Origin of the sequence: Paenisporosarcina quisquiliarum, assembly GCF_043641925.1 — a bacterium.
GTDB lineage: Bacteria > Bacillota > Bacilli > Bacillales_A > Planococcaceae > Paenisporosarcina > Paenisporosarcina quisquiliarum_A.
The window spans coordinates 1-57,025 of sequence record NZ_JBHZRU010000021.1; the positions used below are offsets into that span (position 1 = coordinate 1).

The window sequence follows — 57,025 nt, forward strand, 5'->3', positions numbered from 1 at the left end:
GGTTAAGTTCAAGTTTGTTTTCGATACCGACAGGTGTCGGCGGAAGAAAACGTTTTTGCTCCGATCGCCTAAGCGATCATCGCTATATTTCGTTGACGTTTTGCTGTTCAGTTTTCAAGGTTCATTGTTGTCACTTGTTTTGGCGACTTTTGTATCTTACCACCTCTCATTCATGAATGTCAACATGATTTCATAAATTTAATTGAAGAATTATTTTTTGCTTTAAGAGAGGTAGGATATCTAGTGAAATGGAGATATGTTTTCACCCTGTGTATTGTGTTCAGTGTCATATTTTTTATTCAACCAAAGGAACAATTTTTTTCTGTGTTCCGAGTAACGGATGAACCTGATGTTATCGCCTCGGGTAATAATGGAATGACGTTAACTGTTGATCTATCCTTCGGTCGAGAAGATGTTGAAGAATGGATTACGAACTTAGAATCGCCTTATCCCCTTTTGTTTTTAGATGCAGATTGGATTGAACGTTCTCCAAAAACCGTAAATCTTATCATCGAAAAGAAAATACCTGTTGGGTTGCTTGGCAGCAAAGGAGAGATGTATTTAGATACTCCGGATTTATTGACAAAAGAAATAAAAAAATATGAACAGGCTTTTGAAAGCAAGCCATTATGGTTTCGAACAGCAGACTATGACTTTCCATCTGAACTGAAAGAAAATGTGTGGGATCATGAGATGAACTTATTGAGCGCTTCAGTTTTTTGGACAACTGGAGATTTCCCGAAAATCGAACAGGGTGATATCGTCAGCGCAGCACTTCACAAAGAACAACGAGTAAATTTCAAAAAATTACAAGCGTTTCAACATGCTTATCCATTCCAAACGATAGAAGAAACTCTGTTTGCCTTTAAAACGAATACAAAAACGTATCCATGAAAACCGGTAGTTACTCTTTTCGAGGAATCTGCTACATAAATTACAACCAAGATGGGTAAAATTCTAACTGAGATTCCCCCTTTTTCTAACTAAGACCTCAATTATTCTAACCAAGATCGCCATAATTCTAACTGAGCGACGATTCACCCACAAAGCAACACCCGCCAAGCACTAGCGTGCGGGGCAATTCAGATTTTTAAAATACGAATTTGTGCTGCTAGCTTCGCTTACGCAGCCTTTGCTGTTGGCGTATACTTCTTCAACAATTACAACTGAGATGGCGATTTTTCTAACTGAGATCGTCAAAATTCTAACTGAGACTACGATTATTCTAACCAAGATCGCCATAATTCTAACTGAGCAGCGATTCACCCATCAATTGAAAACAGAGCTTGCACCGAAAAAAGGTGCAAGCTCTGTTTTTCAAATTAATATTTACGCTTTTGCTGCATCTGCACGCGCTTTGCGACGTTTCTCTAAATTAATGCGATCGACTTCTGATTTGGCATTATATTTTGGTAACTTTAATAATTGGTATGCATTGACCGCTAATATTGGGAATAATAATAACGCAACCCAGCTATCAATGTTATTTTCTCTTACCATCAACACTGGTAACCACTCGAGTGTTGTTACGACGATCATGAAGAACAATGCTGAAATGAACGCTTGTTTGTTTGTCCATTTTGCTTTGAAGTAAGCAACGATTAAAGCTGTTGCCAGTAAAAAGACTAGAAGTCCTAAGTATAGGAATAACTGATTGTTCGTTTCTGCGCTAGGCATGAAACGGAAAACAACTAAGTCAAAAATAACGATGGCAATGATTAATAATTGTACCCAGTTCCAAAGGCGAAGCGATTTAAAAATATTTACGCCAAACTGATGAACTGTTAAATATGCAAAAAAGCCCATTTGACTAACCACACTCATTGTAAATCCAACAATCACCATCCACAGAAATGCAGCTAAAAATTCGCCGTATTCTCCACTAGACAAATAAGGTGCAAAAGCATCTTCCCAACGAATAATTAATCCAAGTACACCAGTGACTATTCCACCTATCATGAGTGCCTTGAAGAAAAATATAAACCAATTTCGAATCGTCACAGCATTAAATCCTCCGTTTTTCACGAGTTTCTTCTTTAATTGTATCAACGTATTCGTAAAAAATCTATTTTACGTAAGGTTATCTACATAATCTACTCCATTTTGTGAACAATAAATGAAAAGCTCCGTACGAGAAGAGAGGGATAATATGCGAAAATGGTCAGTTCTTTTGATTTTATTGGTATTAGCAGGGTGTAATGGCGCTCCACAACAGGCACCTTCTTATGAGGAAACAAAGAAAATGATGACGGATGCGTTGCAAACGGAAGACGGGAAAAAGGTCATGAGACAAATGCTAACTGATCCCGAGTTTCGTGAGTTATTAGTGCTTGAACACGACGACGTACAAAAATCGATTGAAGGAACTCTTCTTTCAGAGGATGCGAAGAAATTTTGGAAAGATACCTTCAAAGACCCAAAATTTTCGGAGACGTTCGCCAAAAGCATGAAGGAGCAGCAGCAAGATATTATGACTGAATTAATGAAGGACCCTGCTTTCCAAAAAGAATTGGAAACTTTTTTTGGACAAGCAGATATGCAAAAGCAGTTAGAAACCATTTTACAAGCTCAAACGATGCGTAAGGAAATCCAAGAAATTGTTCAAGAAACCATTGATAGCCCGCTCCTAAAAGCGAAATGGCAAGAAATGGTGAAGTCCGCTGGGATGACCGCTGAAGAAGAAGGTGGTAAATCTGGAGGTGGAGGCGGAGGCGCAGAAGGTGGCGAAAAGAAAAAGGAAGAAGGTCAATAATCATTCAAAACCCCACTCGCATAGAAGCAAGTGGGGATTCTTGATGACTATTTTGTTGTTTTGTTGATGACTTTTGTTGCGATGTCTAAGTAAATCTTCCCGGTTGGATGTTCTTCTGCATATACTGAAGGAGCAAAATCTGCTTCATTCCAATCCGGTTGACCTAAAGGAATTTGACCAAGTAATTCCGTGCGAAGTTCTTCAGCTAGCTTTGGACCTCCGCCTTTGCCAAATACGTATTCCTTTTCATTTGAGTTTTTCGATTCAAACCACGCCATATTTTCAATAACACCCAATACTTCATGATCTGTTTGCAACGCCATTGCACCTGCTCGAGCAGCAACAAATGCAGCAGTAGGATGTGGAGTTGTTACGACGATTTCTTTAGATGACGGAATCATTTGGTGAATATCTAATGCAACGTCCCCAGTACCTGGAGGTAAATCTAACAACAAGTAATCCAGGTCTCCCCATTCAACATCTTTGAAGAATTGGTCTAGTACTTTACCGAGCATTGGTCCACGCCATACGACAGGAGCATTATCTTCTACAAAGAATCCCATTGAGATCACTTTGACACCAAAGCGTTCTACTGGAATAATGCTTCCCCCACGAATAACTGGGCTTTGTTGAACACCCATCATGTCTGGGACACTAAATCCATAAATATCCGCATCGATTAAGCCTACTTTTTTCCCTAGACGTGCTAGGGCGATTGCTAGGTTGACGGATACTGTTGATTTCCCAACGCCACCTTTACCTGATGCAATCGAAATGAATTCGACTTTATTTAACGGAGATAACAAATCTTGTGCTGCCGATTCTGTTGCCGTACCACGGAATTTAGCTAACACTTCTTGAGGCAACTCTTCAAAGCGAATACCAACTGTTCCAAATCCAGCTTCTTTAAGTGCATCTACCACTTTCATTTGCAGCTGCATTTGTTCTGCGGTATTAACTTTAGCGATCGCAATTTTTACACTTACATGATTCTTCTCTTCTTTTATGGACACTTCTTTAAGACCATCTGTTTCGAGTAATGTTTTATGTAAAAAAGGGTCTTGTAGTTGCCCAATCAGTTCTCTTACTTGTTGTTCATTCATCAATTTTGAGACACTCCTTCTATGTACATTTCGTCCTATAGTATATCATATCTAGATTTAGTAAGTTGCGTCGTAGGATTCTCTTTCAGGACAATACATATTATGAGCATCTTGTGCTTACGTAGAAATTATTGAACTTCCCCATTTACGTACGTTTCGATACCATCCGCAATCGCTTTCGCCATTTGGCTTTGATAGTCCTTCTCGGTAAGTAATTTTAATTCTTCCGGATTACTTAAAAACCCGGTTTCTACTAAAACTGCTGGAACCGTTGCTTTTTTCAATAAATACACTTGTTTAATGGCTAATGCTTCTCGCTCTGTATTTCCAACTTGCTCACGAATCGAACCTTGAATGGCTTTAGCCACGGCTGCTCCTTCAACATGACCATCCTTGTGATAGAAAACCTGTGCGCCTCTCCATCTCGCTTCTGGAACAGCGTTCACATGCACACTGATAAATAGATCAGCATCTGTGTTTGTGATCATTTCTTCACGCAGTTTTAAATCTGCCATCTTTCTTGCACGAATGGTAGGGAATGTTGCTTTTGGATTATGTTCTTCTAATGCATCCCCACTTTGAGAACGTGTCATGACCACGACAGCACCTTGTCTTTTCAACTCTTTTTCAAGCGCTTTTCCTAAGGCCAAGGTAATATCCTTTTCAATCACTTCTCCAACAGATGCTCCTCCATCAATTCCTCCATGACCAGGGTCCACTACAACTTTTATTCCTGCTAATGGGGCTGGTAAAAAGAATGCACGATCAGATGCTTGCGTTTCATACACCACTACGGTTACCGACAAAACCATCAACAATAAAATTGCAATCCATCGTTTCAACGCTGCGACACCACCTTTTACACTCACTATACGTATGTCCATTCCGAACTATGAGCAAAAGTGTCAAGCCTTCCTATATTATTTTACCGGTATTCCATCTTCCCTTAAGTCCAGGTAAAGTGAACCATCTGATTCCACTTCTGCATAGAATACTTGTTCCACCGAATTCACTCCATGTTTAACTAGTTGTTTATGTAGCCATTCCTCAGTCAATCCTACCCCATGTAAGTTTTTCAATACAACCTTGCCATCTGCAATAATCGTACAAGGCATAAATTTCGGGGTACCCGTTGGTGCTTTTACATCCTGCTTTGTGGCAGATTGCTGCGATACTTTTTTAAATACGCTTAGCTCCCCGTTGGTTTCGAGTACTGCGAAATGAACATCCTTAACTGAAAAGATTCCTTGTATTCTTAGCAACATATTTAAATCGCCTATTGGAAGCCGTGATGACTTTAATGCTTTTTCCAAAATTTTTCCTTCTTTAATGACAATTAACGGCTTATCATCTAAAAGCGACTTTGCTCTATTGGATTTTATTGAAATAAAACTGACTAAGATTGTTAACAAAGACCACCATATTAAGGATGTAATTGCGTTTAGGTAATGTGTGTCATCATGTGCTACTACTTCGCCTGCAATGGATCCAATCGTAATGCCTGTAATGTAGTTAAAAAACGTCAGTTGGCTCAATTGCTCTTTCCCCAAAATTCGAGCCAGTCCAAGAAGGACAGAAAAAGTTACGGTCGTTCGAATTAACATTTCAAAAAAACTATAGTCTTCCATATTCATTTGATTAATCCCCCTCACAAACAGACTCAACCTCTATCTTTTCCTGAAACAATCTTACTTATTCATAGAGATCATTTGGGGAATGAACAGAATACAAACCATTTTGAAAGAAATAACATACTCTAAACGTAGGGGGGTTCTACTTTGAGAGATGATCAATTTCATAATAAAATCAATTCTTCCTATACCCTTCATGATTTATTAAAAGGGAAAGACCTTGAAATCATAACAGCTTCCTTGCTTCTTCTTGGAAAATTAAAAGTGGATTACGTTTCGCTGTTTCGAAATACACCTGATGTATCTGTCACGTTAATTGGTAAATACAAAAAAACGAAGGAAGATAAGGCGAATAGTCTAACCGAGTTTTTAAACGAAAATGGAGATATTACGATGGACGAGGTTTTTGAAGCGTTAAGTAAGCGAATGAATAATAAAGGGACGTGAAAACATGCATAAAAGTAACTCTTTAAATAGATGCGAGTTTGACGGAGTTGGATTTATAAATGGGGTTTTGCTCTTAATTTTAATTTCGCTGTTGATTTTTGGTTCCACCGATCTATCAGACGTATCAGTTCCAAGTGTGAATATTCCTTAACAATTGAATTGCCCATTATTTCCTGGGCAATCTTCTCTTCTTGAAAAACAATTTGCACCAAATTAAGCATTTTCCAATACTGGTTTACGAAACTTATTAATACGATTAAAAAGCCCTACTTCTTTTGAAGCGGAGCTTTTGTTATTTCACTTTAGTTTCCGTTCAATCGTTTACAGTAAATATTGACGTGGTGTGCCATAGAAAAATACTTGTTGATATTGCGGGTAAGTGGATTCGAAGTATATAAAGATGGGTGCATCAAGTAGTTTGGGGTAATTTTTATAAAACTGAAGGTCACCGTTAACAATGCCTTTTAGAGCAGTAACCATCTCTTTTTTAAAAATGTTAAATCGAATGCCTGCAATCGTTTCACCAAACTCTCCACCGTCTACATAGGCTTTTCCCATCAAGGTAAATTGACTCTGTTCATCTTTTTTCCATTCACCAAGCACTTCATCTCTCATTTTTTGATTGATGGCTTTGTCGTTATAAACATTGCCAATATCTAAAAATAACTCACCAGTGAGATCAGAATGCGTAAGCGTGTATTTCCTTCCTTCAACAGGTTGGACGAATGTGGCTGGTGGGATAAGATTCACGGATAATTTTTGAGGGTCAAAAACTGACATATATTCTCTCCTAACGTCTTCCTTGATAATTAAAATAGGCACTTTTCACACATGACTGACCACATTTCTAGTAAATGATTGTTTATTACCATATGTAGGAGATATCAAGATTGTTCAGAAGAAAAAATTTAAAACACAAAAAAACCCCCAACCAAAATGGTTGAGGGTTTTTGAAAATCCGAAGATTAACGTTTTGAGAACTGAGGTGCACGACGAGCGCCTTTAAGACCGTATTTTTTACGTTCTTTCATGCGTGAGTCACGAGTTAACAATCCTGCAGATTTCAATGCTGGACGGAAATCAGGATCTACATGAAGTAGTGCACGAGCAATACCATGACGGATTGCGCCTGCTTGACCTGTGTATCCACCACCATTAACATTTACATGAATGTCATAGCTACCTAGAGTTTCAGTTGCTACTAATGGTTGTTTAATGATTTCGCGTAATGTAGCAAATGGTACGTAGTCTTCTACGTCACGTTTGTTGATTACGATATTACCTTCGCCCGGTACTAAACGTACGCGTGCAGTTGAACTTTTACGACGACCTGTGCCGATATATTGAACTTGTGCCAAGGGTATGTCCTCCTCTTTAATTATCCGCGAAGCTCATAAGCTTCTGGTTTTTGTGCTGCATGTGGATGTTCTGCTCCAGCGTATACGTGAAGCTTCGTGAATGTTTGACGACCTAAAGAGTTTTTAGGAAGCATTCCTTTGATTGCTAATTCAAGCATTTTTGTTGGGTAGTTAGTACGCATTTGTAAAGCAGTACGTTTTTTCAAACCACCAGCAAATTGTGTATGACGGTAGTAAATTTTGTCTGTTAATTTCTTACCAGTCAATTCGATTTTCTCAGCGTTGATAATGATCACGTGATCACCTGTGTCAACGTTTGGTGTGAATGTTGGTTTGTTTTTACCACGTAAGATAGCAGCTACTTCAGAAGCTAAACGACCAAGAGTTTGGCCTTCTGCGTCTACTACTAACCACTTACGCTCTACTTCGTGACCTTTAGCCATGAATGTTGTACGCATGTATTTTGTCCTCCTAATTCAATCTAATCTGATTTAAATTTTCTTATATCATCATCAACAACAAGTTTCGGGGCTTATTGTGGGGTTAATGAAATACCATGTGTCATCATATAACGCCAGGCATAAAAAGTCAAGGATTTTTTTCAAAACACCTGGACGTGTTGCTTCATTTCCCATAACTCACAGTTTCTAAGTATAGACCGTGTGCAGGTGCCGTTTTTCCTGCTTGTTTTCGATCCATTGCGTTGAGCATTCGCTCGATTTCAGCTGGCTCTCTTCGTCCAATACCAATCTCCCACAAATTCCCCGCAATGATACGAACCATATTGTACAAAAAGCCATCACCTTCTATGACTAAATGCAATTCCTGCAATTCTGTTTCAATCAAATCTAATCGTGTAATTGTTCTTACCCGATCTACAACTTCAGTGCGGGCTGAACAAAAACTAGTAAAATCATGTGTTCCTAAAAATAATTTAGCGGCTTTACGCATTTTTTCTACGTCAGGTTTTATTCCAGGCATATGAACGACAAAATTCCGAGTAAAAGGATTTTGAATATCGGCTAGGCTCCATTTATAACGATATACCTTACCAGTTGTCCCATATCGTGCATGAAAATCTGGCGAAACTTCTGACACATTTAGAACGCGAATGTCATCCGGTAATTGCGTGTTTAAAGCTCGTTCCCAGCGTTCTACCGGAAAGGTTAACTCAGTATCAAAGTGAATCACTTGGCCCAATGCATGGACGCCTGCGTCGGTTCTCCCGCTCGCGACAACCTTTGTGATGTTCCCTTTATGCATTTTCGTTAAAACGCGTTCAATTTCTAATTGTACGGTGCGCTTTTCAGGTTGCACTTGATAGCCGGCAAAACCAGAACCATCATACATTATTACCGCTTTCAATCGTCTCAAGTTCTGTTCCCTCCTACGAGCGCAATACCCAAAGAATGCCTGCCTTAACAATGAGTAATAGCATAATAATTGTATCCCGCCAGTCCCATTTCAATTGGCGATAACGTGTCCGTCCTTCTCCTCCACGGTATCCTCTTACTTCCATTGCAACGGCTAAATCCTCCGCACGTTTAAAAGCACTTACAAATAAGGGAATAAGTAAAGGCACGACCGCTTTTATCCTTTCCTTGATGGAACCAGAGGTGATATCGGACCCTCTCGCCATTTGCGCCTTCATAATCTTATCTGTCTCATCCATTAATGTTGGAATAAAGCGTAACGAAATCGACATCATTAATGCGAGTTCATGTACCGGCAATTTAAAACGTTTGAAAGGGTTCAATAAAACTTCCATGCCGTCTGTAATCGAAATGGGTGAAGTCGTTAACGTTAAGATAGATGTCATCAAGACTAATACTAAAAATCGTAATGAAATAAAAATACCTTGTCTTAAACCTTCTTCATACACTTCGATAAATTGCCACTTCCACAATAAATCTCCTTCCTTCGTAAAGAAAATATGCAGAAGAAAGGTAAAAACAAGTAAGAATAAGATCGGTTTTAATCCATTTAATAAAAAATACAAACGTATTTTCGATACGAAAACGGTAAGCAAGGTAAAACCAAGTAACAAACCATAGGTAACAGCATTATTTGCTAAAAACACGATGGCAATAAAAATAAATACAAAGATTAACTTAGAACGCGGATCTAATTTATGAACAAATGAGTCCCCTGGAATATAGCGACCAAAAATCATTTTCTCCATCATAATTGCGCACGCCCCTTCTGTCTTGCAAGGGCAATCTCAATTGCGAGCATTTCTTCAGTTAAACAGACTTTTGACAATGAGTGACCGAGTAACGATTCTATTTTCCTTTGGAATTGAACTGCACGAGGTGCTTCTAAACGATAGCGTGCAAGGCGTTCTTCATTCCCAAAAACGTCTTCTGCAGAAGCGTTTAATACACAAGTTCCTTCATGCATAATTGCTACCTGATCGGAATACCGAGCAGCATCTTCCATTGAGTGCGTTACAAGTATGGTAGTTAAGCCTTTTTCTTTATGTAACTGATGAAACAGTTCCATAATTTCTTGGCGCCCACGAGGGTCTAAACCGGCCGTTGGCTCATCTAATACCAATACGCTAGGTTCCATTGCTAAAACCCCTGCAATGGCCACACGACGCATTTGTCCTCCTGATAAATCAAAGGGTGATTTCTCTAGCACATCTGCCGGTAGTCTTAACTGTTCGACTAAAACTCTTGCACGTCTTTCAGCCTCTGTAGCAGAAACGCCAAAATTTAAAGGACCAAACATAATGTCCTTTAAAACCGTTTCTTCAAAGAGTTGATGTTCAGGGAATTGAAACACAATGCCAATCTTTTGACGAACCGGACGGATATGCTTCACTTTCTTACCTGCTTCAATCGATAAATCACCAAGCTTAATCGTACCTTCAGAAGGTTTTAGCAATGCATTTAAGTGTTGCAGCACCGTTGACTTCCCAGATCCTGTATGACCAATGATGGCTTGATAGCTTCCGGACTGGATGGTTAAGTTCACATCATAAAGAGCGCGTTTTTCAAATGGTGTCCCTTTCGCGTAGGCATACCCTACTTGTTGAAGTTCGATGTCCATAAATCATTCACCAACTCTTCTTCTGACATGTGATTCCCTTTTACCTCTACTCCTTGAGCTCTCAAAAGTTGACTCATTTTCATCGTAAAAGGCAAATCCAAACCTAATTGAACCAATTCATCTCCACGCGCAAATACCTCTGTAGGTGTACCTTCTGTGTATTTACGACCTTCATTCATTACCAAAATTCGATCCGCTAGCAAAGCTTCTTCTAAATCATGTGTAATGGATAGAACAGTTAAGTGGGTTTCCTCACGCAGTCTTCTGACGGTTGACAGCACCTCATGACGGCCTTGCGGGTCCAACATGGATGTTGCCTCATCGAGAATAAGAATTTTCGGTTTTAATGCAAGCGCACCAGCAATCGCAACACGTTGCTTTTGACCTCCCGATAAGTGATGTGGTTCTCGATCTAAAAACTCATCCATTTTCACTTGAGCAAGTGATTCATGAACTCGTTTAATCATATCTTCAAACGGAACTCCGTTATTTTCCAAAGCAAATGCGACGTCATCTTGAACAGTGGCTCCAACAAATTGATTATCGGGGTTTTGAAACACCATGCCCATTTGAGAACGTATCGCCCAAAGGTTTTCTTCATTCAGCGACTCACCTAATATACGGACTTCTCCACTCTCTGGAAATATCAATCCGTTCATGAGTTTCGCTAATGTGGATTTCCCTGATCCATTATGTCCAACGATGGCAATCCACTCCCCATCGTTAACGGTAAACGAAATGTTATCAACTGCTTTTCGTTTCTCGAGTTCTTCTGGTGTATATGTGTACGAAATATTTTGTAAGGATAGAATCTCGTTCATGTGTATAACCTCCTCTAACTCAACTAAGCTCATCTCTTTGTATTCTCTCATGTTGATGATTAAACAAACAAAACAAAACTCTTTTAAATTTGGCAGATTCATGATTACCGAATAGTAAATCAATTATATCAGTCAAATAAAAAAGCGCGCACCTCATTCAGAGAAATGCGCTCTTCTATCTTTGTTTCGTATTCGGTTGCTCAGACCGTCTACGTGAATGAGGTGCGTAGAGCTAGACGAGACGCAATCGATAAAATCGATCCGCTCATTGTAACGCTCAGCTTTTCATTATGTCGTATAAATCTTTTTAAAAAGAAGAGGGGGGCTTCTCAGCAATACCCCTCTTCATAATGTGATGAATTAAACTAATTCAATTACTACAACAGGTGCTCCGTCTCCACGACGAGGTCCCATTTTCATGATACGTGTGTAACCGCCTTGACGTTCAGCGTAGCGTGGTGCTACATCATCAAACAATTTTTGCAAAGCATAAACTGTTGATTCATTGCCTTCTGCGTCAGAAGTAGTTGTTAGTTCACGACGGATATATGATGCAGCTTGACGGCGTGCATGCAAATCTCCACGTTTACCTAAAGTAATCATTTTTTCAACAACTGAACGTAATTCTTTAGCACGAGCTTCTGTTGTTTGAATACGCTCATTGATAATTAAGTCAGTTGTTAAGTCACGTAACATCGCTTTACGTTGAGAACTTGTACGACCAAGTTTTCTGTAACCCATAGATGTTTACCTCCTTTGTTGAATATTGGATCTGTCTATATCAAACAAGTCGCTTAGTCTTCTTTGCGTAATCCTAAGCCAAGATCGTCTAACTTCGCTCTAACTTCTTCAAGTGATTTACGTCCAAGGTTACGTACTTTCATCATGTCGTCTTCTGACTTGTTAGCTAACTCAAGTACCGTATTGATACCAGCGCGCTTCAAGCAGTTGTAAGAACGAACAGAAAGATCAAGCTCTTCGATAGTCATCTCTAAGACTTTTTCTTTTTGGTCTTCTTCTTTTTCGACCATGATTTCAGCAGTTTGTGCCTCGTTCGTCATCCCTACGAAGATATTTAAATGCTCTGTTAAAATTTTCGCCCCTAGCGAAATCGCCTCTTTCGGACCGATGCTGCCATCTGTCCACACATCAAGAGAAAGTTTGTCGTAGTTCGTCATTTGACCAACACGAGTATTTTCTACTTGGAAATTGACGCGTGAAACTGGAGTATAAATAGAGTCGATCGGGATCACGCCGATAGGAAGATCCTCACGTTTGTTTTGATCAGCAGGAGTGTAACCGCGGCCGCGTTGTGCATACATACGCATACGCAAATGACCGTTTTTACCGATTGTTGCAATATAGAGATCAGGATTTAATATTTCTACATCACTGTCATGTGTAATGTCAGCTGCTGTAATCTGTCCATCACCTTTAACATCAATCTCTATGACTTTTTCTTCATCAGAGTAGATTTTAAGAGCAAGTTTTTTCACATTCATTATAACTGTAGCAACATCTTCAACTACGCCCTCAATAGTAGAGAACTCGTGAAGCACGCCATCAATTTGAATAGAAGTTACTGCAGCTCCTGGTAAAGACGACAACAAAATACGACGTAGTGAATTACCTAATGTGTTTCCATATCCACGCTCAAGCGGTTCTACAACAAACTTGCCAAATTTGGCTTCTTCGCTGATCTCAACCGTTTCAATCTTTGGTTTTTCAATTTCGATCATTCATTTACCCTCCTTCAAAACATCGAATGTATAGGTTCGTTCCATCATGAAATCGATAGTACTAGACTTATCGGTGATTGCACAACTCAGTTTGTACAAGAAATGATGTTCTCAATCAATTAAATTGAGACGCACCTATTACACGCGACGACGTTTTGGCGGACGGCAACCATTATGTGGTACAGGTGTAACATCTTTGATTGCTGTAACGTCAAGTCCAGCGGCTTGAAGTGCACGAATTGCAGCTTCACGACCAGCACCAGGACCTTTTACCGTTACTTCTAACGTCTTCAAACCGTGCTCCACAGATGCTTTCGCAGCTGCTTCAGCAGCCATTTGCGCTGCAAATGGAGTTGATTTACGAGAACCTCTGAAACCAAGTGAACCAGCACTTGACCAAGATACCGCATTTCCTTGCATGTCTGTAATCGTTACAATTGTATTATTAAATGTAGAGCGGATGTGAGCAATACCGGATTCGATATTCTTTTTCACACGACGCTTACGTGTTTGTTGTTTACGTGCCATGTTAAGAAGAAACCTCCTTTACCGATTATTTTTTCTTGTTAGCAACAGTTTTACGAGGACCTTTACGCGTACGCGCATTGTTCTTCGTATTTTGACCGCGCACAGGTAAACCGCGACGGTGACGGATACCACGGAATGAACCGATTTCCATCAGACGCTTAATGTTTAATGATACTTCACGGCGAAGGTCACCTTCTACCTTGTAAGCACCGATTGATTCACGGATTTTATTCAACTCGTCTTCTGTAAGATCACGAACGCGTGCATCTTCAGAAACGCCAGCATTAGCTAGTACCTTTTGAGCAGTTGTTTTACCGATTCCAAAAATATATGTTAATGAAATTATAACGCGTTTATCGCGCGGAATGTCAACACCAGCAATACGTGCCATGTGTGTCGTGCACCTCCTTCAAATTAGCCTTGTTTTTGTTTATGTTTCGGATTTTCACAGATTACCATTACTTTACCGCGTCGGCGAATTACTTTACATTTTTCGCAGATCGGTTTCACAGATGGTCTCACTTTCATCTAACCCAACCTCCTTGTTAGTCCGGAGTGCAAAAGATTATTTAAAACGGTATGTGATACGACCGCGAGTTAAATCGTAAGGAGAAAGTTCAATTGTGACTTTATCTCCAGGTAGGATGCGGATAAAATGCATACGAATTTTACCAGATACATGCGCAAGAATCGTGTGACCATTTTCCAATTCTACCTTAAACATCGCGTTAGGCAAAGTCTCTACAACTGTTCCTTCGACTTCAATTACATCGTCTTTCGCCATCAACCCTGTCTCCCTTCTGTATAAAAAATCAGGTTCTCATCATCAAATCAAACGGAATGAGGTACCAATTAGAGTTCGAATGAGCTCTATTCGTTTCAACATATGTTTGTTTTGCATGAGAGATGTTCGAAAGACACTCGTCAGGCTTCGCTTCTGGCAACCTACGGAGTAGACTGACCCGGGTGAACCTGTCTCCCTCATGTAAACACGACCGCTCGGAATGCCTTGGATGAGTTCCACCATATCCGTTACACAGATGCTTCCACGAAACCCATTATACCTTGCCAGAACTAGAAATGCACGAAAGGACAAAGGGATCCTCTTAACCATAACAAATCTTATCCTGCCAACCGTATAGCGGGCACAATAGCTTTTGCAGCTCTCGAAATAAATTTCGTTCACAAGCGTGCCGCTAGGTTCAGCTGCGGTTGCCCTCTAAAAGAGCGTTCAAATCAGCAAATACCTTATGAATGTCTTGCTGACCGTTTATATTTGTTAGTACACCTTTGTCGCCATAATAGTCAAGCAAAGGTTGTGTTTGCTTCATATTTACTTCCAGACGGTTTGTGACCGTTTCCGGATTGTCATCCGCGCGCTGGTAAAGCTCGCCTCCATCTTTGTCGCATTCCCCATCTTTTTGAGGTGGGTTAAAGACTAAATGGTACGCAGTGCCACATACTTTACAGATGCGACGCCCCGTTAGACGCTTAATCAACTCTTCTTGCTCTACTTGAATATTCAATACGTGTTCTACGTCCTTGTTCAAATCAGACAAAAGTACATCAAGTGCTTCTGCTTGAGGAACAGTTCGCGGAAACCCGTCCAATAAAAATCCATTTTCACAATCAGGTTTGCTTAATCTTTCACGGACAATACCGATCGTTACTTCATCAGGTACTAATGCACCTTCATCCATAAACGCTTTGGCTTTAAGGCCTAGTTCCGTACCACCTTTTATAGCTGCGCGGAACATATCGCCTGTAGAAATATGAGGGATTTCGTACTTCTCAACAATTTTATCTGCTTGAGTGCCTTTACCTGCACCCGGCAGACCCATTAAAACGATATTCATACGTTTTGCCCCCTGCTACAATTTGCAGGTTGAAGGAACGAAAACGTTCCTAAAACCAACTTTTATTTCATAAAACCTTTGTAATGACGTTTTACTAGCTGAGCTTCAAGTTGTTTCATTGTTTCCAGTGCAACACCGACAACAATTAGTAAACTTGTTCCACCGATTTGTGCAGATGCTGGAAGACCAGCAAAGTTAATGAACAAGATCGGCATAATGGATACTACAGCTAAGAAAATCGCGCCTACGAAAGTTAAACGATACAAAACACTCGTTAGATAGTCTTGTGTGTTCTTCCCTGGACGAATCCCTGGAATATAAGCACCTTGCTTCTTCAAGTTATCTGCAACGTTTTCAGGATTCACTTGTATAAACGCATAGAAATACGTAAATGCAATGATTAACGCAACATAGATGAGCATGCCCACCGGTTGAGAATAATCAAAAGTGTTCTGAATGAAATCCGTTACACTATTCTGTCCAAAGAAGGTAGAAAGCGTTTGTGGTGTAATGATAAACGCAACCGCAAAGATCACCGGAATAACCCCAGCAGCATTCACTTTTAACGGTAAGTGTGTTTGTTGACCACCAGTTTGACTGCGGCCCGCAACACGTTTTGCATATTGGATAGGAATTTTACGCAACGCTTGTTGAACATAAATTACTCCTACAGTAACAGCAATAATCGCTAAAACTAAAAGTGCCATGATCGCAATACGGATGAACAAATCATCACCAGCGCCATCAATTTGTTGTGCATAGATTTGGTTAGCAGCTCCAGGAATCGCAGCAACGATACCAGCAAAGATAATAATGGAAATACCATTACCAACACCTTTAGCAGTAATTTGCTCAGATAACCAAAGTAGGAACGCAGTTCCTCCTGTTAACACAATCGCAATCACAATATACGTTTGTATGCCATCGTCTTTAATTAAAGATCCGCCATACATGCGGTTAAATCCGTATGACATAGCAATCGCTTGAATGAACGCTAACACGATTGTGAAGTAACGTGTGAACTGCGCAAGTTTACGTCTTCCGACTTCACCTTGTTTCGCCCACTCCGTAAACTTCGGTACAACATCCATTTGTAACAACTGTACAATAATCGATGCTGTAATGTATGGCATAATCCCCATTGCTAAAATCGAGAAGTTAGCAAGGGCACCGCCACCAAATGTATTCAAGAAACCAATTAAACTAAATTGGTCTGTCGCTTGCAGAACTGCAGCGTCTACGTTTGGTACTGGAATGAAAGTTCCAATACGGAAAACGATTAACATTAGAAGTGTAAAAATGATTTTATTTCGTATATCTCTCACGCGCATAAAGTTGGAGATCGTTTGAAACATTATACCACCTCAGTTTGTCCGCCCGCTGTCTCGATTGCTTCTTTTGCTGAAGCAGAGAACTTGTGAGCTTTAACAGTAAGCTTTCTGTCAAGAGATCCGTTACCGAGAATCTTGATTCCAGCTTTTTCGCTGCTCACATAACCAGTTTCAAGAAGCAATGCAGGTGTTACCTCTGTACCTTCATCGAAACGGTTTAATGTATCAAGGTTCACAATAGCGTACTCTTTACGATTAATGTTCGTAAATCCACGTTTTGGTAAACGACGGAACAATGGGTTTTGACCGCCTTCAAATCCTGGACGAACACCTCCGCCAGAACGAGCGTTTTGACCTTTATGACCTTTACCTGCAGTTTTACCATTACCAGAACCAATCCCGCGACCTTTACGTTTACGTACTCCACGTGATCCTTCTGCTGGTTTTAACTCATGCAATTTCATAGGGTGACACCTCCTTATTCTTAAACTTCTTATAGTTCCTTAACAGAAACTAAATGAGCGACTTTTTTAACCATCCCACGGATAGCTGCATTGTCAGCGTGCTCAACTGTTTGATGCATTTTACGTAATCCAAGAGCTTCTACTGTTTTGCGTTGATCTGGTTTTGTACCGATAACGCTACGAGTGAGGGTAACTTCTAGTTTGTTTGACATGTCATTTCCCCCCTTAACCTAACAGTTCTTCTACTGTTTTACCGCGTAATTTAGCAACATCTTCTACACGTTTTAATTCTGTTAATCCTTGGATAGTTGCACGGACCATGTTAATTGGTGTGTTTGAACCAAGTGATTTAGAAAGAATATCTGTAATACCAGCAAGTTCTAATACCGCACGAACCGGGCCACCAGCAATTACACCAGTACCTGGAGCAGCAGGTTTAATTAGAATTTCACCAGCGCCAAAGTTACCGATGATTAAGTGTGGAGTAGTACCACGAACCATTGGCACTTCGATCAGGTTTTTCTTCGCATCTTCAACTGCTTTACGGATAGCATCTGGAACTTCTTGTGCTTTACCAGTACCAAATCCTACGTGGCCGTTTTTGTCACCAACAACAACCAATGCAGAGAAGCGGAAACGACGTCCACCTTTTACAACTTTAGCTACGCGGTTAATAGTAACAACGCGTTCTTCAAGTTCAAGTTTGTTTGGATCAATGTGACGCATGAAATGTGTCCCTCCTTCTTCTTAAAATTCTAAGCCATTTTCGCGAGCAGCTTCAGCTAAAGCTTTAACGCGTCCATGATATAAGTAACCGCCACGGTCGAATACAACAGATTTGATGTTTTTTTCCGTAGCACGTTTAGCGATTGATTCACCGATAGCTTTTGCAGACTCTACATTACCTTTACCATCGAAATCTTTTTCCATAGTAGAAGCACTTACAAGTGTTACACCAGCCACGTCATCGATTAATTGCGCATACAAGTGTTTGTTAGAACGGAATACGTTTAAACGTGGACGTTCAGCAGTACCCGTAATTTTAGAGCGTACACGAGCATGACGTTTTTTACGAACTTGATTTTTATCTTGTTTCGTAATCACAGAGGTCACTCCTTTCTAATGCTTAAGCAGCATTATTTACCTGTTTTACCTTCTTTACGACGAACAACTTCGCCTTCATAACGAATCCCTTTACCTTTATAAGGCTCAGGTGGACGTACTTGACGGATGTTTGATGCTAAAGCACCAACGCGTTCTTTGTTAATTCCTTTGATGCTGATCTTAGTGTTTGTAGGAACTTCTACAACTAAGCCATCTTCAGGAGTGAATTCAACTGGATGAGAGTAACCAACATTCAATACAAGTTTTTCTCCTTGTAGAGAAGCACGGTAACCTACACCAACTAATTCAAGATTACGTTCGAATCCTTTAGATACACCCTCAACCATGTTTGCAAGCAAAGCACGAGTTGTACCATGAATAGTACGGTGTTCTTTTGATTCAGAAGGACGTGTTAATGTAACAACGTTCCCTTCAAGCTCTATTTTAATATCTGCATTAAAAGTACGAGTAAGCTCGCCTTTTGGACCTTTTACAGTTACTTCGTTGTTTTTACCGATAGTAACAGTAACGTCTGCAGGAACCTCAATTGGTTTTTTACCTACACGAGACATTCTTTTGCACCTCCATTCGTTTGTTGCTTATTACCAAACGTACGCTACGATTTCTCCGCCAACTTGTTTAGCGCGAGCTTCTTTGTCAGTCAATAGACCATGAGAAGTTGAAACCAAAGCAATACCAAGACCATTTAATACTCTAGGCACCTCATCAGTTTTCGCATAAACGCGAAGACCTGGTTTTGAAATACGTTTAAGACCAGTAATAACGCGTTCGTTGTTTTGACCGTATTTTAAGAAAATGCGAATGATACCTTGTTTGCTATCTTCTACGTATTCTACGTCACGAACAAAACCTTCACGTTTAAGGATCTCAGCGATCTCTTTTTTCATGTTTGAAGCAGGTACTTCCAGTTTCTCGTGGCGAACCATGTTCGCGTTACGAATACGTGTAAGCATATCTGCAATCGGATCTGTCATTGTCATTACATTTACCTCCTTCCCAATTTAGGGGATTACCAGCTGGCTTTTTTAACGCCAGGAATTTGTCCCTTGTAAGCAAGTTCACGGAAACAAATACGGCAAAGTTTAAATTTACGTAAGACCGAATGCGGACGACCGCAACGTTCACAACGTGTGTAAGCTTGTACATTATGCTTTGGCGTGCGCTTTTGTTTAGCGATCATTGATTTTTTAGCCACGTTTACGCCTCCCTTATGTTTACTTTTGGAACGGCATTCCGAATTGTGTTAATAACTCACGAGCTTCTTCATCAGAGTTCGCAGTTGTTACAATTACGATGTCCATACCGCGTACTTTAGACACTTTATCGTAGTCGATTTCAGGGAAAATCAATTGCTCTTTAACACCTAATGTGTAGTTACCGCGACCGTCGAATGCTTTTTTAGAAACACCACGGAAGTCACGAACACGTGGAAGTGAGATAGCGATTAATTTGTCCAGGAAATCATACATACGCTCGCCGCGTAATGTTACTTTCGCGCCGATTGGCATACCCTCACGAAGACGGAAACCAGCGATAGATTTCTTAGCTTTAGTTACAACAGGTTTTTGACCTGTAATAGTAGTTAATTCTTCAACAGCTGCATCAAGTGCTTTTGTGTTTTGAACAGCGTCACCAACACCCATGTTGATAACGATTTTGTCTACTTTAGGCACTTGCATAACTGATTTATATTCAAACTTGCTCATTAGAGCAGGAGAAACTTCCTTAAGAAACTTTTCTTTTAGGCGGTTCATGTGTGTACCTCCCTTCTTCTTTTACTTATTTGTCGATTGATTCGCCTGATTTTTTAGCAATGCGAATTTTCTTACCATCTTCCACTTTGTAACCTACGCGAGTCGGCTCGCCAGATTTAGGGTCGATTAGCATTACGTTTGAAACGTGAATTGAAGCTTCTTGATTCACAATTCCACCTTGCGGGTTTGCCTGGTTAGGTTTCATATGTTTTTTCACGATGTTAAGACCTTCAACTAAAACGCGGTCTTTTTTCGGGAAAGAAGCAATGATAGTACCAGTTTTACCTTTCTCTTTACCAGAGATCACCATAACTTTGTCGCCTTTTTTAACGTGCATTCTATCGCACCTCCTTGATTGGCACTTTCATGTATATTAAAGAACTTCCGGAGCTAAAGATACGATTTTCATGAAGCTGTTGTCACGTAATTCACGTGCTACAGGTCCGAAAATACGAGTTCCGCGCGGGCCTTTATCGTCTTTGATAATAACGCAAGCATTTTCATCAAATTTGATATAAGTACCGTCTTTACGGCGTACACCGCTTTTAGTGCGAACGATAACAGCTTTAACGACGTCACCCTTCTTGACAACGCCACCTGGTGTTGCTTTCTTAACTGTACACACGACGATATCGCCGATGTTAGCAGTTTTACGACCAGAACCACCAAGCACTTTAATTGTTAAAACTTCACGTGCACCTGAGTTGTCAGCAACTTTCATACGACTCTCTTGTTGGATCACTTAGGTAACCTCCTCTCGGAATTTGGTGTATTCCGAACTTTATTTAGATAACTACCGCTTTTTCTACAACTTCCACTAGACGGAAACGTTTTGTAGCTGACAGCGGGCGAGTTTCCATGATACGAACTACGTCGCCTAATTTAGCTTCGTTTAATTCATCATGAGCCTTGAACTTTTTCGAGTATTTAACACGTTTGCCGTAAAGCTTGTGTTTTTTGTATGTTTCAATCATTACAGTAATCGTTTTGTCCATTTTGTCTGAAACAACACGGCCTGTATATACTTTACGTTGATTACGCTCAGTCATGCCTGAAAACCTCCTTTATCAGTTATTTGCACTGATTTCTCTTTCACGAATCACAGTTTTCATACGCGCGATACCTTTGCGTACTTCACGAATACGAGCTGTGTTCTCTAATTGACCAGTCGCCAATTGGAAGCGAAGGTTGAAAAGCTCTTCTTTCAGTGATTTCACTTTTTGTTCGATTTCTGCAGTGGTAAGGTCACGGAGTTCATTAGCTTTCATTAGATTCACCACCAATTTCTTCACGTTTTACAATTTTGCATTTCACAGGAAGTTTATGTGATGCAAGTCGAAGTGCTTCACGTGCGATCTCTTCAGATACACCAGCAATTTCAAACATGATCTTTCCTGGTTTAACTACTGCAACCCAACCTTCAGGAGCACCTTTACCAGAACCCATTCGTACTTCAAGAGGCTTTTTAGTATAAGGCTTGTGCGGGAAAATCTTAATCCATACTTTACCGCCACGTTTCATGTAACGTGTCATTGCAATACGTGCAGATTCAATCTGACGGTTAGTGATCCAGCTAGCTTCAACAGCTTGTAATCCGAATTCACCGAATGTTACTTCTTTACCGCCTTTTGCTTCCCCACGCATTTTTCCGCGATGTTCGCGACGATATTTAACGCGTTTAGGCATTAACATATTATTTGCCTCCTTCCCCAGAGTTCTTCTTAACTGGAAGGACTTCACCGCGATAGATCCATACTTTAACACCAAGCTTACCATAAGTAGTGTCTGCTTCTGCATGAGCATAATCAATGTCAGCGCGAAGCGTATGAAGCGGAACAGTTCCTTCACTGTAATGTTCAGCACGAGCGATATCAGCGCCACCTAGACGACCTGATACTTGTGTTTTGATACCTTTCGCTCCAGAACGCATAGTGCGTTGGATCGACTGCTTTTGAGCACGACGGAAAGATACGCGGTTTTCTAATTGACGTGCGATGTTTTCAGCAACTAGCTTAGCATCTAAGTCTGCACGTTTGATTTCAACGATGTTGATGTGAACACGCTTGCCAGTAGTAGTGTTAAGGTTCTTACGAAGTGCTTCCACTTCAGTACCACCTTTACCAATTACCATACCTGGTTTCGCAGTGTGAATTGTAATGTTTACACGGTTTGCAGCACGCTCGATTTCAACTTTAGAAACAGATGCGTCTTTCAAACGAGTTTCGATATAGCTACGAATTCTTAAGTCTTCGTGAAGTAGAGTTGCATAGTCTTTTTCAGCATACCATTTTGACTCCCAGTCACGAATAATACCGATTCGTAATCCTATTGGATGTACTTTTTGACCCACGAATTATCCCTCCTTCTTCTCAGATACCACGATAGTGATGTGGCTAGTGCGTTTGTTAATCGCGCTTGCACGTCCCATCGCACGTGGACGGAAACGTTTCAATGTTGGACCTTCATCAACAAATACTTCTGAAATAATTAAATTATTTACGTCTAAATCATAGTTGTGCTCAGCGTTTGCAACGGCTGATTTTAACACTTTTTCAACGACAGGAGATGCCGATCTTGGAGTGTGGTTTAAAATCGCAACTGCTTCACCGATTTGCTTACCTCTTATTAAATCAACGACTAATCGTACTTTACGAGGGGCAATACGCACTGTTCTAGCAATAGCTTTAGCTTGCATCAGGATAACCTCCTCTCAAATTAGCGTCTTGTTTTCTTATCGTCAGCACCATGGCCTTTATACGCACGAGTTGGTGCGAATTCGCCTAATTTGTGCCCTACCATATCTTCAGTCACATATACTGGAACGTGTTTACGTCCGTCATATACTGCGATTGTTAATCCGATAAAAGTCGGGAAAATTGTAGAACGGCGAGACCAAGTTTTGATCACTTGTTTTTTCTCAGAATCCTTTTGTGCATCGACCTTCTTCATAAGATGGTCATCTACAAATGGTCCTTTTTTCAAGCTACGACCCATTTTGGAACCTCCCTCAGAGATCTCACTACGGCTCTTTTGTCGAACCGCAGAAGAATCACATTATTTTTTACGACGACGAATGATAAATTTGTCGGACTTGTTTTTCTTTTTACGAGTCTTATAACCAAGAGTTGGTTTACCCCATGGAGTCATTGGTGATTTACGTCCGATTGGAGAACGTCCTTCACCACCACCGTGTGGGTGATCGTTCGGGTTCATTACAGATCCACGTACAGTTGGGCGCTTACCTAACCAACGGTTACGACCTGCTTTACCGATGTTAATTAATTCGTGTTGTTCGTTACCTACTTGACCGATAGTTGCACGGCATGTACCCAAGATCATGCGAACTTCACCAGATTGCAAACGGATAATTACGTACTTATCTTCTTTACCAAGTACTTGCGCAGAAGTACCAGCAGAACGTACTAATTGTCCACCTTTACCAGGCTTCATTTCGATGTTATGGATAGTAGTACCCATTGGAATGTTTTGTAGTGGAAGTGCGTTACCTGGCTTGATATCAGCTTCTGGACCTGACAAAATTGTCATTCCTACTTCTAAGCCTTTAGCAGCTAGGATGTAACGTTTTTCACCATCTACGTAGTTAATCAATGCGATATTCGCAGAGCGGTTTGGATCATACTCAATAGTAGCAACGCGTCCTGGAATGCCATCTTTATTTCGTTTGAAATCGATGACACGGTATTGACGCTTATGGCCGCCACCATGATGACGAACAGTTAACTTACCTTGGTTATTACGGCCACCTTTACGTTTGACAGGCTCAAGCAATGATTTCTCAGGCTTGTTTGTCGTGATTTCAGCGAAATCAGAAGCTGTCATGTTACGTCGACCATTGGAGGTAGGTTTGTACTTTTTAATCGCCATGTTTATTCCCTCCTTCTTGTTTGTTGAATTCTATAATCTTTTAAGATTAAGATTCGAAAATTTCGATGTCTTTGCTATCAGCAGTCAACTTAACAATTGCTTTACGGCGTTTGTTAGTGTATCCACCAAATTTACCTACGCGTTTGAATTTACCTTTGTAGTTCATGATGTTAACTTTCTCAACATCAACGCCAAAGATTTCTTCGATTGCGTGTTTAACTTGAGTTTTGTTGGCGCGAGTGTCCACTAAGAAAGTGTACTTTTTCTCTTCCATAATTTCTGAAGAACGCTCGGTAATGACCGGACGTTTAATAATATCACGTGCTTCCATTATCCAAGCACCTCCTCTACTTTTTCTACAGCTGCTTTAGTAATGACAATTTTGTCATGACCTAGCAAATCAAGAACGTTAATGCCTGTTGCTGATACAACTGTAACTCCTGGGATGTTACGAGCAGATAATGCTACGTTTTCATCAAGTTCAGCAGTAACGAACAAAGCTTTTTTCTCGATTGAAAGGTCTTTCAACACTTTCAAGAAATCTTTAGTTTTTGGTGCGTTCAACACTAAGCCTTCAAGAACTACGAAGTTCTCTTCTAACACTTTCGCAGAAAGAGCAGAACGAAGAGCTAAGCGACGTACTTTTTTCGGTAGTTTGTAGCTGTAGCTACGTGGAACTGGTCCGAAAACAACACCACCACCGCGCCATTGTGGAGAACGAATCGACCCTTGACGAGCACGACCTGTTCCTTTTTGTTTCCAAGGCTTACGGCCACCACCAGCAACTTCTGAGCGGTTTTTAACTTTATGATTACCTTGACGTAATGAAGCGCGTTGAGCGATTACTGCGTCAAATAATACAGAACCATTTGGTTCGATTCCGAAGATCGAATCGTTCAATTCGATTTCACCAACCGATTTACCAGTTTGATTAAGTAAAGATACCTTTGGCATTCCTGTTTCCTCCTTTCTTTAATTATTAGTTCGCTTTAATAGCAGTTTTAACAACTACTAGTGCTTTACGTGAACCAGGAACATTACCTTTAACTAGTAGCAAGTTACGATCTTCGTCAACTTTTACAATTTGTAAATTTTGAATCGTTACCATTGTGCCACCCATTTGACCAGGTAATTTCTTTTGTTTGAATACGCGGTTCGGAGCAACTGGCCCCATTGAACCCGGACGACGGTGATAGCGAGATCCGTGAGCCATAGGTCCTCGAGATTGTCCGTGGCGTTTAATAACACCTTGGAAACCTTTACCTTTTGTCACACCAGATACATCAATTACATCGCCTTCTGCGAAAATTCCAACCTTGACTTCTTGACCAACTTCGTAATCGGCTAAGTTCATGTCGCGGAATTCGCGGATGAAGCGCTTAGGAGCAGTGTTTGCTTTAGCTACGTGTCCTTTAGCAGGTTTGTTTGAAAGCTTTTCACGCTTATCATCAAAACCTAATTGGATTGCTTCGTAACCATCCGTTTCAACTGATTTCTTTTGAAGTACTACGTTTGGAGCAGCTTCAATTACAGTTACCGGGATTAAATCACCGTTCTCAGCGAAAACTTGCGTCATACCGATTTTTCTACCTAAGATTCCTTTGGTCATCCGTCACACCTCCTACAATATTTGTTTTTTTCTATTTGTTATTTACCATTAAAGTTTGATTTCAATATCAACGCCAGATGGTAAGTCAAGCTTCATTAACGCATCAACAGTTTGTGGTGTTGGGTTAACGATATCGATCAGACGCTTATGCGTACGCATTTCGAATTGCTCACGAGAATCTTTGTACTTGTGAACAGCACGAAGAATTGTATACACAGACTTCTCAGTTGGAAGTGGAATCGGACCTGATACACTTGCACCTGAACGTTTAGCTGTCTCGACAATTTTCTCAGCAGACTGATCAAGAATTCGATGATCATACGCTTTTAAACGGATACGAATTTTTTGTTTTGCCATTATTTTCCCTCCTTTTCGCCTATTTACTAGACATTCTCCACGAAAATTTTTCAACAACCCGCCATGGCAAAGCGGCCGGGTGTGTCGATAACCTCTCGTTTCATAGCAGTCAAAGACCAACATTCAACATTATACAGAATAAAAAAGAATTCCGCAAGTGCTTTGACGAAATTCTTTCTGAATGCTTTTTTATTGTAAATTGATTTTAATTTAAAGGCAATAGTTCTACTAATAGTCCGAACATTAAGTTCTTATTAGAAACGTGATCCAGATGAATTAATGCGCTGACTTATTCAATCCAGACCACTTGACTTACCAATACAACCTCACTCAGCTTTCATTCTCATCAAGAACTTATACTCAAGAATTTGATTGTGTTTTATAAAACCATTACAGCTATCCAACCAAAGACAAGCAATGGAATATTGTAATGAATAAAAGTCGGAACACATGTATCCCAAATGTGATTATGTTGTCCGTCAACATTTAATCCAGCGGTAGGTCCTAGCGTACTATCTGACGCAGGTGAACCAGCATCTCCAAGTGCTCCTGCTGTTCCGATAAGGGCAATGATTGCTAACACACTAAAATCAAATTCAACCGCTAGCGGAACAAAGATTGCAGCAATAATTGGAATCGTTGCGAAAGAAGATCCGATACCCATAGTAACAACCAAACCGATTAACAACATCAACATTGCTGCAAGTGATTGATTTCCTTCTAATATAGAAGAAACACTTCCAACCAAGGATTCAATATCTCCTGTTGTTTGAATAACTGAAGCGAAACCATTAGCTGCAATCATGACAAAACCAATGAATGCCATCATACGCATTCCTTCTATTAACACTTCATCAGCTTCTTTTACTTTTAAAGCTCCGGAAATATATAAAGTCGCAATACCTGCCAATGCGCCAATAATCATTGACTCCGTTACAATCTGCGCAGTCAACGCTGCAACTAAAGCAATTACCGTGAAAACTACGTCTTTTTTATTCACATTTACTACAAGTGTTTCTTTTACATCCATATCTCGATCATATTCTCTTGGTTTGCGATATGAAATGAAAATTGCTATAAGTAATCCAACAATCAATCCTGCCGTTGGAATCAACATCGCATACGGTATATCTTTCATATCGATTACTAATCCTGCAGCTTCCATTTGATTCGCAATGATTTCATGAAAGATAAAACCGAATCCATATGGCAATAAAATATATGGAGCCGTTAATCCAAATGTTAATACTGTCGCAATTAATCTTCTATCAATTTTTAAAAGATTCATTACATGTAAAATTGGTGGAATTAGTAATGGGATAAATGCAATATGAATCGGAATCAAATTTTGTGAGAAGACAGCCATTAAGAGCAAAGCTAATATAATAAAAGTTTTAGCTAATGCCGTTCTATCTTTCTCTCCATCTTTTTTAATCAATTTTAGAATCGTAGCTACAAGAAGTTCAGGAATCCCCGTTCTAGAAATAGCTACTGCAAAACCACCTAGCAATGCATAGCTTAGGGCTATTGATGCCCCTCCCCCTAATCCATCAGTGAAGGCCGTGATCGTATCGCTTAATGAAAGACCTCCTATTAAACCACCAGCAAGGGCTCCTACAAGTAAAGACAAAACAACATTAACTCGCAGCAAGCTCAGAACGAGCATAACTACTACTGCTATAATTACTGCATTCATATAATTTAACTCCTTAATATTACTTTAGTATAGTAGAGTGCTAATTCAACAAAGTAAATATTATCAAATTGTGTGTAGAAAGTCAACAATTTGAGTTGAATAGGAGAATGAACAGTTAATAGGAGCTTTAGTATGAAGTTCTTATCAGTCAAATTGAATCTAGCTTAAGAGTTTATCGTTCAACTTGCTCTAAATATCGAGATATATCAAATTCTCCAGTCTCACGCCTTAGCTAACTAGATGAGCAATTCATTCTACACCATCCAACAGAAAAGAGACATAGAGCCAGCACCGAAATAGCACCAATTTGAATGGTTTTGATTTTCGCTTCGCTACTGTTTAAGAGAAGTGTGTTTCATTTAGGAGGTTACTTAGTAAGTGAGACGATTTTTAAAGGGGTAATTCGTTTTAAACTATTTATCAATCAAAATGGAGAGTTTATCAATCAAATTACACATTTATCAATCAATCTGACGATTTATCAATCAAACTCAGCCTATTATCACTCAAACACGTTTCACGAACTAGTTAACTTAATGATCCATACCATCTACACCCCCCAACAGAAAAGAGACAAAGAGCCACTGGCGAAATGGCTCCCATTTAAATGTTCGATTTTCGCTTCGCTACTGTTTTAAAGAAGAGCGTTTCAATGAAGAGTTTACTTAGTTAATGAGACGATTTTTAAAGGGACAATTCGTTTTAGAATATTTATCAATCAAAATGGAGAATTTATCAATCAAATTAGAGATTTATCAATCAAACTGACGATTTATCAATCAAACTCAGCCTTTTATCAAACAAACACGTTTCACAACCTAGTTAACTAGGTGAGCCATCATCTACATTTCTCACGAGCAATAAAATGAAATGAAGTTTAAACATAAAAAAAGACATAGCTTACACCAAAAATGGTGCAAGCTATGTCTTTCCTCGTTTATCTTGAGTTCCCTCAACTATAACAAACAAAAAACCTTGCCAGCGTCCCGGCAAGGTTTTAAAAGTTTTAATTATTTAGTGATAGTAGCAACTACGCCAGCACCAACAGTTCGTCCACCCTCACGGATAGAGAACTTAGTACCTTCTTCAAGCGCGATTGGAGCGATAAGAGCAACAGTCATTTCGATGTTGTCCCCAGGCATAACCATTTCAACGCCATCAGGTAAGTTACAAACACCAGTTACGTCAGTTGTACGGAAGTAGAACTGAGGACGGTAGTTTGTGAAGAATGGAGTATGACGTCCACCCTCTTCTTTAGAAAGAACATAAACTTCTGCTTTGAATTCAGTATGCGGAGTGATTGTACCTGGTTTAGCAAGTACTTGACCACGTTGGATATCTTCACGTGAAACACCACGTAATAGAGCTCCAATGTTGTCACCAGCTTCTGCATAGTCAAGAAGTTTACGGAACATTTCAACGCCAGTTACAGTAGTTGATTTCGGCTCTTCAACGATACCGATGATGTCTACTACGTCTCCAACTTTAACTTGTCCACGCTCAACACGACCAGTAGCAACTGTACCACGACCAGTGATTGAGAATACATCCTCAACAGGCATCATGAATGGTTTGTCAGTTTGACGTTCTGGAGTTGGGATATAAGAATCAACAGCGTCCATTAATTCAACAACTTTTTCTTCCCAAGCTTCTTCGCCTTCTAAAGCTTTAAGAGCTGAACCTTTGATAACTGGAATGTCATCACCAGGGAAGTCATATTCAGATAATAGGTCACGAATTTCCATTTCTACTAATTCAAGTAGCTCTTCGTCGTCAACCATATCACATTTGTTCATGAATACTACTAAGTAAGGTACACCAACTTGACGTGAAAGAAGGATGTGCTCACGAGTTTGTGGCATTGGGCCGTCAGCAGCAGATACTACTAAGATTCCGCCGTCCATTTGTGCAGCACCAGTGATCATGTTTTTAACATAATCGGCATGTCCTGGGCAGTCAACGTGTGCATAGTGACGAGTTGCAGTTTCATACTCAACGTGAGAAGTGTTGATAGTGATTCCGCGCTCTTTTTCTTCAGGAGCGTTATCGATTTGTGCATAGCTCATTGCAGTACCACCAGAGCGTTTTGCAAGAACTGTTGCGATTGCAGCAGTTAAAGTAGTTTTACCATGGTCAACGTGACCGATTGTTCCTACGTTTGCGTGTGTTTTAGAACGATCAAATTTAGCTTTTGCCATTAGAGAAATCCTCCTCAAAATTATATTAATAGTTTTTGGTATGAATGATGAAGGTCTAGATCCAACATCATTCATAGCTTACAAAATAGTTATACTTTATAAAGAATCAAAATTCAATTATTGACCTTTATTTTTTTTGATAATTTCTTCTGAAATTGATTTCGGTACTTCTTCGTAGTGATCGAAAGTCATAGAGAATACACCACGACCTTGAGTTGCTGAACGAAGAGTTGTTGCGTACCCGAACATTTCTGCAAGTGGAACCATTGAACGAACAACTTGTGAATTACCACGAGCATCCATACCTTCTACGCGTCCACGGCGAGAAGTGATGTTACCCATAATATCTCCTAAGTATTCTTCAGGAATAACTACTTCCACTTTCATCATTGGTTCAAGAAGAACTGGTTTACATTTCGAAATTGCGTTTTTAAGAGCCATTGAAGCAGCAATTTTGAACGCCATCTCATTTGAATCGACATCATGGTAAGAACCGTCAAATAGACGAGCCTTAATGTCGATAAGTGGGTATCCAGCTAGTACACCATTGTTTAAAGAGTCACGAAGACCTGCTTCAACAGCTGGGATGTATTCACGTGGTACAACACCACCGACAACGCCGTTTTCAAATTCAAAGCCTTTTCCTTCTTCATTTGGAGAGAATTCAATCCAAACGTGTCCGAATTGACCACGACCACCTGATTGACGTACGAATTTACCTTCAACTTTTGCAGAATCTCGGAAAGTCTCACGGTAAGATACCATTGGAGCACCAACGTTAGCTTCTACTTTAAATTCACGGCGCATACGGTCAACTAAGATATCAAGGTGAAGTTCACCCATACCAGAGATGATTGTTTGTCCAGTTTCTGTGTCAGTGTGAGCACGGAAAGTTGGATCTTCTTCTTGAAGTTTTTGTAAAGCTTGACCCATTTTATCTTGGTCAGCTTTTGACTTCGGTTCTACAGATAATGAGATAACTGGTTCTGGGAAGTCCATAGATTCAAGAATAACTAGGTTTTTCTCGTCACATAGAGTATCACCCGTTGTTGTGTCCTTAAGACCAACAGCAGCAGCGATATCACCCGCATAAACTTTAGCAATCTCTTCACGGCTATTCGCATGCATTTGTAGGATACGACCTACACGCTCACGTTTACCTTTTGTAGAGTTTTGTACGTATGAACCTGATTCAAGTACACCAGAGTACACACGGAAGAATGTTAATTTACCAACATAAGGGTCAGTCATTACTTTGAAAGCTAATGCTGAGAAGGGTTGTGAGTCGTTAGATTCACGAATAACTTCTTCTTCAGAATCAGGTAAAATACCTTTAATTGAAGGCACGTCTGTTGGAGCAGGAAGGTAATCAACTACTGCGTCAAGCATTTTACGAACACCTTTGTGTTTGAATGCTGAACCACAGATAACTGGGTAGAATTCAACTGCAATCGTTGCGTCACGGATAGCCTTCTTCAACTCTGCATTTGAGATTTCTTCACCTTCAAGGTATTTATTCATAAGATCTTCATCAACGCTTGCTACCGCTTCGATTAATTTCTCACGGTATTCTTCTGCTTGGGCTTTATGAGATTCAGGAATTTCGCCTTCTGTCACTGCAGTACCATCTTCGTTACCGTAGAAAGTAGCTTTCATTTCAATAAGGTCGATAATTGCACTAAAATCTTCTTCAGTACCAATTGGAAGTTGGATTGGGTGTGCGTTCGCTTGAAGGCGATCGTGTAGAGTTCCTACAGAATATAGGAAGTCTGCACCCATTTTATCCATTTTGTTAATGAAAACAATACGTGGTACGCCATAAGTTGTTGCTTGACGCCATACTGTTTCAGTTTGTGGTTCTACACCCGATTGTGCATCTAGAACAGTAACAGCACCATCAAGTACACGAAGTGAACGTTCAACTTCAACAGTGAAGTCTACGTGTCCAGGAGTATCGATGATATTTACGCGGTGACCATCCCAAGCAGCTGTTGTTGCAGCTGAAGTGATCGTGATTCCACGCTCTTGCTCTTGTTCCATCCAGTCCATTTGAGAAGCACCTTCGTGCGTTTCACCAATTTTGTGGATTTTACCAGTGTAATAAAGAATACGCTCAGTAGTTGTTGTTTTACCAGCATCAATATGAGCCATGATTCCAATATTACGTGTTTTCTCTAAGGAGAACTCTCTAGCCATTTTGTATTTCTCCTTCCATCTCTTATAAGAGTTATTAGTGGATGAAAAATCCTACCAGCGGTAGTGAGCGAATGCTTTATTAGCTTCCGCCATTTTGTGCATATCTTCACGTTTCTTCACAGATGAACCTGTGTTGTTTGAAGCGTCAAGAATTTCGTTAGCTAAACGTTCTTCCATCGTTTTCTCTCCGCGAAGACGAGAATAGTTCACTAAGTAACGAAGACCTAGAGTTGAACGACGTTCTGGACGAACTTCGATAGGTACTTGATAGTTAGATCCACCTACACGGCGAGCTTTAACTTCAAGTACTGGCATGATGTTTGCTAATGCAGCATCAAATACTTCTAATGGATCTTTACCAGAACGTTCTTGAACAAGTTCAAACGCTCCATAAAGAATTTTTTGAGAAGTACCTCTTTTACCATCTACCATCATTTTGTTGATTAAACGAGTTACTAGTTTCGAATTATAAATTGGATCTGGTAACACGTCACGTTTGGAAACAGGACCTTTACGAGGCATGTGTTTTCCTCCTTTCGATGCAGTTTATTTTAGTTTGTTTTAATTAGCTTTTTTTAACTTTAGGGCGTTTAGTACCGTATAATGAGCGGCTTTGCATACGACCAGTAACACCAGCAGTATCAAGAGCACCACGCACGATATGGTAACGTACACCCGGTAAATCTTTTACTTTACCGCCGCGAAGTAGTACAACACTGTGTTCTTGTAGGTTGTGACCTTCTCCCGGAATGTAAGCATTAACTTCAATTAAGTTAGTCAAACGTACACGCGCATATTTACGAAGTGCCGAGTTAGGTTTTTTCGGTGTCATTGTTCCAACACGTGTACAAACCCCACGTTTTTGCGGTGATTTAACGTCTGTTAACGTTTTTTTAGAACTGTTGTACCCTCTGTTTAAAGCTGGAGAACCAGATTTAACTGTTTTAGGTTTACGAGGCTTACGTACCAATTGGTTAATTGTAGGCATCGATTATTCCTCCCTTCTTGTTATCATTGTAATACCACACATCCAGGTGGTTCATTTTTGGGTAAAAAACAAAGTCTTTGTGTTCTACACACAAAAACTGTTACACAGATATAGCAACTACCGCAGCACTTACTTGAAGACCGCAGGCTTTACCAAGTTCTATTTTAGACTCGACGAAGTTAATCTTCACACCTTTTTCTTTCGCAGCATTGATAGCTGTTTGGGTGATTCGATCTTCTGCATCGCGAGCCACGAGTATTTCTATTACATGGCCACCATGGATTGCTTTAACTGTTTGTTTAGTACCGATGATTGTTTTCTTAGCCTGATTAACTTTTTCATAAGACATATTTACATATCCTCCAAAGAGACAGACCTTCAACTATCAACCTTAAACATATTATCATCTTAAAATTTTTCTGTCAACACCATTGTGTAAAAAACGATGGGTATGCATAGGCATACCCCATCGAATTTATTATTCAACGCTAACTGCTACTTCTGTTTCGTCTTTTTTCTGATCAACGATCTTGATTTGACGGTAACGTTGCATACCAGTACCCGCCGGAACGAGTTTACCGATAATAACATTTTCTTTCAGACCAAGTAATTCATCACGTTTTCCTTTAATCGCAGCGTCTGTTAACACACGCGTTGTTTCTTGGAATGACGCAGCAGATAAGAATGATTCTGTTTCAAGAGAAGCTTTTGTAATACCAAGAATAACTGGGCGACATGTCGCAGGAATTTTCCCGTTTAATACAGCCTCTTTATTCGCTTCTGCAAATTGGTGAATATCAAGTAACGAACCTGGTAACAATTCTGTTTCTCCAGCTTCGATGACGCGCACTTTACGAAGCATTTGGCGAACCATTACTTCGATATGTTTGTCTCCGATTTCTACCCCTTGCATACGGTAAACTTTTTGAACTTCTTTTAACAGATATTCTTGAACAGTTGAAACGTCTTTAACTTTCAACAATTCTTTAGGATCAATTGAACCTTCAGTTAATACTTCTCCACGTTTAATCGTGTCATTCAGTTGAACTTTCAGACGACCATTATAAGGAGATAAATATTTACGAGTTTCTACATCACCTTGAATCGTAATTTCTTTTTGACCTTCACGAATTTCATCAATTGCAGTAATAACACCTGTAATTTCAGAGATAACCGCTTGACCTTTAGGATTACGAGACTCGAAAATCTCTTGGATACGTGGAAGACCTTGTGTAATGTCATCTCCAGCTACCCCACCTGTATGGAATGTACGCATCGTTAACTGTGTACCTGGTTCACCGATTGATTGAGCAGCGATAATACCAACCGCTTCCCCAACTTCAACGTTTTCACCAGTAGCTAAGTTTGTACCATAACATTTTTTACATACGCCGTGTTTCGTATTACATGTAAATGCAGAACGAATTGTTAACTCTTCAATTCCAGCATCTAAAATAACGCGAGCTACGTCTTCTGTAATCAATCCATCTTTTTCAAGAATGACTTTGTTAGTCGTTGGATGGAAGATAGTTTTTCGTGTATGACGGCCGACAATACGCTCGTCGAAACCTTCAATGACTTCAGTTCCGTCCATTAATGCGCCGATTAGTAAGCCGCGATCTGTTCCGCAATCATCCTCACGAACAATTACATCTTGAGCAACGTCAACTAGACGACGAGTTAAGTAACCTGAGTCAGCTGTTTTCAGGGCTGTATCGGCAAGACCTTTACGAGCACCATGAGTTGAGATGAAGTATTCAAGTACTGTTAAACCTTCACGGAATGATGATTTAATCGGAAGTTCGATAATACGACCAGCCGGATTGGCCATCAAACCACGCATACCAGCAAGCTGAGTAAAGTTGGATGCGTTACCACGCGCTCCAGAGTCACTCATCATGAAGATTGGGTTTAAATTGTCTAAGGATTTCATCAGTTTTTCCTGAATAACATCCTTCGCTTGGCTCCAGTAAGAAATAACACGATCATATCGCTCTTCTTCTGTAATCAAACCACGACGGAATTGCTTCATTACTTTGTCTACTTTGTCTTGAGCTTCTTCAAGAACTAAACCTTTGTCTGGAAGTACCACGATATCGGAAATACCGATTGTAATACCAGCTTTAGTTGAGTATTTAAACCCTAAGTTTTTCATGCGGTCTAGCATTCTTGATGTTTCCGTGATGTGGAAACGTTTAAATACTTCTGCAATGATATTCCCAAGAATTTTTTTCTTGAATGGCGAAACAAGTTCCGCTTCAGCAAAGTGCTTACGCACATCAGTTGTAGTCGGCACAAAGTATTTAGCCGGTGTTTCTTCTTGTAAGTTAGCATCAGTTGGTTCATTAATATACGGGAATGTCTCTGGCAAGATTTCATTGAATATAACTTTACCCACTGTCGTCAATAACAACATCTTGTTTTGTTCTTCAGTGAAGGTTTGGTTATTTAATGAACCTGCGATAATCGCAATACGCGAATGCAAGTGAACATGACCATTTGTATAAGCAATTTGCACTTCATTTGGACCGTAGAACGTTGCACCTTCGCCTGTTGCACCTTTACGCTCAAGTGTTAAGTAATAGTTACCTAAAACCATATCTTGAGATGGTGTAACAACTGGTTTACCGTCTTTCGGGTTCAAAATGTTTTGTGCAGCAAGCATTAATAAACGCGCTTCAGCTTGTGCTTCAGCAGATAGAGGTACGTGAACAGCCATTTGGTCACCATCGAAGTCAGCGTTGTAAGCTGTACAAACAAGTGGATGTAAACGGATTGCGCGACCTTCAACTAATGTTGGTTCGAATGCTTGGATACCCAAACGGTGAAGAGTAGGTGCGCGGTTTAATAAAACCGGATGCTCCTTGATAACATCTTCTAAAACATCCCAAACATCAGAGTTCAGGCGTTCAATTTTACGTTTGGCACTCTTAATGTTGTGAGCTAAGCCACGTTCAACTAGTTCTTTCATTACAAATGGTTTGAATAATTCAATCGCCATTTCTTTTGGAAGACCACATTGATACATTTTCAAGTTAGGTCCTACTACGATAACCGAACGACCAGAGTAGTCAACACGTTTACCTAGTAAGTTTTGACGGAAACGACCTTGTTTCCCTTTCAACATATGTGAAAGTGATTTCAATGGACGGTTACCCGGTCCAGTAACTGGACGGCCACGACGACCATTATCTATTAATGCATCGACAGCTTCTTGTAACATACGTTTTTCGTTTTGAACGATAATGCTTGGAGCACCAAGGTCAAGTAAACGTTTTAAACGGTTATTACGGTTAATAACACGACGATACAAATCATTCAAATCCGAAGTTGCAAAACGACCACCATCTAATTGAACCATTGGACGTAGTTCTGGTGGAATGACTGGAAGTACTTCTAAGATCATCCAATCAGGTTTGTTACCTGAATTACGGAATGATTCTACTACTTCTAAGCGCTTAATTGCACGCGTACGGCGTTGGCCAGCTGCAGTTTTAAGCTCTTCCTTCAGCATTTCCGTTTCTTTTTCAAGATCGATATCTTGAAGAAGGCGTTTAATTGCTTCAGCACCCATCGCTGCATAGAATTTAGTACCGAATTTTTCACGGTACGCACGATACTCTTTCTCAGACAATAATTGTTTACGCTCAAGCGGTGTATCCGCTGGGTCAACAACTACGTAAGAAGCGAAGTAAATTACTTCTTCTAATGAACGAGGAGACATATCTAAGATTAATCCCATACGACTTGGAATTCCTTTGAAATACCAAATATGTGATACAGGGGCTGCTAATTCAATGTGACCCATACGTTCACGACGTACTTTTGCACGTGTAACTTCTACACCACAACGATCACAAACAACACCTTTATAGCGAACACGCTTGTACTTACCACAATGACATTCCCAGTCTTTTGTAGGACCGAAAATACGTTCACAGAACAAACCATCTTTTTCAGGTTTTAGTGTGCGGTAGTTAATCGTTTCAGGCTTCTTCACTTCTCCATAAGACCATGAACGAATCTTGTCAGGAGATGCTAAACCAATTTTCATATACTCAAAACTATTTACATCTATCAAGGAGCCTACCTCCCTTAGTCTGGGTCTATTAAAGACTTTATCCACTTAGCTCAGGCGGATATATCAGTAAAACGGAAACGCGGACAGGTGGTTAAGGCCTGCCCTTGAATCCTTTATTTCTTATATCTTTATTCGTTTTTACAAACAAATTCTTTTATTCCACAGATCCTACAGGTGCTTCTTCTGTGTTCATCGGTAAGATGTTTAGTGCGTCAGTAGGTTGAAGATCGTCTTCTTCATCTAAATCACGCAATTCAACTTCCTCATCGGTAATGGTCATCATTTTAACGTCCATACCTAAACTTTGAAGCTCTTTAATTAATACTTTGAAAGATTCTGGAACTCCTGGTTCTGGAACGCTTTCGCCTTTAACGATGGCTTCATATGTTTTCACACGGCCAACCACGTCATCGGATTTCACTGTCAAGATTTCTTGAAGTGTATAAGCAGCACCATAAGCCTCTAGAGCCCAAACCTCCATCTCACCGAAACGTTGTCCACCGAATTGTGCTTTACCACCAAGCGGTTGTTGCGTTACTAATGAGTAAGGTCCAGTTGAACGCGCATGTAACTTATCGTCGACCATATGCGCTAACTTGATCATGTACATAACTCCGACAGAAACACGGTTATCGAAAGGTTCACCAGAGCGACCATCGTATAACGTTGTTTTACCATCTCGGTTCATACCAGCTTCTTCCATCGTGTTCCAAACGTCATCTTCATTTGCACCATCAAATACTGGTGATGCCATATGAATGCCAAGTGCACGAGAAGCCATACCTAAGTGAAGCTCAAGTACTTGACCGATGTTCATACGAGATGGAACCCCAAGTGGGTTAAGCATGATATCGACTGGCGTACCATCAGGCATAAACGGCATATCTTCTTCAGGAAGAATACGCGAAATTACACCTTTGTTACCATGACGACCAGCCATTTTATCTCCAACAGAGATTTTACGCTTTTGAACGATGTAAGCACGCACCAATTGGTTTACACCTGGTGGTAACTCATCGCCATCTTCACGATTAAAGACCTTCACGTCCAAGATAATTCCGCCTGCACCATGAGGTACACGTAGAGATGTATCACGAACTTCACGTGCTTTTTCTCCAAAGATTGCGTGTAGTAAACGCTCTTCTGCAGTCAGTTCAGTAACCCCTTTAGGTGTTACTTTACCTACAAGAATATCGCCATCGCGAACTTCCGCACCGATACGGATAATGCCACGCTCGTCTAAATTGCGAAGTGCATCTTCCCCAACGTTTGGAATATCACGTGTGATTTCTTCTGGTCCAAGCTTCGTATCACGAGACTCTGACTCATATTCTTCAATATGAACAGATGTATATACATCGTCTTTTACAAGGCGCTCACTCATGATGATCGCATCCTCGTAGTTATAACCTTCCCATGTCATGAATGCCACGACAACGTTACGTCCTAATGCCATTTCGCCTTTTTCCATAGATGGACCATCAGCTAAAATGTCACGCGGTTTCACGCGGTCACCAATCTTAACGATTGGACGTTGGTTATAACTCGTTCCTTGGTTAGAACGGACGAATTTTTGTAATTTATATTTAGTTAAATCGCCTTTTACTTCTTTGCCATCGATTTCTTCGATACGACGAACACGAATTTCTTTCGCTTCAACGTGTTCAACGATTCCATCAAACTTCGCAATAACAGCAGCTCCAGAATCACGAGCATTTGTATGTTCCATACCAGTTCCTACAAAAGGAGCTTCTGGGTTTAATAATGGAACAGCTTGACGTTGCATGTTCGCACCCATTAGGGCACGGTTGGAGTCATCGTTTTCTAAGAAAGGAATACATGCCGTAGCGGCAGATACAACTTGTTTCGGTGAAACATCCATGTAATCGATACTGCTGCGTTTGAATACCGTGTTATCTCCACGGAAACGACCTACTACTTCTTCGCTTACAAACTCACCCTTGTCAGTTAGACGAGAATTTGCTTGAGCTACTACATAGTTATCTTCTTCATCGGCAGTTAAATAATCAATACGACTAGTTACAAGGTTTGTTTCAGGGTCAACTCGACGGTAAGGAGTTTCAATAAAGCCGAATTTATTTACTTTCGCGAAACTTGAAAGCGAGTTAATTAGTCCAATATTCGGACCCTCAGGCGTTTCAATTGGACACATACGACCATAGTGAGAGTAATGAACGTCGCGTACTTCGAATCCTGCACGTTCACGCGTTAAACCACCGGGTCCTAATGCCGATAGACGGCGTTTGTGAGTCAATTCAGCAAGTGGATTCGTTTGATCCATGAACTGAGATAATTGAGAGCTACCAAAGAATTCTTTAATAGAAGCAATTACCGGACGAATATTGATCAATTGTTGTGGCACAATAGATTGAGTGTCGTTAATAGACATACGTTCACGTACTACACGCTCCATACGAGAAAGACCAATACGGAACTGGTTTTGTAACAACTCACCTACTGAACGCAAACGACGGTTACCAAGATGATCGATGTCATCCGTGTTTCCAACGTTGTGAAGTAGGTTAAAGAAGTAACTAATAGAAGAAATAATATCCGCTGGCGTGATATTTTTAATCGCATCTTCAATATAAGCATTGCTGATGACATTAATTTCACGTTGCGCTTCATCGTTAGGTGCAAAGATTTTGATTGATTGAAGTGTGATATCTCCTTCTAATACGCCACCAACTTGAGAAATTGTTTGGAATCCGATTCCATTCTCTAAATGAGGGATTAGACGATCTAACGTACGACGATCAATTACAGTACCTTTTTCAACTAAAATTTCTCCAGTTTCAGGGTCTACAAGCGTTTCAGCAACTGTTTGATTGAACAAACGGTTTTTGATGTGTAGTTTTTTATTCATTTTATAGCGACCAACATTTGCTAAGTCATAGCGTTTTGGGTCGAAGAAACGAGAGTACAACAGACTTTTCGCGCTTTCAACTGTTGGCGGCTCGCCTGGACGAAGACGCTCATAAATTTCAAGCAATGCTTTTTCTGTGCTTTCTGTGTTATCTTTTTCCAACGTATTGCTTAGGTATTCGTTATCGCCAATAAGATCGATAATTTCTTGATCAGAACCAAAGCCTAATGCACGTAAAAGAACCGTTACCGGTAATTTACGAGTACGATCGATACGAACATAAACAACGTCTTTCGCATCTGTTTCATACTCTAACCACGCACCACGGTTAGGAATTACGGTAGCACCGAATCCTTTTTTACCGTTTTTGTCAGTTTTGTCATGGAAGTAAACACTTGGTGAACGGACTAATTGCGATACAATAACGCGCTCAGCACCGTTGATGACGAAAGTACCAGTTTCGGTCATAAGTGGGAAATCACCCATGAACACGTCTTGTTCTTTCACTTCATCTGTTTCTTTGTTGTGGAGACGTACTTTTACGCGTAGTGGAGCTGCGTAAGTTACATCACGTTCTTTTGATTCATCGACTGGATACTTAGGATCAGCCAAAGTATAATCGATAAACTCGAGTGAAAGATTACCCGTGAAATCCGTAATCGGAGAAATGTCTCTGAACATTTCACGCAATCCTTCTTCGAGGAACCATTCGTAAGATGCTGTTTGAATTTCTATTAAATTCGGAAGTTCCAGCACCTCGCTAATACGCGCAAAACTTCTACGCTGACGGTGTTGTCCGTATTGAACTAGTTGACCTGTCAACTCATTCACCCCTCAATAAAGCAATATTAGGTCTTTTCTGAACAACATATTTAGTGTATGATGTCGAAAAGACAAAAAGAAAACGAGTTCTTAAAAGAGCTCATTTTCGGTTAACCAAACTTATTCTTGGTAAGTATACCCACTGATAAATTATCTTTATACAAAAGGGCATACGACCGCAAAATAATATTTTTGCATTTTATTATAATATCATAGCGATTTTGTCAAGTCAATAATCATTTGACTTTATTAGCCTTAATAATCCAGTAGCCTTTGACCTTATCTACCACTTCAACTTGACCAAAAATTTCTTCTAACTTATCGAAAGTAGAAGGAGCCCCTTGTTTCTTTTGAATCACAACCCACAATTCCCCATCAACCTTCATCTTCTTGTAAGCATCTTCATAAAAACGAAAAATCGTTTCTTTGCCTGCCCGAATCGGAGGGTTTGTTAAAATTGCAGCAAAATCCATTTCAGAAACCTCAGTTAATCCATCACTTTCATAGATTCGTACATTTTGTACCCCGTTACCATCCGCATTTTGTTGCGAAAGCTGTACCGCTCGTTCATTAATGTCGACCATATGAATCACGCGATCTTCTTCCGTCTTCGCGATCGATAAACCAATCGGTCCATAACCACATCCAACATCCAATATATCGCCTTCAATTGCAGGAACTTTAAACGCATCGATTAAGACACGGGATCCAAAATCTACTTCGCTTTTACTAAAAACTCCTGTATCCGTGACAAAATGAAACAGATGTCCTCGCAGTTTAAAACTCCAAGACTTGGGATTGCTTGCTGTTTGAGGTTTTTTGGAATAATAATGTTCAGCCATACGGTAATCCTCCAACCTATTTGAGAAATGAAGAAAAAGCCCGTCGGTAAATGACGAGCTTTCCAGTACTGATAATCGAAATTATTTTACTTCTGAAGAAGCGCCAACTTCATCAAGTTTAGCTTTGATTTCTTCAGCTTCTTCTTTAGAAACGCCTTCTTTAAGAGCTTTAGGAGAGTTGTCTACAACTTCTTTAGCTTCTTTTAAGCCTAATCCAGTGATTTCACGAACCACTTTGATTACTTTAATTTTTTGGTCTCCAGCAGAAGTTAAGATAACGTCAAATTCAGTTTTCTCTTCTTCAGCAGCAGCACCGCCACCAGCAGCCATAGCCATTGGTGCAGCAGCTGTAACGCCAAATTCTTCTTCGATTGCTTTTACTAAGTCGTTTAATTCAAGAACAGTCATACCTTTGATTGCTTCTAAGATTTGCTCGTTGTTCATTGTATGTTCCTCCTAATAGGAATATTTTTTGTTTTTGGGTAACACCCAGATGGTTAAACAGCTAAGCCGAGTAATGAATTACGCGCCTTGCTCTTCTTTTTGTTCTGCAACTGCTTTTGTAACAAGAGCGAAGTTGCGCATTGGAGCTTGAAGTACGCTGAGTAGCATAGACAACAAACCTTCGCGAGAAGGAAGCTCTGCAAGTGCTTTAATATCGTCAGCAGATGCGATTGTACCTTCAATCACACCAGCTTTGATTTCAAGCTGTTCGTTCTTTTTAGCGAAATCGTTGATGATTTTCGCTGGCGCTACTACATCTTCAGAAGAAAACGCAATTGCGTTTGGTCCTGTAAGGAATTCGTTCAATCCTTCAAGTCCAGCTACTTCAGTTGCACGGCGAGTCATTGTGTTTTTGTAAACTTTGAACTCAACGCCTGCTTCACGAAGTTGCTTACGAAGTTCAGTTAATTGAGATACGTTCAATCCACGGTAGTCAACTACAACAGCAGTCGCAGCACCTTTGAATTTTTCTGTAATCTCTTCAACGCGAACTTGTTTAGATTCCATAGCTTTGCTCATCTTGACACCTCCTATTAGAATGAGTCACTTATACCGGCAAAAGAAAAGCCCCTGCTCTATATACATAGACACAGGGGCTGAAACGTCATCTTAAAATTAAAGAATTCGAATGCATGTCCTCGGTAGGATCATTATGCGACAAGTCGCCCCTACTGTCTACGGTACAAATGAATGATTCACAACAAAAATCATCTTAACAGACGATTAAATCGTTGTCAACCTTAGTTAGATAATTTTACAGCTGATGCGTCAACTTTTACAGAAGGACCCATCGTTGTTGTAACGTTAACAGATTTCATGTAAGTACCTTTAGAAGCAGAAGGCTTCGCTTTTTGTACTACATCAAATACTGCTAAGAAGTTTTCAACTAATTTATTGTCATCGAAAGAAACTTTACCGATTGGCGCGTGAATGATCCCTGCTTTGTCAGCACGGTATTCAACTTTACCAGCCTTGATTTCTTCGATTGCTTTCGTTACGTCGAAAGTTACTGTACCTGTTTTCGGATTCGGCATTAAACCTTTTGGTCCAAGTACGCGTCCTAATTTACCAACTTCACCCATCATGTCAGGAGTAGCTACGATTACATCGAAGTCAAACCATCCTTGTTGGATTTTAGTGATGAATTCTGCATCACCTACGAAGTCAGCACCAGCAGCTTCAGCTTCTTTTAATTTTTCGCCTTTAGCGAAAACTAATACACGTTGAGTTTTACCAGTTCCGTTTGGAAGTACTACTGCTCCACGGATTTGTTGGTCATTTTTACGAGTATCGATACCAAGTTTGAATGCTACTTCAACAGTTGCGTCAAAGTTAACAGTACTTGTTTTTTTAGCAAGTTCTACTGCCTCTTGAGCAGAATAGAATTTGTTACGGTCTACTAATTTTGCTGCATCTTGCAGCTTTTTACCTTTTTTAGCCATTGTAAAATGTCCTCCTTGATTGTGGTTATAACGGGTTAAACCTCCCACGAATAAAGGTTGCGTGTCCAAAATGAACGTCCGCAACCCTCCAAAAACAATGCATCATCAAGTGCAAGGGATTAGTCTTCGATCGTAATACCCATGCTACGCGCAGTTCCTTCAACCATCAACATAGCCGCTTCGACTGATGCTGCGTTAAGGTCTGGCATTTTTTGTTCAGCGATTTCGCGAACTTTATCACGCTTCACCGTTGCAACTTTTTTGCGGTTTGGTTCACCAGAACCTGACTGGATACCAGCCGCCACTTTAAGTAATACTGCTGCGGGTGGAGTTTTTGTAATGAATGTAAATGAACGGTCTTCAAATACAGAAATTTCAACAGGGATAATTAGTCCAGCTTGATCTGCCGTACGTGCGTTGAACTCCTTACAGAATCCCATGATGTTAACACCTGCTTGACCCAATGCTGGACCAACCGGCGGCGCTGGGTTTGCTTTACCAGCTGGAATTTGTAATTTTACCATTTTAATAACTTTTTTAGCCACGAGACACACCTCCTTAAGTCCGTGATGTGGTAATAGGGTTGCCCCTCCCACTCAAATATCTGTCCTGTCAGCTTAATAGCCGATAACATGAGCTAAATTGTGCAGACTATCACAAAATATAGTCTGACCTTTGAAATAATAACACTTTTACATGACTAGCGCAAGTAGCTTTTCAAAATTAAATTTTATGAACCTGATCGAAGTCAAGCTCCATTTTCGTTTCGCGTCCAAACATATCAACAGAAACTTTCAACTTACCTTTAGCTTCATCAATCTCTTCCACTTTACCTTGGAAGTGAGCGAAAGGTCCTTCTAATACTTCGACCATTTCATTGACAGTGAATTCAGCAACTTGTTTGCGCTCTGTCATACCCATTTGTTTCAAGATGAAATCCACTTCTTCTGGCAATAAAGGCGTTGGTTTTGCTCCGCCACCAGATGAACCGATGAATCCTGTAACGCCAGGCGTGTTACGAACAACATACCAAGAATCATCCGTCATGATTAGTTCAACTAATACATAACCAGGGAATGTTTTACGCATCACGACACGCTTTTTCCCATCTTTAAAATCTGTTTCTTGCTCTTCCGGAATGATGACACGGAAGATTAAGTCTGACATGCCCATTGTCTCGACACGCTTTTCTAAATTTGCTTTTACTTTGTTTTCGTATCCTGAATACGTGTGTACTACATACCAATTCTTTTCCATCATGAGTAGGACTGTCGTCCGTCCCTCCCTTTCTTAGACACATGAAAAAACCCGTTCGTAGAATAAGACGGGCTATTTCCAATAATAATATCTGTTATCAAATTACAGTGCAAGGAACCATCGAACTGCTTCTGAAATTCCTAAATCAATAACTGCGAAGAATAAAGCCATAACCACAACTGTTGATAGAACAATAATCGTGTAACGAGTTAGTTCTTTACGTTTTGGCCAGCTTACTTTTCTCATTTCTGATACTACATTACCAAAAAAACCACTAATATTCGCCATTCTAATTTACCCTCCGAGTACCAAATATCTATATTCTTCAACTTGAAGTAAAGAGTTATAACGTTTGTTTGTGTATCGTATGCGCTTTACAATGCGAACAAAACTTTTTGAGTTCTAAACGCTCATTAGAGCCTTCTTTTGAAGAAGGAACTGTATAGTTTCGAGATCCACATTGATCACAACTCAACACGACTTTTTTAGCCATATTCTCACCTTTTTATCGTTCATGAGTATTGTTAAAGACTATCACCTCTAGAAAAGGCTGTCAACAGCACCCTAGAGAGTCAAGTTAATGAACGCCACCTATTTCAATGTGTCGTTCTAGTTTCCGCTTCACGCGTTGAAGTGCATTATCAATCGATTTTACATGTCGATTGAGTTCTTCCGAAATCTCATGATACGACTGTCCATCTAAGTAAAGCGCCAATACTTGTCTTTCAAGCTCACTTAAAATCTCAGCCATTTTTCCTTCCATGTAATCGAAGTCTTCTCGATGAATCATTATTTCTCCTGGGTCATCAATAACCGACCCCGATATGACATCCATTAATGTTCGATCAGACTCTTCATCATAAATAGGCTTGTCCAGCGACACATAGGAATTCAGCGGAATGTGTTTTTGACGTGTGGCAGTTTTAATCGCCGTAATAATTTGACGCGTAATACAAAGTTCAGCAAAAGCGCGAAACGAAGATAGCTTGTCCCCTCTGAAATCTCGAATAGATTTATAGAGTCCAATCATGCCTTCTTGAATAATATCTTCTTTATCGGCTCCGATTAAAAAGTATGATCTTGCTTTCATACGGACAAAAGAACGATATTTCGTAATCAAGAAATCAAGTGCGTCCGTGTTCCCATTATGGACCAGTTCCACTATCTCTTCATCTACTAAATCATCGAATTGTTGTAGCTTTAAGTGAACATGGTCGCTCTTTATCAACGGAATCACCTCTGCTCTGCCTACGTAGTTAGACCTAGTATACAGGAAGTGGAAATCTAGCGTCAACGGCTCATTTCATTCCTCTTCGCCATTTTTCGAAAATTTCTGTCACTTCTGCAGAAAGAGGAATTTTTGACGTGGGACGTTTCTCTTGAATGATTTTGACATTCTTCGTGATTTTCCTTTGAACCTGTTCCATCTCGATTTCTAATTCACGTGCAGAAATACGAAGTGCACCTTGCGCAAAAATAACCCATTGCTCCGTTAAATCCGATGTCGCAACATGCACTTGATCTCTTCTCGTAGGTAAGGATGCGGCTAGCTTTTCAATTCGTTCATCCGCGGTTTCGTTTTTTCGTGTATAAATAACTTCCACCGCATGCTGAATGTTCTTATGCTCAATTCCCGGCACTAAGTGTGCATCAAAAACGACAATCACTCGCCATCCAGAATAAGCCTTATATTCCGCCATCATTTCAATTAACCGATCGCGGGCATCGATTAACTTGTCTGCTTTTAAAGCTCGGAGCTCTTTCCATGCGCCAATGATGTTATACCCATCGACGAGCAAAATGTCCACAATCAGTTACCATTGACTGGAAGGCGGTTGCGTAACACTTCATACATTAAAATAGCTGCCGCTACTGATGCATTTAACGATGTCACTTTTCCGACCATTGGCATGTTGTAAAGGAAATCACATTTATCCTTTAACAGTCTACTCATCCCTTTCCCTTCGCTTCCAATAATAATGGCAAGTGGTAACTTGGCATCCATGCGGCGATAATCAGCTGATCCTTTTGCATCTGTTCCAGCAATCCATACCCCGCGCTTTTTCAAATCTTCAACCGTTTGCGCTAAATTCCCCACGCGAACAACAGGAATATGTTCAATCGCACCTGTTGATGTTTTGGCAACAATCGCCGTTAATCCAACGGCACGTCTACGTGGAATAATCACACCATGAACCCCAGTTGCATCTGCTGTTCTTAAGATCGAGCCCAAATTATGAGGATCTTCAAGTTCATCTAAAATTAAAAAGAAAGGATCTTCATTGCGAGAAGCTGCACTTTCAAATAAATCGTCAAGCTCCGCATATTTATAAGCTGCCACCGACGCGGCAATCCCTTGGTGAGTTGCACCGTCCGTTAATTGATCGATTTTGTTTTTTGGTACGAACTGAACGATGAGTCCCGCTTCTTTAGCTAATTGCAAAAGTTCAGCAATTCCAGCCTTCTTAACACCTTCAGCAATCCACACTTTATTCATTTCGCGACCTGAGCGAAGTGCTTCTAGGACAGGGTTTTTGCCTGAGAGGATCTCATTGGTTGGTTCTTTTATTTCTTCATTCATCACGTCACGTCTCCTTTCGGTTCTTCACTAATCGTTATTGCACGTTCAATAATTTCACGAACTCGTTCAGCTTGTCCTTGTAAATATAAGCTTCCGATGACCGCTTCAAACCCCGTACTGTATTTATACGTTTGTAAATCTGTGTTTTTTGGAACCGTTCCAGACTTCGCATTTCGTCCTCTTCGAAGAATTGCCTCTTCTTCATCCGACAAAAATTTAGCTTCCAGCATGTTATGAACAACTTTCGCTTGCGCCTTAGCTGATACGTATTTCGTCGCTTCTTTATGAAGCGTATTTGGTTTTACACGCCCCGAACGCAGGAGATGCTCGCGAACATATTGTTCAAGAACCGCATCTCCCATGTACGCTAGCGCTAACGAATTTAACTGTTTAACATCTGCGTTTCGTAAAGTGTATTCATTTGTCATCCGCGCTTCCAACGTATTCCTTGCGCCGTATCTTCTAAAAGAATATTCATTTCTTTTAATTGGTCGCGAATCTCATCCGCTCGAGCAAAGTCTTTATTTTGACGAGCTTGAATTCTTTCTTCAATTAAAGCATCGATTTCTTCATCGAGCACTTCTTTTTGAACATCCATTTCAACTCCAAGAACACCCGCTAACTCTTTTAACGTACTCATAAAGTTCTCAAGAACGTTCGCTTCTGTATGAGCTTCCATCAAATACGTATTCGCTAAACTCGATAGTTCAAATAAAGCAGCAATCCCATTCGCAGTATTAAAGTCGTCATCCATCGACTTAACAAATTGCGTTTTCACTTCTTCGATTTTATGCAACCAAATATCGGCATGGTCGCCTAGTTCTGGTGAAGCTTCAAGGCGATGTGCTAAATTCGCATACGACGTTCGAATACGCTCTAACCCAGCTTTCGCATTCTCCACAAGTTCTTGTGAGAAGTTGATTGGGTTGCGATAATGCACGGACATCATAAAGAAACGTAACACTTGCGGGTCAATCTGCTTGCGAATGTCATTCACCAGTACAAAGTTACCGAGTGATTTTGACATCTTTTCATTATCAATATTAATATATCCATTATGCATCCAATATCGAGCAAATTGCTTTCCGGTATAAGCTTCAGACTGAGCAATTTCATTTTCATGATGAGGGAATGTTAAATCTTGACCTCCCGCATGAATATCAATGGTATCCCCTAAAATTTCACGAACCATAACGGAACATTCAATATGCCAACCCGGACGCCCTTTACCCCATGGACTATCCCAAGAAATCTCACCTGGTTTTGCATCTTTCCAAAGAGCAAAGTCGAGTGCATCCTCTTTCTTTTCACCCGTTTCAATGCGCGCACCAATTTTTAAATCATCGACTGATTGATGAGATAATTTGCCATACCCCTCAAATTTACGCGTTCGGTAATAGACATCTCCTTGAGATTCGTAAGCAAAACCTTTTTCGATCAATACGCCAATAAATTCGATGATGCTGTCCATATGTTCTGTCACACGTGGATGCGCATCCGCTTTTTTGCATCCTAAAGCGGTAACGTCTTCAAAATACGCAGCGATGAATCGCTCCGTTAATTCCGACACTTCTTCTCCAAGTTCATTAGCAGTTTTAATAATTTTGTCGTCCACATCTGTGAAATTAGAAACGAAATTCACCTCAAATCCACGGTACGTTAAATAGCGGCGAACCGTATCGTAAACAATAACAGGACGGGAATTCCCAATGTGAATGTAATTGTAAACAGTTGGTCCACATACATACATTTTGACCTTTCCTTCTTCTAAAGGAATAAAAGGCTCTTTTTGACGTGTTAATGTGTTGTAAATTTGAATACTCATTTCACAGTTCGCTCCTTTTCTATCTCATCACTCAAACGTTTAACTTCATCTCTTAATACACTAATTTTATGTTCCAACATATCGCATTTATCAGCAACCGGATCCGGTAAATCTTGATGATCCAAATTGCGTTTCACTTTTACGCCATCTTGAACGACGACTGTACCTGGAATCCCTACGACCGTTGCGTTAGGTGGTACGTCTTTTAAAACAACGGAACCCGCGCCAACCTTACTATTTTCACCAATTGTGATGGACCCTAACACTTTTGCCCCGGTTGCCACCAAAACATTATCATGCAATGTCGGATGACGTTTCCCTCTTTCTTTACCTGTCCCACCTAGTGTGACACCTTGGAAAATAGTGACATTATTTCCGATTTCACATGTTTCTCCAATGACAATCCCCATCCCATGGTCAATGAAGAAGCGACGACCGATTTTCGCACCAGGATGGATTTCAATCCCAGTGAAAAAGCGGCTCACTTGAGAAACGACCCGTGCTAAGAAAAACAATTTACGCTTAAATAGCGCATGCGCCACACGATGTGACCAGATGGCGTGGAGTCCAGCATAGGTTAATACCACTTCCACGACACGTCTTGCTGCGGGATCTTGTTCAAACACAACTTCTATATCTTCTTTCATGCGCGAAAACATAACGCTTTCCTCCTTTGTCTCATTTCGACTTTCTATTTTTGCTTGCAAAAAAGTTTATCGCTCAAATCTGCCTGTTTATCAATCAAACTGGCGTTTTATCAATCAAACTGAGGATTTATCAATCAAAATCACACATTTATCAATCAAACCCATCTCATAACCAAGTTAACTACGTATAAGCAAAACTTTTTTTATTCCAATAAAAAAGCGTCCCTGTCAAATGAATGACAGAGACGCTGTATAGGCGTGGTTCCACTCTGATTGAAAGGATAAAAAGCAATCCTTCCCGCTTGGCATCTGTAACGTAGATGAATCGGCTCGCTTACTAATTGTTTCAGCTGAGCGCTCAGAGGTGCATTTCCATAGTGCCTAGGCTCAGACCACTTTCAGCCGGTGGTGGTCCTCTCTAAAGAGCTTGCCTCATGTACTTCTCCTCATCAAAGCTTTCTTGATGTATGCAGTTAAAAGATAGCTTCATTTTCACACCATCATGACGGAATGTCAAACTTATTGTTTCGCGTACTTCTCAACGCGCGCAATTACTTTTTCTTTCCCGATTAACGCGATCGCATTAGGCAATTCAGGACCATGTGTTTGACCAGTCGTCACAACACGAATTGGCATAAACAAGTTCTTCCCTTTATGTCCTGTTTCTTTTTGAACCGCTTTAATTGCCGCTTTAATGGCGTCTGGTTCTAGTACGTCCATTTGCTCTAGTTGCACTTTAAATGCAGCCATCACTTCCGGCACTTGCTCTCCAGATAAAACTTCAGTCGCTTCTTCATCATATGCAAGTTCATCTTTAAAGAATAGGTCAGTTAGTTCCGTAATTTCTGCACCGAAGCTCATTTGCTCGTGGTACAACGCAATGACATCTGTTGCCCATTGCTTCTCTTCAGCTGACAATGTTTCAGGTAAACGATCAGCTTTCTGAAGATGCGGTAACGCTAATTCCACTACTTCTTCTAAAGACATTTGCTTCACATACTGATTGTTCATCCACGTTAATTTTTGTTTATCAAACATTGATGGAGATTTTGACAAACGATTAACATCAAACATGCGAATGAAATCTTCTTTCGAGAAAATTTCGTCTTCACCTTCAGGAGACCATCCAAGTAAAGCAAAGAAGTTAAACATCGCTTCAGGAATGTATCCTAAATCTTTATATTGAGCCACGAATTGAATGATTGACTCATCACGTTTTGAAAGTTTTTTACGATTTTCATTAATGATCAACGTCATGTGACCATATTTAGGCGCTTCCCAACCAAATGATTGGAACACCATGATTTGTTTTGGCGTATTCGATAAATGCTCTTCTCCACGGAAAACATGAGAAATTTTCATGAAGTAATCATCTAAAACGACTGCATAATTGTAAGTTGGGATGCCGTTCGCTTTCACTAATACCCAATCACCTACGTCTTTTGATTCAAACGTGACAGGTCCACGAACTAAATCTTTGAACGTGTACGTCACATCCGCAGGAACACGCATACGAATTGTATAAGTAAGACCAGCAGCTTCTTTCTCTGCTACTTCTTCTTTCGTAAGGTTACGACAAGTCCCTTTGTACATAGGCGCAGCAACGCCTTTCGCCTTTTGAGCTTCGCGTTCAGCTTCTAACTCATCTGTTGAACAGAAACATTTATAAGCATGACCGTTCTCAAGCATTTCTTCAGCATGTTTTTGATAAATATCAAGACGCTCCATTTGACGGTATGGCGCATAAGGGCCACCAATATCAACGGACTCATCATAGTCAATGCCAAGCCATTTTAAGTTCTCCAGTTGCGAAAGTTCTCCACCTTCGATATTACGTTCGATATCAGTATCTTCAATACGAACGATGAATTTCCCACCGTGATGGCGGGCAAATAAATAGTTAAATAAAGCAGTACGAGCTCCACCAATATGTAAGTTTCCTGTTGGACTCGGTGCGTAACGTACGCGAACTTCTTGTGTCATGTGTGTTTCCTCCTCGAATACGTGCTAAACTTTGTTCATTTTAACACGTTGAACCTTAGTTTTGTATGAGCAATATCGTAGCTTGTGCCGCGATGCCTTCTCCACGCCCTGTAAAACCTAGTTTTTCAGTTGTCGTAGCTTTGACATTTACTTGAGATGGATCTGCATTTAGCAACTCCGCAATGCGATCACGCATTTGATTAATATAAGGTGCCATTTTAGGCGCTTGTGCAATGATCGTGCAATCCACATTCCCTAGTTTGTAGCCTTTTCCTTCGACGATTTTCCAAATGTACGAAAGTAATTTTGCCGAATCAGCATCCTTAAATTCCGGATCTGTATCTGGGAAATGACGTCCGATATCCCCTTCACCAATAGCTCCTAGTGCAGCATCTGTTACTGTATGTAATAAAACATCGGCATCTGAGTGACCAATTAACCCTTTTTCATAAGGAATCGTAACGCCACCTAAAATAAGTGGTCGATTTTTCGCAAATTCATGAACATCAAACCCTTGTCCAACTCGAAACATTTAGTTTTCCTCCTGTTGTCTTTTTTGTAAAATCACTTCTCCAATAAGAAGATCTTCTTGTGTCGTCATTTTCACATTATCATATGTACTTTCAACGATATGGACAGGCAGCCCCATGCGTTCAACGAGCATCGACTCATCTGTACCTAAAAAGTCATCTTGCAATGCCTTCTCTTCCGCATTAGCTAAAATCTCATATTGAAAAGCTTGCGGGGTTTGAATAATCCATAATTGTTCACGGTCAACCGTCTCTTCAATCTGACCGGCTTTCACTTTTTTAATCGTATCTTTTACTTTCACACCAGCAATCGCTGCACCAGCTACACTTGCTTTATTCACAAGAGAGGTAATGACTGTTGGTTCAATAAAAGGCCGAGCCGCATCATGCACCAAAATGAGGGGAGCTCCCTTCGCAGCTTTCACGCAAGCATATACACTATGCTGTCGTTCCGATCCGCCATCCGTCATTCCTTTTATTTTGGTAATTTGAAATTGCTCAAGCATTTGTGTGATGATTTCACGTTCTTCTGGTTTTACTGCCAGCCAAATAGCGGTACAGCTCGGATCTTTTTCAAACACGCGAAGTGTATGAATCAGTATGGGTACATCACGCAAAGTTAAAAACAACTTATTTTGCCCTGCTCCCATTCTTTTCCCGCTTCCAGCAGCAGGTAATGCGACCGCGTATTCCATCCTGTCACCCCATATCATGGAAAAGGAGGCTGTCTCCATCGCCATCAATCTCCGGCGGGTGAAGTCAGCCTCGTTTCCTGTTTACTTCTTCTTCGCAAAAATCATTCGTCCAGCTGATGTTTGTAGCACACTTGTGACGACAACATCAATCGCCTGACCAATATATGATTTTCCGTCCTCAACCACAATCATCGTACCGTCATCTAAGTAAGCAACCCCTTGGTTCTGTTCCTTACCATCTTTAATAACGACGATATGCATATCTTCACCCGGAATAACGACCGGTTTCACAGCGTTTGCCAAATCATTAATATTTAACACGGGCACTTGATGAAGATCACAGACTTTATTCAAATTGAAATCGTTTGTCACGACGACCCCGCCCATCTTTTTAGCAAGGCGAACCAATTTCAAATCGACTTCTTGAATATCATCAAAATCTTCTTCTGTAATTAATACAGCAGATGCACGCTCATTTTGAAGCACTTTTAACACATCAAGACCACGGCGACCTCGAGTTCGTTTCAACGTATCCGAAGAATCCGCAATATGTTGAAGTTCCGTCAAAACAAATTGCGGAACGACCAGCACTCCTTCAATAAAACCTGTTGCGGAAATATCCGTAATACGCCCATCAATAATGACGCTCGTATCAAGCAACTTATAAGAAGCTTGCTGAAGGTCTTGAGAAGAATCGTCCCCTTTTTTCTTAGGCGTTTGCGTTTTACTAGAAGCGATCATTTGCATCATTTCATCACGCTTTTTGAAACCAACTTGGAAACCAAGATACCCCAAAACAATCGTCAACAATACAGGCAACACCGATGAAATAAACGGTAACTCAATCGCGTCGACAGCGAAATTCAATAAGAACGCCACACTCAATCCGATAATTAAGCCAAGCGTCCCAAACAGTAAATCAGCAATTGGCGCCCCTAACAAACGTTCTTCCATCCACTTCATAAACTCGATTAAATGATCCGTCAACAACAACGCTAATACATACAGTATAACGGCCCCTATAAGCACTGATACATAAGGATTGTCTAGCCACGGGTTAGAAGATAAATTAATAAGTTCGTATAATTGCGGTAATAAAAGTAACCCGAGTGTACCACCAATCAAAATAAATGTAATTTGAATAATCCACTTTAACAATAAGCCCACCTCCTGATTTTGATTATACACGTTTTCATCTGGAAACACCTTTTTGACGCGGTCGCAGTATGTAAAGTTGCATCGAAAGTTTTAGAGGATGAGGGTGAGGGTGGTTGGGGACGCCCCTGGATTTACTCGTCAACTTTGATGATTTACTCGTCACTTTTATACTTTTACTCGTCAACTTTCCACTTTTACTCGTCAAACCCGTCCCACAAGCCTAGTTTACTTGCTCGTGAGACATGTAATTTCCAGGTAAACGAAGTGCCGTACGCCTGGGATTTACTCGTCAACTTTGATGATTTACTCGTCACTTTTATACTTTTACTCGTCAACTTTCCACTTTTACTCGTCAAACCCGTCCCACAAGCCTAGTTTACTTGCTCATGAAACATGTAATACCCAAAAAGAAGCTTTCCCACTCCTTAAGAGTTTGGGAAAGCTTCTTTTAATGCGTCGTTTACGGATTCAACACCAATAACTCGGATACCTTCTGGGAAATCCCAGCCTCCTAAATTAGATGCCGGAATAATGGCTCTTTTAAAGCCAAGTTTTGCTGCTTCTTGCACGCGTTGTTCAACACGCGAAACGCGACGAACTTCTCCCGTCAAACCAACTTCGCCAATAAAACAATCGTGCGCACTTACCGCTACGTCTTTATAACTCGACACAATGGTCGTCAAGACAGCTAGGTCAATCGCTGGCTCGTCTAATTTTACGCCACCAGCTACTTTAATGTAGGCATCTTGTGTTTGCAGGAGCATGCCCATACGTTTTTCTAAAACAGCCATTAATAATTGCACTCGGTTTTGATCAAGCCCGCTTGCCATCCGTTTTGGATAATTAAAGCTAGTTGGGGTAACCAACGCTTGAATCTCAACTAGAATTGGACGTGTTCCCTCCATGGAAGCAACAACTGTTGATCCCGCAGCTCCTTGCGAGCGTTCTTGTAAAAACAATTCAGATGGATTCAGTACTTCTTTTAAGCCGCCTTGTAACATTTCAAAGATCGCAATCTCGTTAGTTGAACCAAATCTATTTTTCTGCGAGCGCAAAATACGGTATGTATGATGGCGTTCGCCTTCAAAATACAGCACCGTGTCTACCATATGCTCAAGCAACCTTGGTCCAGCAATTTGTCCTTCTTTCGTTACGTGGCCAACTAAGAAAATCGCAATATTTTTCGTTTTCGCGATGCGCATTAATTCAGCCGTACATTCTCGAACTTGAGATACACTACCTGGAGCTGAAGTTACTTCTGGGTGATGCACCGTTTGAATGGAATCGATAATGACAAATTTAGGCTCGACGCTATCAATGGCTTCATTCACCAACTCTAAATTCGTTTCGGAATAAATATAAAGTTCAGAAGAGGTTACGCCTAATCGTTCTGCACGCAATTTCGTTTGACGGACTGATTCTTCACCAGACATGTATAGGACACGCTGGCCTTTATTCGCCAGTAACGCAGATACTTGTAGCAATAAAGTCGATTTCCCGATGCCGGGATCTCCCCCGATTAAGACAAGTGAACCTGGCACAATTCCGCCGCCAAGTACACGGTTCAACTCGTTTAAATCTGTGTCAACTCGTGGTTCTTCTGCAATTTCAATCGCTGTAATCGGTGTGGCTTTTTGTGCGGTACTTTCAGAGTGTTGGAATGTACGACGCGGGCCTTTGGTAACTACTTCAATCTCTTCCACCATGGTGTTCCATTCACCACAACCAGGGCAACGTCCCATCCATTTCGCCGACTCATATCCACATGAATTACACATAAATTTCGTTTTACGTTTTGCCATAGTTCCTCCTATGTAGAAAAAAGAGCATCCCGAACAGCTTGCCGGAATGCTCCTATTGATTTACTTCGTTACAGATGCTTTCGTACGAACGACGAATTCATCATTTTCAACATCAAAGACAACGTTTTGTCCTGTTAAAACTGTACCTTTTAACAGCTCTTCAGACAAGCGATCTTCAACATGTTTTTGAAGTGCACGACGTAGAGGACGAGCTCCGTACTCTGGATCGTAGCCTTCTTTGGTGATTTTTTCTTGTGCCGCTTCTGTCAACTCAAGCTCAATTTCTTGTTCTTGCAAGCGTTTTGTTAAAGTAGCCGTCATCAAAGTAACGATTTCTTTTAAGTGTTCTTTTTCTAATGAATGGAACACGATCATCTCATCTACACGGTTTAAGAACTCAGGACGGAAGGCTTTTTTCAACTCTTCAAGCATTTTGCCCTTCATGTCTTTGTATTGTTGTTCGCCATCTTGTAGGTTAAATCCAACATATTTGTTTTTCTTTAAGTTTTCAGCACCTACGTTAGATGTCATGATCACTACCGTGTTTCGGAAGTCGACTGTGCGACCTTTCGAATCTGTTAGGCGACCATCTTCTAATACTTGCAACAAAATATTGAATACGTCTGGATGTGCTTTTTCAATCTCATCCAACAAAATAACTGAGTAAGGTTTACGACGAACTTTTTCAGTTAACTGTCCGCCATCTTCGAATCCAACGTACCCTGGAGGTGAACCAACAAGACGTGAAGTCGAGTGTTTTTCCATGTACTCAGACATATCCACGCGAATCATGGCATCTTCATCACCAAACATACTCTCTGCTAGAGCACGAGCAAGTTCCGTTTTACCAACACCAGTTGGCCCTAGGAAAATGAATGACCCAATCGGACGTTTTGGATCTTTCAATCCAGCACGTGCACGACGAACCGCTCTCGAAATTGCCGTAACCGCTTCAGATTGACCAATGACACGTTCATGAAGCGTTTCTTCTAATTTTAACAGTTTGTCAGACTCTGTTTGTGCAAGTTTAGAGACAGGAATCCCAGTCCACATAGAAACTACAGCTGCAATGTCTTC

General features: G+C 40.5%; 71 protein-coding genes, 1 pseudogene and 2 other annotated features (1 of these 74 cut by a window edge). Of the genes and pseudogenes, 3 read left to right on the plus strand and 69 right to left on the minus strand.

Features of this window, described 5'->3' with window-relative positions:
• Positions 1–243 precede the first annotated feature (243 nt).
• Positions 244–894 (plus strand): polysaccharide deacetylase family protein, encoded by a 651-nt coding sequence (locus tag ACHUE4_RS14165; protein ID WP_394191164.1) that lies wholly within the window; start codon positions 244–246, stop codon positions 892–894.
• Between the two features lie 435 nt (positions 895–1,329).
• Here the strand turns inward: ACHUE4_RS14165 and ACHUE4_RS14170 are convergent, their stop codons facing one another.
• Complete coding sequence (locus ACHUE4_RS14170; protein WP_394191166.1) at positions 1,330–2,001, minus strand: KinB-signaling pathway activation protein; 672 nt, start codon at positions 1,999–2,001, stop codon at positions 1,330–1,332.
• A gap of 148 nt (positions 2,002–2,149) precedes the next feature.
• Between ACHUE4_RS14170 and gerD the strand changes: the two genes are divergently transcribed.
• Complete coding sequence (gene gerD / locus ACHUE4_RS14175) at positions 2,150–2,752, plus strand: spore germination lipoprotein GerD (RefSeq protein ID WP_394191168.1); 603 nt, start codon at positions 2,150–2,152, stop codon at positions 2,750–2,752.
• A 47-nt stretch (positions 2,753–2,799) separates the two neighbouring features.
• Here gerD and ACHUE4_RS14180 read toward each other — a convergent pair whose 3' ends face one another.
• The 3 genes from ACHUE4_RS14180 to ACHUE4_RS14190 form a co-directional block, all read right to left on the minus strand.
• The gene (locus ACHUE4_RS14180) at positions 2,800–3,858 is read right to left on the minus strand and encodes an Mrp/NBP35 family ATP-binding protein (protein ID WP_394191170.1); all 1,059 of its coding nucleotides are present in this window, start codon (positions 3,856–3,858) and stop codon (positions 2,800–2,802) included.
• Between the two features lie 125 nt (positions 3,859–3,983).
• Positions 3,984–4,697 (minus strand): N-acetylmuramoyl-L-alanine amidase, encoded by a 714-nt coding sequence (locus tag ACHUE4_RS14185; protein ID WP_394191172.1) that lies wholly within the window; start codon positions 4,695–4,697, stop codon positions 3,984–3,986.
• Between the two features lie 78 nt (positions 4,698–4,775).
• The gene (locus ACHUE4_RS14190) at positions 4,776–5,489 is read right to left on the minus strand and encodes a YetF domain-containing protein (RefSeq protein ID WP_394191174.1); all 714 of its coding nucleotides are present in this window, start codon (positions 5,487–5,489) and stop codon (positions 4,776–4,778) included.
• Positions 5,490–5,633: 144 nt separating this feature from the next.
• Between ACHUE4_RS14190 and ACHUE4_RS14195 the strand changes: the two genes are divergently transcribed.
• Entirely contained in the window at positions 5,634–5,933 is a 300-nt protein-coding gene (locus ACHUE4_RS14195; protein ID WP_394191176.1) for a hypothetical protein, read from the plus strand.
• A gap of 321 nt (positions 5,934–6,254) precedes the next feature.
• Here the strand turns inward: ACHUE4_RS14195 and ACHUE4_RS14200 are convergent, their stop codons facing one another.
• The 65 genes and pseudogenes from ACHUE4_RS14200 to clpC all read right to left on the minus strand — a co-directional run.
• A complete protein-coding gene (locus ACHUE4_RS14200; protein ID WP_394191178.1) occupies positions 6,255–6,713 on the minus strand; it encodes a staygreen family protein in 459 nt (152 codons plus the stop codon).
• A 185-nt stretch (positions 6,714–6,898) separates the two neighbouring features.
• On the minus strand, positions 6,899–7,291 hold the full coding sequence (rpsI, locus tag ACHUE4_RS14205) for a 30S ribosomal protein S9 (RefSeq protein ID WP_394191180.1): 393 nt from the start codon (positions 7,289–7,291) through the stop codon (positions 6,899–6,901).
• Between the two features lie 20 nt (positions 7,292–7,311).
• A complete protein-coding gene (gene rplM / locus ACHUE4_RS14210; protein ID WP_269926761.1) occupies positions 7,312–7,749 on the minus strand; it encodes a 50S ribosomal protein L13 in 438 nt (145 codons plus the stop codon).
• A 166-nt stretch (positions 7,750–7,915) separates the two neighbouring features.
• The gene (gene truA / locus ACHUE4_RS14215) at positions 7,916–8,665 is read right to left on the minus strand and encodes a tRNA pseudouridine(38-40) synthase TruA (protein WP_394191182.1); all 750 of its coding nucleotides are present in this window, start codon (positions 8,663–8,665) and stop codon (positions 7,916–7,918) included.
• A gap of 13 nt (positions 8,666–8,678) precedes the next feature.
• Positions 8,679–9,476, minus strand: coding sequence for an energy-coupling factor transporter transmembrane component T family protein (locus ACHUE4_RS14220; protein WP_394191184.1), 798 nt, complete (start codon positions 9,474–9,476; stop codon positions 8,679–8,681).
• Complete coding sequence (locus ACHUE4_RS14225) at positions 9,473–10,345, minus strand: energy-coupling factor ABC transporter ATP-binding protein (RefSeq protein WP_394191185.1); 873 nt, start codon at positions 10,343–10,345, stop codon at positions 9,473–9,475. Before ACHUE4_RS14225 ends, ACHUE4_RS14220 begins: the two co-directional genes overlap by 4 nt.
• Entirely contained in the window at positions 10,321–11,166 is an 846-nt protein-coding gene (locus tag ACHUE4_RS14230) for an energy-coupling factor ABC transporter ATP-binding protein (RefSeq protein ID WP_394191187.1), read from the minus strand. The genes ACHUE4_RS14225 and ACHUE4_RS14230 overlap by 25 nt, the downstream gene beginning before the upstream one ends.
• Positions 11,167–11,526: 360 nt before the next feature.
• On the minus strand, positions 11,527–11,907 hold the full coding sequence (gene rplQ, locus ACHUE4_RS14235; RefSeq protein ID WP_394191189.1) for a 50S ribosomal protein L17: 381 nt from the start codon (positions 11,905–11,907) through the stop codon (positions 11,527–11,529).
• 53 nt (positions 11,908–11,960) lie between these two features.
• A complete protein-coding gene (locus tag ACHUE4_RS14240) occupies positions 11,961–12,905 on the minus strand; it encodes a DNA-directed RNA polymerase subunit alpha (RefSeq protein WP_394191191.1) in 945 nt (314 codons plus the stop codon).
• A gap of 138 nt (positions 12,906–13,043) precedes the next feature.
• The gene (gene rpsK, locus ACHUE4_RS14245) at positions 13,044–13,433 is read right to left on the minus strand and encodes a 30S ribosomal protein S11 (protein WP_394191193.1); all 390 of its coding nucleotides are present in this window, start codon (positions 13,431–13,433) and stop codon (positions 13,044–13,046) included.
• Between the two features lie 25 nt (positions 13,434–13,458).
• A complete protein-coding gene (gene rpsM, locus ACHUE4_RS14250) occupies positions 13,459–13,824 on the minus strand; it encodes a 30S ribosomal protein S13 (RefSeq protein WP_394191195.1) in 366 nt (121 codons plus the stop codon).
• A gap of 23 nt (positions 13,825–13,847) precedes the next feature.
• Positions 13,848–13,961 (minus strand): 50S ribosomal protein L36, encoded by a 114-nt coding sequence (gene rpmJ, locus ACHUE4_RS14255; protein WP_000868344.1) that lies wholly within the window; start codon positions 13,959–13,961, stop codon positions 13,848–13,850.
• Positions 13,962–13,998: 37 nt separating this feature from the next.
• Positions 13,999–14,217, minus strand: coding sequence for a translation initiation factor IF-1 (gene infA / locus ACHUE4_RS14260; protein ID WP_016429904.1), 219 nt, complete (start codon positions 14,215–14,217; stop codon positions 13,999–14,001).
• A gap of 85 nt (positions 14,218–14,302) precedes the next feature.
• A pseudogene (locus ACHUE4_RS14265) lies at positions 14,303–14,496 on the minus strand (type I methionyl aminopeptidase); the annotation flags it as partial.
• 139 nt (positions 14,497–14,635) lie between these two features.
• Entirely contained in the window at positions 14,636–15,289 is a 654-nt protein-coding gene (locus ACHUE4_RS14270) for an adenylate kinase (protein WP_394191198.1), read from the minus strand.
• A 62-nt stretch (positions 15,290–15,351) separates the two neighbouring features.
• On the minus strand, positions 15,352–16,644 hold the full coding sequence (gene secY, locus ACHUE4_RS14275) for a preprotein translocase subunit SecY (RefSeq protein ID WP_394191200.1): 1,293 nt from the start codon (positions 16,642–16,644) through the stop codon (positions 15,352–15,354).
• On the minus strand, positions 16,644–17,084 hold the full coding sequence (rplO, locus tag ACHUE4_RS14280; protein WP_394191202.1) for a 50S ribosomal protein L15: 441 nt from the start codon (positions 17,082–17,084) through the stop codon (positions 16,644–16,646). The genes secY and rplO overlap by 1 nt, the downstream gene beginning before the upstream one ends.
• A gap of 29 nt (positions 17,085–17,113) precedes the next feature.
• On the minus strand, positions 17,114–17,296 hold the full coding sequence (gene rpmD, locus ACHUE4_RS14285; RefSeq protein WP_394191204.1) for a 50S ribosomal protein L30: 183 nt from the start codon (positions 17,294–17,296) through the stop codon (positions 17,114–17,116).
• A gap of 13 nt (positions 17,297–17,309) precedes the next feature.
• The gene (gene rpsE / locus ACHUE4_RS14290) at positions 17,310–17,810 is read right to left on the minus strand and encodes a 30S ribosomal protein S5 (RefSeq protein WP_394191206.1); all 501 of its coding nucleotides are present in this window, start codon (positions 17,808–17,810) and stop codon (positions 17,310–17,312) included.
• 21 nt (positions 17,811–17,831) lie between these two features.
• On the minus strand, positions 17,832–18,188 hold the full coding sequence (gene rplR, locus ACHUE4_RS14295) for a 50S ribosomal protein L18 (protein WP_394191208.1): 357 nt from the start codon (positions 18,186–18,188) through the stop codon (positions 17,832–17,834).
• Between the two features lie 32 nt (positions 18,189–18,220).
• On the minus strand, positions 18,221–18,760 hold the full coding sequence (gene rplF, locus ACHUE4_RS14300) for a 50S ribosomal protein L6 (RefSeq protein ID WP_394191210.1): 540 nt from the start codon (positions 18,758–18,760) through the stop codon (positions 18,221–18,223).
• A 30-nt stretch (positions 18,761–18,790) separates the two neighbouring features.
• Entirely contained in the window at positions 18,791–19,189 is a 399-nt protein-coding gene (gene rpsH / locus ACHUE4_RS14305) for a 30S ribosomal protein S8 (RefSeq protein ID WP_394191212.1), read from the minus strand.
• 29 nt (positions 19,190–19,218) lie between these two features.
• On the minus strand, positions 19,219–19,404 hold the full coding sequence (locus tag ACHUE4_RS14310; protein ID WP_016429895.1) for a type Z 30S ribosomal protein S14: 186 nt from the start codon (positions 19,402–19,404) through the stop codon (positions 19,219–19,221).
• A gap of 19 nt (positions 19,405–19,423) precedes the next feature.
• Positions 19,424–19,963 (minus strand): 50S ribosomal protein L5, encoded by a 540-nt coding sequence (gene rplE / locus ACHUE4_RS14315; RefSeq protein WP_394191215.1) that lies wholly within the window; start codon positions 19,961–19,963, stop codon positions 19,424–19,426.
• Between the two features lie 25 nt (positions 19,964–19,988).
• The gene (gene rplX / locus ACHUE4_RS14320; protein WP_394191217.1) at positions 19,989–20,300 is read right to left on the minus strand and encodes a 50S ribosomal protein L24; all 312 of its coding nucleotides are present in this window, start codon (positions 20,298–20,300) and stop codon (positions 19,989–19,991) included.
• Between the two features lie 36 nt (positions 20,301–20,336).
• On the minus strand, positions 20,337–20,705 hold the full coding sequence (gene rplN, locus ACHUE4_RS14325; RefSeq protein WP_394191219.1) for a 50S ribosomal protein L14: 369 nt from the start codon (positions 20,703–20,705) through the stop codon (positions 20,337–20,339).
• 43 nt (positions 20,706–20,748) lie between these two features.
• Positions 20,749–21,012 (minus strand): 30S ribosomal protein S17, encoded by a 264-nt coding sequence (gene rpsQ / locus ACHUE4_RS14330; RefSeq protein ID WP_394191221.1) that lies wholly within the window; start codon positions 21,010–21,012, stop codon positions 20,749–20,751.
• An 18-nt stretch (positions 21,013–21,030) separates the two neighbouring features.
• Positions 21,031–21,231, minus strand: a complete 201-nt coding sequence (gene rpmC / locus ACHUE4_RS14335; protein WP_394191223.1) for a 50S ribosomal protein L29 — start codon at positions 21,229–21,231, stop codon at positions 21,031–21,033.
• A complete protein-coding gene (gene rplP, locus ACHUE4_RS14340; protein WP_394191225.1) occupies positions 21,221–21,655 on the minus strand; it encodes a 50S ribosomal protein L16 in 435 nt (144 codons plus the stop codon). The genes rpmC and rplP overlap by 11 nt, the downstream gene beginning before the upstream one ends.
• Position 21,656: 1 nt before the next feature.
• On the minus strand, positions 21,657–22,313 hold the full coding sequence (gene rpsC, locus ACHUE4_RS14345) for a 30S ribosomal protein S3 (RefSeq protein ID WP_394191227.1): 657 nt from the start codon (positions 22,311–22,313) through the stop codon (positions 21,657–21,659).
• 3 nt (positions 22,314–22,316) lie between these two features.
• Entirely contained in the window at positions 22,317–22,658 is a 342-nt protein-coding gene (rplV, locus tag ACHUE4_RS14350) for a 50S ribosomal protein L22 (RefSeq protein ID WP_394191229.1), read from the minus strand.
• A gap of 20 nt (positions 22,659–22,678) precedes the next feature.
• Complete coding sequence (rpsS, locus tag ACHUE4_RS14355) at positions 22,679–22,957, minus strand: 30S ribosomal protein S19 (protein ID WP_394191231.1); 279 nt, start codon at positions 22,955–22,957, stop codon at positions 22,679–22,681.
• A gap of 60 nt (positions 22,958–23,017) precedes the next feature.
• Complete coding sequence (rplB, locus tag ACHUE4_RS14360; protein WP_394191233.1) at positions 23,018–23,848, minus strand: 50S ribosomal protein L2; 831 nt, start codon at positions 23,846–23,848, stop codon at positions 23,018–23,020.
• 46 nt (positions 23,849–23,894) lie between these two features.
• Positions 23,895–24,179, minus strand: coding sequence for a 50S ribosomal protein L23 (gene rplW, locus ACHUE4_RS14365; protein ID WP_394191235.1), 285 nt, complete (start codon positions 24,177–24,179; stop codon positions 23,895–23,897).
• Complete coding sequence (gene rplD / locus ACHUE4_RS14370) at positions 24,179–24,802, minus strand: 50S ribosomal protein L4 (RefSeq protein ID WP_394191237.1); 624 nt, start codon at positions 24,800–24,802, stop codon at positions 24,179–24,181. The genes rplW and rplD overlap by 1 nt, the downstream gene beginning before the upstream one ends.
• A 25-nt stretch (positions 24,803–24,827) precedes the next feature.
• Positions 24,828–25,457 carry a 50S ribosomal protein L3 gene (gene rplC / locus ACHUE4_RS14375; RefSeq protein ID WP_394191239.1) on the minus strand — a complete coding sequence of 210 codons (630 nt, stop codon included), beginning with the start codon at positions 25,455–25,457 and terminating at the stop codon, positions 24,828–24,830.
• Positions 25,458–25,505: 48 nt separating this feature from the next.
• On the minus strand, positions 25,506–25,814 hold the full coding sequence (gene rpsJ / locus ACHUE4_RS14380) for a 30S ribosomal protein S10 (protein WP_004233624.1): 309 nt from the start codon (positions 25,812–25,814) through the stop codon (positions 25,506–25,508).
• Between the two features lie 379 nt (positions 25,815–26,193).
• Positions 26,194–27,510, minus strand: coding sequence for a Na+/H+ antiporter family protein (locus ACHUE4_RS14385; protein WP_394191241.1), 1,317 nt, complete (start codon positions 27,508–27,510; stop codon positions 26,194–26,196).
• A gap of 1,010 nt (positions 27,511–28,520) precedes the next feature.
• Positions 28,521–29,708 carry an elongation factor Tu gene (gene tuf / locus ACHUE4_RS14390; protein ID WP_394191243.1) on the minus strand — a complete coding sequence of 396 codons (1,188 nt, stop codon included), beginning with the start codon at positions 29,706–29,708 and terminating at the stop codon, positions 28,521–28,523.
• Between the two features lie 117 nt (positions 29,709–29,825).
• A complete protein-coding gene (gene fusA, locus ACHUE4_RS14395) occupies positions 29,826–31,904 on the minus strand; it encodes an elongation factor G (RefSeq protein WP_394191245.1) in 2,079 nt (692 codons plus the stop codon).
• Between the two features lie 51 nt (positions 31,905–31,955).
• The gene (rpsG, locus tag ACHUE4_RS14400; protein ID WP_394191247.1) at positions 31,956–32,426 is read right to left on the minus strand and encodes a 30S ribosomal protein S7; all 471 of its coding nucleotides are present in this window, start codon (positions 32,424–32,426) and stop codon (positions 31,956–31,958) included.
• A 43-nt stretch (positions 32,427–32,469) separates the two neighbouring features.
• Positions 32,470–32,892: a 30S ribosomal protein S12 gene (gene rpsL / locus ACHUE4_RS14405; RefSeq protein WP_394191249.1), complete on the minus strand. Its 423-nt coding sequence runs from the start codon at positions 32,890–32,892 to the stop codon at positions 32,470–32,472.
• Positions 32,893–32,992: 100 nt separating this feature from the next.
• The gene (locus tag ACHUE4_RS14410) at positions 32,993–33,241 is read right to left on the minus strand and encodes a ribosomal L7Ae/L30e/S12e/Gadd45 family protein (RefSeq protein WP_394191251.1); all 249 of its coding nucleotides are present in this window, start codon (positions 33,239–33,241) and stop codon (positions 32,993–32,995) included.
• A gap of 129 nt (positions 33,242–33,370) precedes the next feature.
• Positions 33,371–36,973 carry a DNA-directed RNA polymerase subunit beta' gene (gene rpoC, locus ACHUE4_RS14415; RefSeq protein ID WP_394191253.1) on the minus strand — a complete coding sequence of 1,201 codons (3,603 nt, stop codon included), beginning with the start codon at positions 36,971–36,973 and terminating at the stop codon, positions 33,371–33,373.
• Between the two features lie 154 nt (positions 36,974–37,127).
• Complete coding sequence (gene rpoB / locus ACHUE4_RS14420; protein WP_394191255.1) at positions 37,128–40,682, minus strand: DNA-directed RNA polymerase subunit beta; 3,555 nt, start codon at positions 40,680–40,682, stop codon at positions 37,128–37,130.
• A 236-nt stretch (positions 40,683–40,918) separates the two neighbouring features.
• Complete coding sequence (locus ACHUE4_RS14425) at positions 40,919–41,524, minus strand: class I SAM-dependent methyltransferase (protein ID WP_394191257.1); 606 nt, start codon at positions 41,522–41,524, stop codon at positions 40,919–40,921.
• Between the two features lie 81 nt (positions 41,525–41,605).
• The gene (rplL, locus tag ACHUE4_RS14430; protein ID WP_394191259.1) at positions 41,606–41,968 is read right to left on the minus strand and encodes a 50S ribosomal protein L7/L12; all 363 of its coding nucleotides are present in this window, start codon (positions 41,966–41,968) and stop codon (positions 41,606–41,608) included.
• 78 nt (positions 41,969–42,046) lie between these two features.
• Entirely contained in the window at positions 42,047–42,547 is a 501-nt protein-coding gene (gene rplJ, locus ACHUE4_RS14435; RefSeq protein ID WP_394191261.1) for a 50S ribosomal protein L10, read from the minus strand.
• Between the two features lie 32 nt (positions 42,548–42,579).
• Positions 42,580–42,727: a sequence feature (ribosomal protein L10 leader region), on the minus strand.
• 41 nt (positions 42,728–42,768) lie between these two features.
• Positions 42,769–43,470: a 50S ribosomal protein L1 gene (rplA, locus tag ACHUE4_RS14440; RefSeq protein WP_394191263.1), complete on the minus strand. Its 702-nt coding sequence runs from the start codon at positions 43,468–43,470 to the stop codon at positions 42,769–42,771.
• 119 nt (positions 43,471–43,589) lie between these two features.
• Positions 43,590–44,015 carry a 50S ribosomal protein L11 gene (rplK, locus tag ACHUE4_RS14445; protein ID WP_394191265.1) on the minus strand — a complete coding sequence of 142 codons (426 nt, stop codon included), beginning with the start codon at positions 44,013–44,015 and terminating at the stop codon, positions 43,590–43,592.
• A 178-nt stretch (positions 44,016–44,193) separates the two neighbouring features.
• Positions 44,194–44,727: a transcription termination/antitermination protein NusG gene (gene nusG / locus ACHUE4_RS14450; RefSeq protein WP_394191314.1), complete on the minus strand. Its 534-nt coding sequence runs from the start codon at positions 44,725–44,727 to the stop codon at positions 44,194–44,196.
• Positions 44,728–44,829: 102 nt separating this feature from the next.
• Positions 44,830–45,015, minus strand: coding sequence for a preprotein translocase subunit SecE (gene secE / locus ACHUE4_RS14455; protein WP_394191267.1), 186 nt, complete (start codon positions 45,013–45,015; stop codon positions 44,830–44,832).
• A 55-nt stretch (positions 45,016–45,070) separates the two neighbouring features.
• Positions 45,071–45,220, minus strand: coding sequence for a 50S ribosomal protein L33 (gene rpmG / locus ACHUE4_RS14460; RefSeq protein WP_394191269.1), 150 nt, complete (start codon positions 45,218–45,220; stop codon positions 45,071–45,073).
• Between the two features lie 84 nt (positions 45,221–45,304).
• Positions 45,305–45,955: an RNA polymerase sporulation sigma factor SigH gene (gene sigH, locus ACHUE4_RS14465; RefSeq protein ID WP_394191271.1), complete on the minus strand. Its 651-nt coding sequence runs from the start codon at positions 45,953–45,955 to the stop codon at positions 45,305–45,307.
• 70 nt (positions 45,956–46,025) lie between these two features.
• Positions 46,026–46,535, minus strand: a complete 510-nt coding sequence (locus tag ACHUE4_RS14470) for an NYN domain-containing protein (RefSeq protein ID WP_394191273.1) — start codon at positions 46,533–46,535, stop codon at positions 46,026–46,028.
• A gap of 2 nt (positions 46,536–46,537) precedes the next feature.
• Positions 46,538–47,308 (minus strand): 23S rRNA (guanosine(2251)-2'-O)-methyltransferase RlmB, encoded by a 771-nt coding sequence (rlmB, locus tag ACHUE4_RS14475; protein ID WP_394191275.1) that lies wholly within the window; start codon positions 47,306–47,308, stop codon positions 46,538–46,540.
• Positions 47,308–47,736 (minus strand): Mini-ribonuclease 3, encoded by a 429-nt coding sequence (locus ACHUE4_RS14480; RefSeq protein ID WP_394191277.1) that lies wholly within the window; start codon positions 47,734–47,736, stop codon positions 47,308–47,310. The genes rlmB and ACHUE4_RS14480 overlap by 1 nt, the downstream gene beginning before the upstream one ends.
• Positions 47,733–49,133 carry a cysteine--tRNA ligase gene (gene cysS / locus ACHUE4_RS14485; RefSeq protein ID WP_394191279.1) on the minus strand — a complete coding sequence of 467 codons (1,401 nt, stop codon included), beginning with the start codon at positions 49,131–49,133 and terminating at the stop codon, positions 47,733–47,735. Before cysS ends, ACHUE4_RS14480 begins: the two co-directional genes overlap by 4 nt.
• Complete coding sequence (cysE, locus tag ACHUE4_RS14490) at positions 49,130–49,792, minus strand: serine O-acetyltransferase (RefSeq protein ID WP_394191281.1); 663 nt, start codon at positions 49,790–49,792, stop codon at positions 49,130–49,132. The genes cysS and cysE overlap by 4 nt, the downstream gene beginning before the upstream one ends.
• Positions 49,793–50,018: 226 nt before the next feature.
• Positions 50,019–50,242: a binding site (T-box leader), on the minus strand.
• Positions 50,243–50,299: 57 nt separating this feature from the next.
• A complete protein-coding gene (gene gltX / locus ACHUE4_RS14495; protein ID WP_394191283.1) occupies positions 50,300–51,763 on the minus strand; it encodes a glutamate--tRNA ligase in 1,464 nt (487 codons plus the stop codon).
• Between the two features lie 55 nt (positions 51,764–51,818).
• The gene (gene ispF, locus ACHUE4_RS14500) at positions 51,819–52,295 is read right to left on the minus strand and encodes a 2-C-methyl-D-erythritol 2,4-cyclodiphosphate synthase (protein WP_394191285.1); all 477 of its coding nucleotides are present in this window, start codon (positions 52,293–52,295) and stop codon (positions 51,819–51,821) included.
• The gene (gene ispD, locus ACHUE4_RS14505) at positions 52,296–52,988 is read right to left on the minus strand and encodes a 2-C-methyl-D-erythritol 4-phosphate cytidylyltransferase (protein WP_394191287.1); all 693 of its coding nucleotides are present in this window, start codon (positions 52,986–52,988) and stop codon (positions 52,296–52,298) included.
• Between the two features lie 81 nt (positions 52,989–53,069).
• Complete coding sequence (locus ACHUE4_RS14510) at positions 53,070–54,146, minus strand: PIN/TRAM domain-containing protein (RefSeq protein ID WP_394191289.1); 1,077 nt, start codon at positions 54,144–54,146, stop codon at positions 53,070–53,072.
• Between the two features lie 425 nt (positions 54,147–54,571).
• Positions 54,572–55,948 carry a DNA repair protein RadA gene (gene radA / locus ACHUE4_RS14515; protein WP_394191291.1) on the minus strand — a complete coding sequence of 459 codons (1,377 nt, stop codon included), beginning with the start codon at positions 55,946–55,948 and terminating at the stop codon, positions 54,572–54,574.
• Positions 55,949–56,008: 60 nt separating this feature from the next.
• A protein-coding gene (gene clpC, locus ACHUE4_RS14520; RefSeq protein ID WP_394191293.1) for an ATP-dependent protease ATP-binding subunit ClpC crosses the window boundary here: on the minus strand, positions 56,009–57,025 show its end. The gene runs 1,422 nt beyond the window's last position; 1,017 of the gene's 2,439 nt are visible here — the last part of the coding sequence; the start codon falls outside the window, past its right edge; it ends in the stop codon at positions 56,009–56,011.

Coding starts and splice junctions, on each gene's coding strand:
- gerD (WP_394191168.1), top strand. CDS start 2,150: ATGCGAAAATGGTCAGTTCTTTTGATTTTATTGGTATTAGCAGGGTGT.
- ACHUE4_RS14190 (WP_394191174.1), bottom strand. CDS start 5,489: ATGAATATGGAAGACTATAGTTTTTTTGAAATGTTAATTCGAACGACC.
- ACHUE4_RS14200 (WP_394191178.1), bottom strand. CDS start 6,713: ATGTCAGTTTTTGACCCTCAAAAATTATCCGTGAATCTTATCCCACCA.
- rplM (WP_269926761.1), bottom strand. CDS start 7,749: ATGCGTACAACATTCATGGCTAAAGGTCACGAAGTAGAGCGTAAGTGG.
- ACHUE4_RS14220 (WP_394191184.1), bottom strand. CDS start 9,476: ATGATGGAGAAAATGATTTTTGGTCGCTATATTCCAGGGGACTCATTT.
- ACHUE4_RS14225 (WP_394191185.1), bottom strand. CDS start 10,345: ATGGACATCGAACTTCAACAAGTAGGGTATGCCTACGCGAAAGGGACA.
- ACHUE4_RS14230 (WP_394191187.1), bottom strand. CDS start 11,166: ATGAACGAGATTCTATCCTTACAAAATATTTCGTACACATATACACCA.
- rplQ (WP_394191189.1), bottom strand. CDS start 11,907: ATGGGTTACAGAAAACTTGGTCGTACAAGTTCTCAACGTAAAGCGATG.
- ACHUE4_RS14240 (WP_394191191.1), bottom strand. CDS start 12,905: ATGATCGAAATTGAAAAACCAAAGATTGAAACGGTTGAGATCAGCGAA.
- rpsK (WP_394191193.1), bottom strand. CDS start 13,433: ATGGCACGTAAACAACAAACACGTAAGCGTCGTGTGAAAAAGAATATC.
- rpsM (WP_394191195.1), bottom strand. CDS start 13,824: ATGGCACGTATTGCTGGTGTTGACATTCCGCGCGATAAACGCGTTATA.
- rpmJ (WP_000868344.1), bottom strand. CDS start 13,961: ATGAAAGTGAGACCATCTGTGAAACCGATCTGCGAAAAATGTAAAGTA.
- infA (WP_016429904.1), bottom strand. CDS start 14,217: ATGGCGAAAGACGATGTAATTGAAGTCGAAGGAACAGTTGTAGAGACT.
- ACHUE4_RS14270 (WP_394191198.1), bottom strand. CDS start 15,289: ATGAATATCGTTTTAATGGGTCTGCCGGGTGCAGGTAAAGGCACTCAA.
- secY (WP_394191200.1), bottom strand. CDS start 16,644: ATGTTTCAAACGATCTCCAACTTTATGCGCGTGAGAGATATACGAAAT.
- rplO (WP_394191202.1), bottom strand. CDS start 17,084: ATGAAATTGCATGAGTTAAAACCAGCAGAAGGATCACGTGGAGTACGT.
- rpmD (WP_394191204.1), bottom strand. CDS start 17,296: ATGTCAAACAAACTAGAAGTTACCCTCACTCGTAGCGTTATCGGTACA.
- rpsE (WP_394191206.1), bottom strand. CDS start 17,810: ATGCGTCACATTGATCCAAACAAACTTGAACTTGAAGAACGCGTTGTT.
- rplF (WP_394191210.1), bottom strand. CDS start 18,760: ATGTCTCGTGTAGGTAAAAAACCAATTGAGGTTCCTGCAGACGTTACT.
- rpsH (WP_394191212.1), bottom strand. CDS start 19,189: ATGACAATGACAGATCCGATTGCAGATATGCTTACACGTATTCGTAAC.
- rplE (WP_394191215.1), bottom strand. CDS start 19,963: ATGAACCGCCTAAAAGAAAAGTTTCTTAAGGAAGTTTCTCCTGCTCTA.
- rplX (WP_394191217.1), bottom strand. CDS start 20,300: ATGCACGTTAAAAAAGGCGACAAAGTTATGGTGATCTCTGGTAAAGAG.
- rpsQ (WP_394191221.1), bottom strand. CDS start 21,012: ATGACTGAGCGTAATCAACGTAAAGTATATACAGGCCGTGTTGTTTCA.
- rpmC (WP_394191223.1), bottom strand. CDS start 21,231: ATGAAAGCTAATGAACTCCGTGACCTTACCACTGCAGAAATCGAACAA.
- rplP (WP_394191225.1), bottom strand. CDS start 21,655: ATGTTAATGCCTAAACGCGTTAAATATCGTCGCGAACATCGCGGAAAA.
- rplV (WP_394191229.1), bottom strand. CDS start 22,658: ATGCAAGCTAAAGCTATTGCTAGAACAGTGCGTATTGCCCCTCGTAAA.
- rpsS (WP_394191231.1), bottom strand. CDS start 22,957: ATGGGTCGTAGCTTGAAAAAAGGACCATTTGTAGATGACCATCTTATG.
- rplB (WP_394191233.1), bottom strand. CDS start 23,848: ATGGCGATTAAAAAGTACAAACCTACCTCCAATGGTCGACGTAACATG.
- rplW (WP_394191235.1), bottom strand. CDS start 24,179: ATGGAAGCACGTGATATTATTAAACGTCCGGTCATTACCGAGCGTTCT.
- rplD (WP_394191237.1), bottom strand. CDS start 24,802: ATGCCAAAGGTATCTTTACTTAATCAAACTGGTAAATCGGTTGGTGAA.
- rplC (WP_394191239.1), bottom strand. CDS start 25,457: ATGACCAAAGGAATCTTAGGTAGAAAAATCGGTATGACGCAAGTTTTC.
- rpsJ (WP_004233624.1), bottom strand. CDS start 25,814: ATGGCAAAACAAAAAATTCGTATCCGTTTAAAAGCGTATGATCATCGA.
- ACHUE4_RS14385 (WP_394191241.1), bottom strand. CDS start 27,510: ATGAATGCAGTAATTATAGCAGTAGTAGTTATGCTCGTTCTGAGCTTG.
- tuf (WP_394191243.1), bottom strand. CDS start 29,708: ATGGCAAAAGCTAAATTTGATCGTTCTAAAACACACGCAAACGTAGGA.
- fusA (WP_394191245.1), bottom strand. CDS start 31,904: ATGGCTAGAGAGTTCTCCTTAGAGAAAACACGTAATATTGGAATCATG.
- rpsG (WP_394191247.1), bottom strand. CDS start 32,426: ATGCCTCGTAAAGGTCCTGTTTCCAAACGTGACGTGTTACCAGATCCA.
- rpsL (WP_394191249.1), bottom strand. CDS start 32,892: ATGCCTACAATTAACCAATTGGTACGTAAGCCTCGTAAACCTAAAACA.
- ACHUE4_RS14410 (WP_394191251.1), bottom strand. CDS start 33,241: ATGTCTTATGAAAAAGTTAATCAGGCTAAGAAAACAATCATCGGTACT.
- ACHUE4_RS14425 (WP_394191257.1), bottom strand. CDS start 41,524: ATGGCTGAACATTATTATTCCAAAAAACCTCAAACAGCAAGCAATCCC.
- rplL (WP_394191259.1), bottom strand. CDS start 41,968: ATGAACAACGAGCAAATCTTAGAAGCAATCAAAGGTATGACTGTTCTT.
- rplJ (WP_394191261.1), bottom strand. CDS start 42,547: ATGAGCAAAGCTATGGAATCTAAACAAGTTCGCGTTGAAGAGATTACA.
- rplA (WP_394191263.1), bottom strand. CDS start 43,470: ATGGCTAAAAAAGGTAAAAAGCTGCAAGATGCAGCAAAATTAGTAGAC.
- nusG (WP_394191314.1), bottom strand. CDS start 44,727: ATGGAAAAGAATTGGTATGTAGTACACACGTATTCAGGATACGAAAAC.
- secE (WP_394191267.1), bottom strand. CDS start 45,015: ATGGCGAATATTAGTGGTTTTTTTGGTAATGTAGTATCAGAAATGAGA.
- rpmG (WP_394191269.1), bottom strand. CDS start 45,220: ATGGCTAAAAAAGTCGTGTTGAGTTGTGATCAATGTGGATCTCGAAAC.
- rlmB (WP_394191275.1), bottom strand. CDS start 47,308: ATGAATGAAGAAATAAAAGAACCAACCAATGAGATCCTCTCAGGCAAA.
- ACHUE4_RS14480 (WP_394191277.1), bottom strand. CDS start 47,736: ATGACAAATGAATACACTTTACGAAACGCAGATGTTAAACAGTTAAAT.
- cysS (WP_394191279.1), bottom strand. CDS start 49,133: ATGAGTATTCAAATTTACAACACATTAACACGTCAAAAAGAGCCTTTT.
- cysE (WP_394191281.1), bottom strand. CDS start 49,792: ATGTTTTCGCGCATGAAAGAAGATATAGAAGTTGTGTTTGAACAAGAT.
- gltX (WP_394191283.1), bottom strand. CDS start 51,763: ATGACACAAGAAGTTCGCGTACGTTACGCACCGAGTCCAACAGGAAAC.
- ispF (WP_394191285.1), bottom strand. CDS start 52,295: ATGTTTCGAGTTGGACAAGGGTTTGATGTTCATGAATTTGCGAAAAAT.
- ispD (WP_394191287.1), bottom strand. CDS start 52,988: ATGGAATACGCGGTCGCATTACCTGCTGCTGGAAGCGGGAAAAGAATG.
- radA (WP_394191291.1), bottom strand. CDS start 55,948: ATGGCAAAACGTAAAACGAAATTTATGTGTAATTCATGTGGATATGAG.